General features: G+C 65.2%; 55 protein-coding genes (2 of these 55 running past the window's edge). 30 read left to right on the plus strand and 25 right to left on the minus strand.

Annotated features, from left to right (window positions below; all coding sequences use genetic code 11):
- Positions 1-47 carry the start of a putative bifunctional diguanylate cyclase/phosphodiesterase gene (locus tag XH87_RS27360; RefSeq protein WP_442868317.1) on the minus strand. The gene continues 2,098 nt to the left of window position 1, outside the view, so 47 of the gene's 2,145 nt are visible here — the first part of the coding sequence; the start codon lies at positions 45-47; its stop codon lies beyond the left edge, outside the window.
- A gap of 472 nt (positions 48-519) precedes the next feature.
- Here XH87_RS27360 and mepA point away from each other — a divergent pair, with 472 nt between their 5' ends.
- The 5 genes from mepA (at position 520) to modC (ending at position 4,636) form a co-directional block, all read left to right on the plus strand.
- Positions 520-1,464 carry a penicillin-insensitive murein endopeptidase gene (gene mepA / locus XH87_RS27365; RefSeq protein ID WP_271589605.1) on the plus strand — a complete coding sequence of 315 codons (945 nt, stop codon included), beginning with the start codon at positions 520-522 and terminating at the stop codon, positions 1,462-1,464.
- Between the two features lie 313 nt (positions 1,465-1,777).
- Positions 1,778-2,281: a hypothetical protein gene (locus XH87_RS27370; RefSeq protein ID WP_271589606.1), complete on the plus strand. Its 504-nt coding sequence runs from the start codon at positions 1,778-1,780 to the stop codon at positions 2,279-2,281.
- A gap of 195 nt (positions 2,282-2,476) precedes the next feature.
- Positions 2,477-3,262, plus strand: a complete 786-nt coding sequence (modA, locus tag XH87_RS27375; RefSeq protein WP_271589607.1) for a molybdate ABC transporter substrate-binding protein — start codon at positions 2,477-2,479, stop codon at positions 3,260-3,262.
- A 13-nt stretch (positions 3,263-3,275) separates the two neighbouring features.
- On the plus strand, positions 3,276-3,971 hold the full coding sequence (modB, locus tag XH87_RS27380; RefSeq protein WP_035700574.1) for a molybdate ABC transporter permease subunit: 696 nt from the start codon (positions 3,276-3,278) through the stop codon (positions 3,969-3,971).
- Positions 3,972-3,973: 2 nt separating this feature from the next.
- A complete protein-coding gene (gene modC / locus XH87_RS27385; protein ID WP_271589608.1) occupies positions 3,974-4,636 on the plus strand; it encodes a molybdenum ABC transporter ATP-binding protein in 663 nt (220 codons plus the stop codon).
- 59 nt (positions 4,637-4,695) lie between these two features.
- Here modC and XH87_RS27390 read toward each other — a convergent pair whose 3' ends face one another.
- Both XH87_RS27390 and XH87_RS27395 read right to left on the minus strand, forming a co-directional pair.
- Positions 4,696-4,956, minus strand: a complete 261-nt coding sequence (locus XH87_RS27390) for a PepSY domain-containing protein (RefSeq protein WP_035700568.1) — start codon at positions 4,954-4,956, stop codon at positions 4,696-4,698.
- Positions 4,957-5,231: 275 nt separating this feature from the next.
- A complete protein-coding gene (locus XH87_RS27395) occupies positions 5,232-7,025 on the minus strand; it encodes a potassium/proton antiporter (RefSeq protein ID WP_271589609.1) in 1,794 nt (597 codons plus the stop codon).
- A 213-nt stretch (positions 7,026-7,238) separates the two neighbouring features.
- Between XH87_RS27395 and XH87_RS27400 the strand changes: the two genes are divergently transcribed.
- The 4 genes from XH87_RS27400 to radC all read left to right on the plus strand — a co-directional run bounded on the left by XH87_RS27400 (position 7,239) and on the right by radC (position 11,960).
- On the plus strand, positions 7,239-8,549 hold the full coding sequence (locus XH87_RS27400) for a mechanosensitive ion channel family protein (protein ID WP_271589610.1): 1,311 nt from the start codon (positions 7,239-7,241) through the stop codon (positions 8,547-8,549).
- A gap of 121 nt (positions 8,550-8,670) precedes the next feature.
- The gene (gene map / locus XH87_RS27405) at positions 8,671-9,489 is read left to right on the plus strand and encodes a type I methionyl aminopeptidase (RefSeq protein ID WP_271589611.1); all 819 of its coding nucleotides are present in this window, start codon (positions 8,671-8,673) and stop codon (positions 9,487-9,489) included.
- 362 nt (positions 9,490-9,851) lie between these two features.
- Positions 9,852-11,114, plus strand: a complete 1,263-nt coding sequence (locus tag XH87_RS27410) for an adenylate/guanylate cyclase domain-containing protein (RefSeq protein WP_271589612.1) — start codon at positions 9,852-9,854, stop codon at positions 11,112-11,114.
- A 132-nt stretch (positions 11,115-11,246) separates the two neighbouring features.
- Positions 11,247-11,960: a RadC family protein gene (radC, locus tag XH87_RS27415; RefSeq protein WP_271589613.1), complete on the plus strand. Its 714-nt coding sequence runs from the start codon at positions 11,247-11,249 to the stop codon at positions 11,958-11,960.
- A gap of 6 nt (positions 11,961-11,966) precedes the next feature.
- Here the strand turns inward: radC and XH87_RS27420 are convergent, their stop codons facing one another.
- Together XH87_RS27420 and XH87_RS27425 are read right to left on the minus strand one after the other, a co-directional pair.
- A complete protein-coding gene (locus XH87_RS27420) occupies positions 11,967-12,671 on the minus strand; it encodes a tetratricopeptide repeat protein (RefSeq protein WP_271589614.1) in 705 nt (234 codons plus the stop codon).
- Positions 12,672-12,804: 133 nt separating this feature from the next.
- The gene (locus tag XH87_RS27425) at positions 12,805-13,179 is read right to left on the minus strand and encodes a hypothetical protein (RefSeq protein ID WP_271589615.1); all 375 of its coding nucleotides are present in this window, start codon (positions 13,177-13,179) and stop codon (positions 12,805-12,807) included.
- 229 nt (positions 13,180-13,408) lie between these two features.
- Between XH87_RS27425 and XH87_RS27430 the strand changes: the two genes are divergently transcribed.
- Positions 13,409-14,797, plus strand: coding sequence for a peptidoglycan-binding protein (locus XH87_RS27430; RefSeq protein WP_271589616.1), 1,389 nt, complete (start codon positions 13,409-13,411; stop codon positions 14,795-14,797).
- Between the two features lie 143 nt (positions 14,798-14,940).
- Here XH87_RS27430 and XH87_RS27435 read toward each other — a convergent pair whose 3' ends face one another.
- The 5 genes from XH87_RS27435 to XH87_RS27455 form a co-directional block, all read right to left on the minus strand.
- Positions 14,941-15,633 (minus strand): AprI/Inh family metalloprotease inhibitor, encoded by a 693-nt coding sequence (locus tag XH87_RS27435; RefSeq protein ID WP_035708378.1) that lies wholly within the window; start codon positions 15,631-15,633, stop codon positions 14,941-14,943.
- Positions 15,633-16,622: a 2-hydroxyacid dehydrogenase gene (locus tag XH87_RS27440; RefSeq protein ID WP_271589617.1), complete on the minus strand. Its 990-nt coding sequence runs from the start codon at positions 16,620-16,622 to the stop codon at positions 15,633-15,635. Before XH87_RS27440 ends, XH87_RS27435 begins: the two co-directional genes overlap by 1 nt.
- Positions 16,622-17,440, minus strand: a complete 819-nt coding sequence (locus XH87_RS27445) for an ABC transporter permease (RefSeq protein ID WP_271589618.1) — start codon at positions 17,438-17,440, stop codon at positions 16,622-16,624. The genes XH87_RS27440 and XH87_RS27445 overlap by 1 nt, the downstream gene beginning before the upstream one ends.
- Positions 17,437-18,267 (minus strand): ABC transporter ATP-binding protein, encoded by an 831-nt coding sequence (locus XH87_RS27450; RefSeq protein WP_271589619.1) that lies wholly within the window; start codon positions 18,265-18,267, stop codon positions 17,437-17,439. The genes XH87_RS27445 and XH87_RS27450 overlap by 4 nt, the downstream gene beginning before the upstream one ends.
- A 104-nt stretch (positions 18,268-18,371) precedes the next feature.
- A complete protein-coding gene (locus tag XH87_RS27455) occupies positions 18,372-19,394 on the minus strand; it encodes an ABC transporter substrate-binding protein (RefSeq protein ID WP_035708369.1) in 1,023 nt (340 codons plus the stop codon).
- Between the two features lie 150 nt (positions 19,395-19,544).
- Between XH87_RS27455 and XH87_RS27460 the strand changes: the two genes are divergently transcribed.
- The 3 genes from XH87_RS27460 to XH87_RS27470 all read left to right on the plus strand — a co-directional run bounded on the left by XH87_RS27460 (position 19,545) and on the right by XH87_RS27470 (position 23,108).
- Positions 19,545-20,354, plus strand: coding sequence for a creatininase family protein (locus tag XH87_RS27460; protein ID WP_271589620.1), 810 nt, complete (start codon positions 19,545-19,547; stop codon positions 20,352-20,354).
- 141 nt (positions 20,355-20,495) lie between these two features.
- On the plus strand, positions 20,496-20,759 hold the full coding sequence (locus XH87_RS27465) for a hypothetical protein (RefSeq protein ID WP_271589762.1): 264 nt from the start codon (positions 20,496-20,498) through the stop codon (positions 20,757-20,759).
- A 384-nt stretch (positions 20,760-21,143) separates the two neighbouring features.
- Positions 21,144-23,108, plus strand: a complete 1,965-nt coding sequence (locus XH87_RS27470) for a carbohydrate porin (protein WP_271589621.1) — start codon at positions 21,144-21,146, stop codon at positions 23,106-23,108.
- 107 nt (positions 23,109-23,215) lie between these two features.
- Here XH87_RS27470 and XH87_RS27475 read toward each other — a convergent pair whose 3' ends face one another.
- A complete protein-coding gene (locus XH87_RS27475) occupies positions 23,216-25,291 on the minus strand; it encodes a methyl-accepting chemotaxis protein (protein WP_271589622.1) in 2,076 nt (691 codons plus the stop codon).
- A gap of 242 nt (positions 25,292-25,533) precedes the next feature.
- On the opposite strand from XH87_RS27475, the gene XH87_RS27480 reads away from it, so the two are divergent.
- Entirely contained in the window at positions 25,534-26,829 is a 1,296-nt protein-coding gene (locus XH87_RS27480; protein ID WP_271589623.1) for a hemolysin family protein, read from the plus strand.
- Positions 26,830-26,869: 40 nt separating this feature from the next.
- Here the strand turns inward: XH87_RS27480 and XH87_RS27485 are convergent, their stop codons facing one another.
- The 3 genes from XH87_RS27485 to XH87_RS27495 form a co-directional block, all read right to left on the minus strand.
- A complete protein-coding gene (locus XH87_RS27485) occupies positions 26,870-27,109 on the minus strand; it encodes a PilZ domain-containing protein (protein WP_271589624.1) in 240 nt (79 codons plus the stop codon).
- Between the two features lie 97 nt (positions 27,110-27,206).
- Positions 27,207-28,904, minus strand: coding sequence for an FMN-binding glutamate synthase family protein (locus XH87_RS27490; protein ID WP_193374138.1), 1,698 nt, complete (start codon positions 28,902-28,904; stop codon positions 27,207-27,209).
- 303 nt (positions 28,905-29,207) lie between these two features.
- The gene (locus tag XH87_RS27495; protein ID WP_271589625.1) at positions 29,208-29,981 is read right to left on the minus strand and encodes a ferredoxin--NADP reductase; all 774 of its coding nucleotides are present in this window, start codon (positions 29,979-29,981) and stop codon (positions 29,208-29,210) included.
- A 372-nt stretch (positions 29,982-30,353) separates the two neighbouring features.
- On the opposite strand from XH87_RS27495, the gene XH87_RS27500 reads away from it, so the two are divergent.
- The 6 genes from XH87_RS27500 (at position 30,354) to XH87_RS27525 (ending at position 37,023) form a co-directional block, all read left to right on the plus strand.
- The gene (locus XH87_RS27500) at positions 30,354-31,283 is read left to right on the plus strand and encodes an ATP-grasp domain-containing protein (protein ID WP_271589626.1); all 930 of its coding nucleotides are present in this window, start codon (positions 30,354-30,356) and stop codon (positions 31,281-31,283) included.
- Between the two features lie 440 nt (positions 31,284-31,723).
- On the plus strand, positions 31,724-32,725 hold the full coding sequence (locus tag XH87_RS27505; RefSeq protein ID WP_271589627.1) for an NADP-dependent oxidoreductase: 1,002 nt from the start codon (positions 31,724-31,726) through the stop codon (positions 32,723-32,725).
- A gap of 165 nt (positions 32,726-32,890) precedes the next feature.
- A complete protein-coding gene (locus XH87_RS27510) occupies positions 32,891-33,730 on the plus strand; it encodes a cysteine rich repeat-containing protein (protein WP_271589628.1) in 840 nt (279 codons plus the stop codon).
- A gap of 134 nt (positions 33,731-33,864) precedes the next feature.
- A complete protein-coding gene (locus XH87_RS27515) occupies positions 33,865-34,080 on the plus strand; it encodes a hypothetical protein (RefSeq protein ID WP_035708335.1) in 216 nt (71 codons plus the stop codon).
- A gap of 193 nt (positions 34,081-34,273) precedes the next feature.
- On the plus strand, positions 34,274-35,413 hold the full coding sequence (locus XH87_RS27520; RefSeq protein WP_271589629.1) for an FAD-dependent monooxygenase: 1,140 nt from the start codon (positions 34,274-34,276) through the stop codon (positions 35,411-35,413).
- Entirely contained in the window at positions 35,410-37,023 is a 1,614-nt protein-coding gene (locus XH87_RS27525; protein WP_271589630.1) for a benzoate-CoA ligase family protein, read from the plus strand. Before XH87_RS27520 ends, XH87_RS27525 begins: the two co-directional genes overlap by 4 nt.
- Before the next feature lie 195 nt (positions 37,024-37,218).
- Here XH87_RS27525 and XH87_RS27530 read toward each other — a convergent pair whose 3' ends face one another.
- Together XH87_RS27530 and maiA are read right to left on the minus strand one after the other, a co-directional pair.
- Positions 37,219-37,731: a MarR family winged helix-turn-helix transcriptional regulator gene (locus tag XH87_RS27530; protein ID WP_271589631.1), complete on the minus strand. Its 513-nt coding sequence runs from the start codon at positions 37,729-37,731 to the stop codon at positions 37,219-37,221.
- Positions 37,721-38,353: a maleylacetoacetate isomerase gene (gene maiA, locus XH87_RS27535; RefSeq protein WP_271589632.1), complete on the minus strand. Its 633-nt coding sequence runs from the start codon at positions 38,351-38,353 to the stop codon at positions 37,721-37,723. The genes XH87_RS27530 and maiA overlap by 11 nt, the downstream gene beginning before the upstream one ends.
- Positions 38,354-38,558: 205 nt before the next feature.
- On the opposite strand from maiA, the gene gtdA reads away from it, so the two are divergent.
- The gene (gtdA, locus tag XH87_RS27540; RefSeq protein ID WP_271589633.1) at positions 38,559-39,599 is read left to right on the plus strand and encodes a gentisate 1,2-dioxygenase; all 1,041 of its coding nucleotides are present in this window, start codon (positions 38,559-38,561) and stop codon (positions 39,597-39,599) included.
- Between the two features lie 168 nt (positions 39,600-39,767).
- On the opposite strand, the gene XH87_RS27545 is transcribed toward gtdA, so the two are convergent.
- The 4 genes from XH87_RS27545 to XH87_RS27560 all read right to left on the minus strand — a co-directional run bounded on the left by XH87_RS27545 (position 39,768) and on the right by XH87_RS27560 (position 43,912).
- Entirely contained in the window at positions 39,768-40,589 is an 822-nt protein-coding gene (locus XH87_RS27545) for an ABC transporter permease (protein ID WP_271589634.1), read from the minus strand.
- Positions 40,582-41,355, minus strand: a complete 774-nt coding sequence (locus tag XH87_RS27550) for an ABC transporter ATP-binding protein (RefSeq protein WP_271589635.1) — start codon at positions 41,353-41,355, stop codon at positions 40,582-40,584. Before XH87_RS27550 ends, XH87_RS27545 begins: the two co-directional genes overlap by 8 nt.
- A 150-nt stretch (positions 41,356-41,505) precedes the next feature.
- A complete protein-coding gene (locus tag XH87_RS27555; RefSeq protein ID WP_271589636.1) occupies positions 41,506-42,510 on the minus strand; it encodes an ABC transporter substrate-binding protein in 1,005 nt (334 codons plus the stop codon).
- Between the two features lie 34 nt (positions 42,511-42,544).
- On the minus strand, positions 42,545-43,912 hold the full coding sequence (locus XH87_RS27560) for an FAD-dependent oxidoreductase (protein WP_271589637.1): 1,368 nt from the start codon (positions 43,910-43,912) through the stop codon (positions 42,545-42,547).
- Positions 43,913-44,022: 110 nt separating this feature from the next.
- Between XH87_RS27560 and XH87_RS27565 the strand changes: the two genes are divergently transcribed.
- Together XH87_RS27565 and XH87_RS27570 are read left to right on the plus strand one after the other, a co-directional pair.
- Positions 44,023-44,907, plus strand: a complete 885-nt coding sequence (locus XH87_RS27565; RefSeq protein ID WP_271589638.1) for a LysR family transcriptional regulator — start codon at positions 44,023-44,025, stop codon at positions 44,905-44,907.
- Between the two features lie 190 nt (positions 44,908-45,097).
- Positions 45,098-45,361 carry a hypothetical protein gene (locus tag XH87_RS27570; protein WP_271589639.1) on the plus strand — a complete coding sequence of 88 codons (264 nt, stop codon included), beginning with the start codon at positions 45,098-45,100 and terminating at the stop codon, positions 45,359-45,361.
- 3 nt (positions 45,362-45,364) lie between these two features.
- On the opposite strand, the gene XH87_RS27575 is transcribed toward XH87_RS27570, so the two are convergent.
- Positions 45,365-46,168, minus strand: coding sequence for an enoyl-CoA hydratase-related protein (locus XH87_RS27575; protein WP_271589640.1), 804 nt, complete (start codon positions 46,166-46,168; stop codon positions 45,365-45,367).
- A 154-nt stretch (positions 46,169-46,322) separates the two neighbouring features.
- Here XH87_RS27575 and XH87_RS27580 point away from each other — a divergent pair, with 154 nt between their 5' ends.
- A complete protein-coding gene (locus XH87_RS27580; protein WP_271589641.1) occupies positions 46,323-47,297 on the plus strand; it encodes a ketopantoate reductase family protein in 975 nt (324 codons plus the stop codon).
- Positions 47,298-47,300: 3 nt separating this feature from the next.
- Here XH87_RS27580 and XH87_RS27585 read toward each other — a convergent pair whose 3' ends face one another.
- From XH87_RS27585 to XH87_RS27595, 3 genes are all read right to left on the minus strand, one after another.
- Positions 47,301-47,975 carry an alpha/beta hydrolase family protein gene (locus XH87_RS27585; protein WP_271589642.1) on the minus strand — a complete coding sequence of 225 codons (675 nt, stop codon included), beginning with the start codon at positions 47,973-47,975 and terminating at the stop codon, positions 47,301-47,303.
- 114 nt (positions 47,976-48,089) lie between these two features.
- Entirely contained in the window at positions 48,090-49,646 is a 1,557-nt protein-coding gene (locus tag XH87_RS27590; protein ID WP_271589643.1) for a long-chain-fatty-acid--CoA ligase, read from the minus strand.
- Positions 49,643-50,386 (minus strand): TetR/AcrR family transcriptional regulator, encoded by a 744-nt coding sequence (locus XH87_RS27595; protein ID WP_271589644.1) that lies wholly within the window; start codon positions 50,384-50,386, stop codon positions 49,643-49,645. The genes XH87_RS27590 and XH87_RS27595 overlap by 4 nt, the downstream gene beginning before the upstream one ends.
- 88 nt (positions 50,387-50,474) lie before the next feature.
- Between XH87_RS27595 and XH87_RS27600 the strand changes: the two genes are divergently transcribed.
- From XH87_RS27600 to XH87_RS27620, 5 genes are read left to right on the plus strand one after another with little or no spacing between them, the layout of a single operon-like run.
- Positions 50,475-51,656: a lipid-transfer protein gene (locus tag XH87_RS27600; protein WP_271589645.1), complete on the plus strand. Its 1,182-nt coding sequence runs from the start codon at positions 50,475-50,477 to the stop codon at positions 51,654-51,656.
- A 5-nt stretch (positions 51,657-51,661) separates the two neighbouring features.
- A complete protein-coding gene (locus tag XH87_RS27605; protein ID WP_271589646.1) occupies positions 51,662-52,117 on the plus strand; it encodes a MaoC family dehydratase N-terminal domain-containing protein in 456 nt (151 codons plus the stop codon).
- Positions 52,114-52,524 carry a MaoC family dehydratase gene (locus XH87_RS27610; RefSeq protein ID WP_271589647.1) on the plus strand — a complete coding sequence of 137 codons (411 nt, stop codon included), beginning with the start codon at positions 52,114-52,116 and terminating at the stop codon, positions 52,522-52,524. Before XH87_RS27605 ends, XH87_RS27610 begins: the two co-directional genes overlap by 4 nt.
- 20 nt (positions 52,525-52,544) lie before the next feature.
- Positions 52,545-53,372: an SDR family NAD(P)-dependent oxidoreductase gene (locus tag XH87_RS27615; protein ID WP_271589648.1), complete on the plus strand. Its 828-nt coding sequence runs from the start codon at positions 52,545-52,547 to the stop codon at positions 53,370-53,372.
- 13 nt (positions 53,373-53,385) lie between these two features.
- Positions 53,386-54,531 (plus strand): acyl-CoA dehydrogenase family protein, encoded by a 1,146-nt coding sequence (locus XH87_RS27620; protein WP_271589649.1) that lies wholly within the window; start codon positions 53,386-53,388, stop codon positions 54,529-54,531.
- An 8-nt stretch (positions 54,532-54,539) separates the two neighbouring features.
- On the opposite strand, the gene XH87_RS27625 is transcribed toward XH87_RS27620, so the two are convergent.
- Entirely contained in the window at positions 54,540-55,532 is a 993-nt protein-coding gene (locus XH87_RS27625) for a helix-turn-helix domain-containing protein (protein WP_271589650.1), read from the minus strand.
- A gap of 140 nt (positions 55,533-55,672) precedes the next feature.
- Between XH87_RS27625 and XH87_RS27630 the strand changes: the two genes are divergently transcribed.
- On the plus strand, positions 55,673-55,895 hold the 5' portion of the coding sequence (locus tag XH87_RS27630; protein WP_271589651.1) for an alpha/beta fold hydrolase. Its footprint extends 503 nt past the window's final position; only the first 223 of its 726 coding nucleotides appear in the window; its start codon is at positions 55,673-55,675; the stop codon falls past the right edge of the window.

Raw genomic sequence — 55,895 nt, forward strand, 5'->3', positions numbered from 1 at the left:
TCGACAGGGTCTCGCGGCGCGCACGCGAAACGCGGCTTGCGCGCCATCCTGCCGGCGCGGGCAAGCACGCTCTGCTTTCGCTTTTTCGTTTTTCGAGACCCCAAACTCAACTTCACTCGTCCCAGTCGCGCGCCCGGCGGCCGCAAGTCTTGAGGCAAGTGTCTGAAAAAAAAGTAATCTTGCCCGGGCGCGGTCCGCGCGAGGCGGGGCTTGCTGCCTCTTTGCGCGGCGCGGCCAACGGCGACAATCGCGGTCAGGCTGAGCGCGGCGCCGCAATCAATGAGCGATCTGGCGCAAAATTGCGCGCGCGCTTGAATCGGTTCCGAAATCGCACGCGATTGCATGCGAGGCGCAGGCTTTTCTCCCTCCGCGCACGAATTTTGGTCAATGCAGGATAGGGTTATTGCACCGTTAAGAAACGGCCGTTTCATTGGGGGGAACTCGTGCGCGGCGAGCTTGCGGCTGGCACACGGCCTCCTTGTTAACCCCGATGCAGCATTGGGCTATAAGGACGTCAGCATGAGTCGCCGCCGCATCACCCTCCTCCTGCTCTCGCTCGCTCTCCTGGCTGCCGGCGGCGCGCTGGCCCAGGACAAAGGCAGCATCAACCCGAAGCCGCTGCCGCCGCTCGCCAATCCGAACGACCCCAATCTCGCCGCCAAGGAACTGTTCGCGCGAAAGCTGCTGCCGTCGAAGGGGCCGGCCCATGTCATCGGTTCCTACACCAAGGGCTGCATCGGCGGCGCTGAGCAGATTCCGGTCAACGGCGACCATTGGCAGGTGATGCGGCTGTCGCGCAATCGCAGCTACGGCCATCCCGACATGATCGCACTGATCAAGCGGCTCGCGGCGAGGGCGCACAGGGACGCGGGATGGCCCGGCATCCTGGTCGGCGACATCGCCCAGCCGCGCGGCGGGCCGGCGCTGTCAGGCCATGCCAGCCACCAGATCGGTCTCGACGCCGACATCTGGCTGACGCCGATGCCGGACCGCCGGCTCTCGCGCGAGGAGCGCGAGGAGATGTCGGCGGTGATGATGGTGCGCCAGGACCGGCTCGACGTCGACCCCCGGGTGTTCACACCCGGCCATGTGCTGGTGCTGCGCGATGCGGCGCGCGAGCCGGCGGTGCAGCGCATCTTCGTCAACGCCGCGATCAAGAAGGCGCTGTGCCGCGAGGCCAGGGGCGATCGCGCATGGCTGTCGAAGATCCGCCCCTGGTGGGGCCACGACTACCACTTCCACATCCGCATGCGTTGCCCGGCGGGCGCCCGCGAGTGCCAGGGCCAGCCGTCACAGGCCGAGGACGAAGGCTGCAAACCCGCCGATCTCGCCTACTGGTTCTCCGACGCGGTGCTGCATCCCAAGCCGCCGCCGGAGCCGCCAAAGCCGAAGCCGCCGATGACGCTGGCGCAGATGCCGGCGGCCTGCAAGGCGGTGCTGCATGCGGGTGATGCGAAGCCGTAGGGCGCGCTGTCACCGCCCGCTCGGTGTCGTCCCCGCGAACGCGGGCACCCATAACCACAGGCCGGAGCGAGGGACAAAGCTCCCGCTCCGGGTCTTCGCCAAACATCGCCCTGTGGATCCCGGATATGCGCGCAGCTTCGCTGCGGCTTGTCCGGGATGACGACGAGTTGGTTGGTTCGCGTCGTAATGATACGCTAGGATCGCCTTCGCCGCCGCGCCGTAAGCCTGCGGCATCCCGGGATGCGCATCCCGTTCACCAACGAACCTGACGGCAAGCCTCGCGCCGTTCGCGTGGCCAATAATGGAAGTTCGCATGCGCGCCCTCACCTTCCTTGCTGCGCTCGCGTTCAGCGCAAACTCCGCCCTCGCGGCCGAAGAGCTCAGCGGCTGCGACAAGTTCAGATGGCCGATCGATCGCGAGCGCGCCGCGCTCACCGCGCCCGACCTTGCCAAGCTCGCATCGGGCAGCGACCAGGCGGCCTTGCCGGCCTCGGCCATCACCCTCGGGCTGGTCGTCCCAAGCGAGGCAAAGCTGCCCTCGCCGCCGGAGCGCGCGCCGAAGGACGGCACCTTTGCCGGCTTCATCAGCATCAAGTCCGCCAAGGCCGGGCTCTACACGATCAGCCTGTCCATCGGCGCCTGGGTCGACCTGGTCCAGGATGGGCATGTCCTCAAGCCCGTGGCCTTCAGTGGTGCGACCGATTGCAGCGGCATCCGCAAGACCGTGAAATACGAGCTGTCGGCGCAACCCTTCGTGCTCCAAATCAGCGGCGCCAGGGAGAATACGGTCGCGATCGCAATCCTCCCCGTCCAATGATGCGGTTTGCCAAACAAGCGGCCACCCTTTGACCTGAGGCCGCGGCCCCTGCTATCTTCGCAATTGCGATATCCCTGCCGGCCGTAAGCCGCAGCCGGGGCTCCGTGGAGCAGCGCTTCCACCCGTCGCGACCTACCCACCAACGCCAGTCCAGCGCGTGCATCTTGCGCGCGCGAACTCGCACGGAGCGCTCCCATGTTACGCATTGCAGGACTTTTCACCGCCTTCGTGATCCTCGCCGGCGCAAGCCTTTCGCCGGCAGCCGCCGAGGACAAGACCATCACCGTGTTCGCCGCCGCGTCGATGAAGAACGCGCTCGACGAGGTCGACGCCGCCTACACCGCCAGGACCGGCGTCAAGTTCAGCGTCAGCTATGCGGCAAGCTCGGTGCTCGCCAGGCAGATCGAGCAGGGCGCGCCGGCCGATGTTTTCGTCTCGGCCGACACCGACTGGATGGACTACGCGATCTCCAGGAAGACCATCGATGAGCCCTCCAGAGTCAACCTGCTCGGCAACAGCATCGTGCTGATCGCGCCGAAGGATTCCAAGATCGACAACGTCGCCATCACGCAGGGCTTCGACCTCGCCAAGCTCGCCGGCGACGGCAGGATCGCGACGGGCGACGTCAAGTCGGTGCCCGTTGGCAAATATGCCAAGGCGGCGCTTACGAGCCTCGGGGCCTGGCAAGCGGCCGAGCCGAAATTCGCCATGGCCGAGAGCGTGCGCGCGGCGCTGACGCTGGTGGCGCGCGGCGAGGCCGCGCTCGGCATCGTCTATTCCACCGACGCCAAGGTCGAGCCCGGCGTCAAGATCGTCGGCACTTTCCCGGCGGGGTCGCATCCCGCGATCATCTATCCGGTCGCCGCGACCACGCATGCGAAGGCCGGGACCAACGACTATCTCGCCTTCCTGCGCTCCTCGGCCGCCAAGACCATCTTGGAAAAATACGGCTTCAAGTTCCTGGTCAGCCCGACAATCTGACATTCGGCAATTGATGTTCGAGATCTCGCCCGCCGAATGGACGGCGATCCTGCTCTCGCTCAGGGTCGCCATCATCGCAACGCTGGTGGCGACGCCATTCGGCATCGCTCTGGCGTGGCTGCTCGCGCGGCGCGATTTCTGGGGCAAGTCGCTGCTCGACGCCGTCGTGCACCTGCCTCTGGTGCTGCCGCCTGTCGTCACCGGCTATCTGCTCCTGCTGACGTTCGGCCGCCGCGGCCTCGTCGGCGGCTTCCTTGCCGACCATCTCGGCATCGTCTTTTCATTCCGCTGGACCGGCGCGGCGCTGGCCTGCGGCGTGATGTCGTTTCCGCTGCTGGTACGCCCGATGCGGCTGTCGATCGAGGCGATCGATCGCAGGCTCGAGCAAGCCGCCGAGACGCTTGGCGCGGCCCCCTGGAAAGTGTTCTTCACGGTGACGCTGCCGCTCGCGCTGCCCGGCGTGCTCGCGGGCATGGTGCTCGGCTTCGCCAAGGCGATCGGCGAGTTCGGCGCGACGATCACCTTCGTCTCCAACATTCCCGGCGAGACCCAGACGATTTCCTCGGCGATCTATTCGCTGATCCAGACACCGGACGGTGATGCCGCTGCGGGACGCCTGGTGATCGTCTCGATCGTGCTGGCGCTGGGCGCCTTGATCGCCGCCGAGTGGTTCGCCCGCCGCGCCACCGCGCGCCTGCACGGAAACTGACCATGCTGCGCGTCGACATCGAAAAGCAGCTCGGCGAATTCTCGCTGCATGCATCGTTCAGCAGCGAAGGCCGTGCCATCGGCCTGTTCGGCGCCTCGGGCGCCGGGAAGACGTCACTGGTCAACATGATCGCGGGGCTGTTGCGGCCAGACCGCGGCACCATCTCGATCGACGGCGAAACCGTCGACGACACCGCGGCCGGCATCCATGTCCCGGCCTGGCGCCGTCGCATCGGCTATGTGTTCCAGGACGCACGGCTGTTTCCGCATCTCAACGTCGCGCAGAATCTCGACTATGGACGGCGGATGAACCGCCTGCCGCCCGACCCTTCGCAACACAAGCGCATCATCGACCTGCTCGACATCGGCGCGCTGCTCGATCGCCGTCCCGGAAAGCTCTCGGGCGGCGAGCGACAGCGCGTCGCGCTCGGACGCGCGCTGTTGTCGAAGCCGCGCCTGCTGCTGCTCGACGAGCCGCTCGGCGCGCTCGACGAGGGCCGCAAGCTCGAGATCCTGCCCTATCTGGTGCGGCTGCGGGACGAAGCCAACGTCCCGATGGTCTATGTCAGCCACGACGCCGCCGAACTGCGCCAGCTCGCGACGCAGATCGTGATGCTGAAGCAGGGCCGCGTGACGTCGTTCGGCGGGGTCAAGGTGCTGACGTGAGGCGGCGGCAGCCCGGATTGCGCCGCTGCGCTCCATCCGGGCCACCGTGTTCCTTTCAGCTACCAGCCGCGGTCGACATTGCGGACCTCGCCCGTTCGGGCATCGACGTCCACCTCCATCCACCGGCCCACGCGGTCGCGACCCTCGATCTCCCATTCATCGCCAAGGAAGTTCGTGTGCGAGACCGTCACAACGCCGAGATCGCTCGCCACATCGAGCGCGACCTGCATCGAGATCTGATCGCCGGTGTCATAGGCCATCGCGGGCGCCGCTGCGCCGAGCGTAAGGGCCATCGCGATCGGAAGGATGAACTTTCGCATTGGCATACTCCTGTCATTCCAAGCTGTTACGCGGCTTAAAACGAGCGGCGCCGCCGAGCGTTCCGGGTTTCGCGCTCACGAAGCGGCGCAAATCTTCGGCGGTTGCGGCGATTTGGTGGCGGTTCCCCATCCTCGTCATTCCGGGTTCGAGCTATCCCGCCCCGGTATGGCGAAGAGAACCTGAAGCATGATCCGGAAAAGTGCGTAGCGATTTTCCGAAAAGATCATGTTCAAACAGCAACCTACAGCGCGATGACGATTCATCGCATCGCGCTTTAGACCCCCGCCACCGAGGTCCACAGCTCCGCGAGCTTCTTGCGCAGAGCCTGCGCGCGCGTCAGCGGCGCTGGCGTCTCGTCTTCTTCCGGCAGACGCAGGCCGACGACGTTGACGCGGCCGCCGGAGATCGAGCGCGCGACCAGGACGATCTCGTCGAGCGCGAGCTCGGCGCCGTCTTTCGGCGCGCGGTCGAGATGGACGTCGAAATAGTCGGCGAGCGTGAGCTTGCCCTCGTCGTCGCTCACCTTCACGCCGTAGATCTCGGCGAGCTCGGCGAGCGTGTGCTCGCCGGAGACCATGAAATCGCCGAGCAGATGCGGATCGGGCGCCGTGCTCGGCTGCATGTCGACGAAGAAGCGGTCGAGCGACTCGGCTTTTTCCGGCGGAGCCAGCAGGTAGATGTAGTCGCCGGGCGCGATCGGGTCGGCTTCCGTCGGCGTCAGGATGTTCTCGTTGCGGATCACCAGCGTCGGCTTGGACCAGGACGGGATCAGGCCGCGGCGGAAATACAGGCTCTTGGGCCGCACCGGGTAGCCGACGAGCTGCTGCTCGAGCTGACCGGGCAGATCGAGCTCGACGCGCCGCGGGCCGCGCTCGGCGCGCGGCAATGCCACATGCAGCTTGCGCGCGGCCGGCGCCAGGGTCCAGCCCTGCAGCAGCAGCGAGATGATGACGACGACGAAGGCAACGTCGAAATAGAGGTAGGCCTTCGACAGCCCGACCAGCATCGGGATCGAGGCCAGGAAGATCGCGACCGCACCGCGCAGGCCGGTCCAGGCGATGAAGATCTTCTCGCGCCAGTTGAAACGGAACGGCGAAAGGCACAGGAACACCGCGAGTGGCCGCGCCACCAGCATCAGCACGAGCGCGACGGCGACCGCCGGCAGCACGCTGGCGCCGAGCCGGCTCGGCGAGACCAAAAGGCCGAGCAGCACGAACATCACGATCTGCGCCAGCCAGGTCGCGGCATCGAGGAACGTCACCACCGAATTATGCGCGCGGGTCGGCCGGTTGCCGATGATGATGCCGGCGAGATAGACCGCGAGGAAGCCGGAGGCGTGCATGATCTGCGAGCCGCCGAAGATCACGAGCGCACCTGTGGTCACGAACGGGGCATGCAGGCCCTGCGGCAGCGCCACCTGATTGAGGGCGATCACGACGAGGCGCCCGCCGATGACACCGACGATGGCGCCCAGCGCCGCCTCCATGACGAACTCCATCAGCACATGGCCGGGCGAGCTCGAGCCGACCGAGATGTACTCGACGAGCATGAGCGTGAGGAAGATCGCGAACGGGTCGTTGGTGCCGGATTCCGCCTCCAGCGTCGCGCCGACGCGCGGGCGCAGGCGCAGGCCCTGGGTGTGCACCAGCAGAAACACGGCGGCCGCATCGGTCGAGGCCACCACGGCACCGACCAGCAGCGACTCCGCCCAGTTGAGGTCGAGCGCGTATTTGGCGAACGGCGCCGTGATCAGCGCGGTCAGCAGCACGCCGACGGTCGCGAGCACCACGGAGGGCGCGAGCACGGTGCGGATGCTGGCAAAGCGCGTCCGCAGGCCGCCGTCGAACAGGATCAGGGCGAGCGCCACCGAGCCGACCAGATAGGTGGTGCGGACGTCGTCGAACTGGAGCTGCCCCGGGCCGGAATCGCCGGCGAGCATGCCGATCACAAGGAAGACGAGCAGCAACGGCGCGCCGAAGCGCAGCGCGAGCAGGCTCGACAGGATACCGGCCATGACAAGGACGGCGCCGAGCAATATGGCGAGGCTGACGGAGTCGAGGGAAGCCATCCACCTTCCGGGTCAAAACAGCTGGAATGGCATCCTTATCGTCGGCAGACTCGCGCGCCAACCGATTTTCGCATCTCGCGGCAATCTGCCCGTATTTTACGGCCTTAACGTACTTCACTTCGCGGTGTATCGATGGTCCGGTCGCGCCCTTTGTGGGAATCTGCGGCTCCCTCGAATCAATTTCCTCCCCGCTTGCCGACGAGACCGACGGACATGGACCTCAAGGACTTCATGGAGTTCGTGCAGACCACCGCGCGCAGCGTCGGGGCGGAGGTCTCCTCACCCTGGTTCTACCTGCAATTCGGTCTCATCCTGGCTGCGGCCGGCATCGCCTATGCCGCGGAGGCCGCGCTTCGCAGCCGCGTCGACATGACCTCGCTGGCGATGCGCTGGCCGCTGCCGCTCCGGCATTTCGTCCGGGTGATGCTCTCCAGCGCCTCGACGGCGGTGTTCACGCTGCTCGTGATCATCTCGCGCGTGGTGATGTACCACGCGACCTGGCCGAGCCGCAGCTATCTGCTGATGGTCGCAGCCAAGCTGGGCTTCGCCTGGCTCGTGATCCGGCTCGTGACCTCGGTGCTGCGTAACGCCTTCATCGTCAGGCTGGTGTCGATCACGGCCTGGTTTCTTGCCGCCCTCTCGATCCTCGGCCAGCTCGACACGACGATCGAGCTGCTCGATTCCTACGCGATCGTGCTCGGCGGTCTGCGCCTGACCCCGCTTCTGGCGCTCAAGACCGGCGCACTGCTGCTGCTCGCGCTCTGGCTCACCAACATCGCGAGCAATTTCGCCGAGAGCCGGATCAATGCAACCACGGACCTGACGCCGTCGGTGCAGGTGCTGCTGGCCAAGATCATCCGGATCGGGCTGCTCACCGTCGCGATCGTGATCGCGCTCGGCACCGTCGGGATCGACCTGTCGGCGCTCGCAGTGTTCTCCGGCGCGGTCGGCGTCGGCATCGGTATCGGCCTGCAGAAGATCGTCGCCAATTTCATCTCGGGCATCATCCTGCTCGCCGACAAGTCGGTGAAGCCCGGCGACCTCGTCACCATCGGCGACAACACCGGGCGGATCAGCGCGATGAAGACGCGGTATATTTCCGTCGCCGCCGGAGACGGCCGCGAATTCCTGGTGCCGAACGAGGACCTGGTGACGCAGAAGGTCGTCAACTGGACCTATACCGACAAGAACACGCTGGTGAAGATCGCCTTCGGCACCAACTACGACGCAGACCCGCGCCTGGTCTGCACGCTCGCCGCCGAGACCGCCGCCGCCCATCCGCGCGCGCAGAAGGGCAAGCCGCCGTCCTGCATCCTGACCGAGTTCGCGGAAGCCGGGATGAAGTTCTCGCTGACCTTCTGGATCGCCGACCCCGACGGCATGGACAAGGTCAAAAGCGACGTGATGCTGGCGCTGTGGGACGCCTTCAAGCGCGAGGGCATCCGGGTTCCCTATCCCGTCCGCGAAATCCGCATCCGCGGGGGCGCCCTGCCGGTGGAAACCACCGTAGAAGTCCCGAATTAGGCCCGCTTTCCCACCCAAGGTCGCACGCTCGGCTTGCATGAAGGCCGGCAATCATTAAATTAGGGCCTGAAATCAAGCCCTTCCGCCGGTATTGAGATCGGCCCCGAAAGACCTGACACGCATGAGCTACGTCGAAGCCTCCGATACCTCCCTGCGCAAGACCGGACAGATCAAGCTGCATGGGCCGAGCGCCTTTGCCGGCATGCGCAAGGCGGGCGCTCTGGTGGCGAAATGCCTCGACGAGCTCACCGATATCGTCGGGCCGGGCGTGCCGACCTCGAAGATCGACGAATTCGTCCGCGACTTCGCTTTCAGCCATGGCGCCTATCCGGCGACGCTGATGTATCGCGGCTACCGCTATTCGACCTGCACCTCGCTCAATCACGTCGTCTGCCACGGCATGCCCGGCGACCGTCCGCTGAAGGAAGGGGACATCGTCAATATCGACGTCACCTTCATCGTCGACGGCTGGTACGGCGATTCCAGCCGGATGTATGCGATCGGCCCGATCGCCCGCAAGGCCGAGCGGCTGATCGAGGTCACCTATGAAGCGATGATGCGCGGCATCGCCGCCGTGAAACCCGGCGCCACCACCGGCGACATCGGCCACGCCATCCAGAGCTTCGTCGAGCCGCAGGGCATGAGCGTGGTGCGCGATTTCTGCGGCCATGGCCTCGGGCGCATGTTCCACGACGAGCCGAACATCATCCATATCGGCCGTCCCGGCGAGGGCGTGCAACTCAAGCCCGGCATGTTCTTCACCATCGAGCCGATGATCAATCTCGGCAAGCCGCATGTGAAGATCCTCTCCGACGGCTGGACCGCCGTGACCCGCGACCGCTCGCTGTCGGCGCAATTCGAGCATTCCGTCGGCGTTACCGCGACGGGTGTGGAGATCTTCACGCTGTCGGAGCGGCACGGCGAGAAGCAGATCGGGTGATTTGCCGCCCGCAACGGCAATTGCCAGCGGCGGCCCCTTATAGCGAGTGGCGAGTCTGCTTTTGCCAATCAGCGCGCCAAGGACGCACCGGCCGACCTAGAGCCGCGTTTCAGTTGATCACGGATCTTGCTTTCGCCAGGGGCCCCGCACGACAGTGCTGAGACGCACGCAACCGGCAGCAAGCACGTTCGGGTGAAAGCACGCATATGATGGGAAAAGCATCGCCGCAATCACGTCAGTCTCGCTGACTGCGCAGCCGTGTCGCACCTTTCCATGATGCGCCGCCGATGTTCTAATGCAGGCGTCTTGACTGGGCATGGAGATATGGTCATGGCGGGTTCTGTCGAGCGGTGGCGGACGACATGAAGACCTACCTGCCGGACAACGAGCTGGGGCGGCAGCACGCTCTCGAAACCTATCGCATTCTCGATACGCCGCCGGAGATCGCCTATGACGAACTGGCGGACCTCGCGGCGCAGATCTGCGGCTGCAGCGCCGGGCTGCTGACCTTCCTCGACGACAAGCGACAGTGGCTCAAGGCCAAGTGCGGCCTGCCGCCTGACCTTACGCACGTGCCCAAGGAGATCTCGATCTGCCAGGCGACGATCTGCCATGACGATCTCATCTATGTGCCTGATCTCACGAAGGATCCGAGGTTCAGCGATTCGCCGCTGGTCGCCGGCGAGTTCGGGCTGCGCTTCTATTGCGGCATGCCGCTGATCAGCGAGGAGGGATACGCGCTAGGAACGCTCTGCGTCATCGATTTCGAGCCGCGCGAGCTCAGCTTCGAGCAGCAAGAAGCAGTGCGGCGGATCTCGCGTCAGGCCGTGGCTCAGCTCGAGCTCAGACGTAGACTCCGCGAGCGCGACGAGATGCTGGCCGAGCTCGACAAGGCGCGCGCAATGGCGGAGGCTGAGCGGAGCAAATCAGACGCGCTCCTGCTCAACATCCTCCCCCCGGCGGTCGCCGAGGAGCTCAGGGCCAACGAGAAGGTGCGGCCGCGCTTCTATCAATCAGTCAGCATCCTCTTCGTCGATTTCGTCGATTTCACCCGGCATGTCGAAGCGATCGAGCCGGCGCAGGTCGTGCACCAGCTCGACCAGTACTACAGCAGTTTCGACGAGATCATCGCGCGCCATCGGCTCGAGAAGATAAAGACCATCGGCGATGCCTATCTCTGCGCTGGCGGCCTGCCCGAGATCAACCGCACGCACGCTGTCGATGCCGCGCTGGCGGCGCTCGAGATTCAGGACCTGCTTGTCAAGGCAAACCGTCAACGCGAGCGGCTGAGGCTGCCGCTCTGGATGGCGCGGATCGGCATCAACACCGGCCCAGTCATCGCTGGCGTTGTCGGAGCACGCAAGTTCAGCTACGACATCTGGGGCAACGCCGTCAATGTCGCCGCGCGCCTGCAGGCGGCCGCCGATCCCGGACGGATCAACATTGCCGAGGCGACCTGGAACCTGGTCAAAGCGCGCTTCGCCTGTGAGCCGCGCGGCAGCATCGAGGTCAAGGGCAAGGGGCCTACCCCGATGTACTTCCTCGATCGTATCAAGCCGGACCTTGCTGCCGATCCCGCAGGCGTCGTACCCAACGATAGTTTCTGGCGCCCCCAGGGTCCATGATCGCCCGCTGACGCGAAGGGCCGGGAAACCGGTCGGCTGATCATCATCCCGCTCGTGCCGGAAGCGCGGCTGCGCGGGACGCTCGCAATTGACGGTTGCAAAAGCGGAGGTCCCCGGCAATGCTGGCGGCCGATGCCCGCCAAGTCCGACCACGACAAGAGCAAGCCCGAGGACGCGCCGCACTATCACGGCCATCGCGAGCGGCTGCGCGAGCGTTTCTACAGTGCCGGCGCGGATGCGCTCAGCGACTACGAACTGCTCGAGATGGCGCTGTTTCCGGCGCTGCCTCGGCGCGACACCAAGCCGCTGGCGAAGACGCTGATCAAGACGTTCGGCTCATTCGCCGAGGTCGTCCATGCGCCGGTGGTGCGGCTGCGCGAGGTCGAAGGCGTTGGGGAAGCCGCGATCAACCAGCTCAAGCTGATCGCCGCGGCGGCGCATCGCGTCGCCAAGGGCGGGGTCAACAGCCGCAACGCGCTGTCGTCCTGGAACGAGGTGATCGACTATTGCCGCGCCAGCATGGCGTTTTCAGACAAGGAGCAGTTCCGCCTGCTCTTTCTCGACAAGCGCAACCAGCTGATCGCCGACGAGGTGCAGCAGACCGGCACCGTCGACCACACCCCGGTCTACCCGCGCGAGGTGATCAAGCGCGCGCTGGAGCTGTCCGCGACCGCGCTGATCCTCGTGCACAATCACCCTTCCGGCGATCCCTCGCCCTCGCAAGCCGACATCCAGATGACGAAGGCCATCATCGACATCGCCAAGCCGCTCGGCATCGCCGTGCATGACCACATCATCGTCGGCAAGGGCGGGCATGCGAGCCTGCGCGGGATGCGGCTGATCTAGACGAGATCAGAATACCTGGTTCTTGGCGACTTTCAGGTGCTCTTCTGCGGCTCTGAATCCGCTCAATGCCTTCAACGTCAGGGCGGTCGGTTGCGGCTTCCATTCGGCAACCAGTTTCTCGGCCTTATCGAGCTCCGGCTTGGATAACATGGAAGCCATCTCGTTCACATTCTTGGCCGGCGCCAGTTGGGAGAGCTTGAAGTACGCATACGACAGGGACAGATCCCTCGGCGTGCCCTTTCCTGCAGAATACGCACGCGACAGGCTAAAGAGGGCGGCAGGAAGGCCCTGGTCGGCTGCCATCCTCCACCATTTCAGCGCTTCTTCTGAATTGCCTTGCCGGTCATACATGAGAGCGACATCGTGCTGGGCACGCGCGTAACCGGCCTTGGCGGAAACAAGCTTGTATTTCAAGGCCTGATCCGGATCCGTTGCGACGATGCCCGCGCCTTGCCCGTCATAGTAACAGCCGAGCTTGTAGGCCCCGAGCGGGTCGTTGGCCGCCGCCGATTTCTGAAACCACTCGAAGGCCTGGCCGCGATCCTGCTGCGTGCCGATGCCGTTATTGTACATCATGCCGACATGATATTGCGCCTCGGCATCTCCTTTATGGGCCAAGGTCACCATCGCATTGAAGGTGCGGGTATCATTCGCGCTGGCTGGCACCGAGAAAAGCAGAAGGCACGAAAAGGCCAGGGCAACGAATTTCATGTCAGAGCCCGATCGAGTTTGAACAATTCCCTTTTGGTCGCTCAAGGCGGCAGAAAAGTTCGAATTCGAGAAAATCCCGAAATCAGCGATTCTTGGCCGGTCCGAGCCCGTCCCGTCGGGGCTCCCCGTCCCGTCAGGGCTCGACCCAGCGTTGCACCGCCTCGGCGGTGTCGGCGGGCGTGGTGTTGAAGCAGATCGCGGCATCTGGCGCGAGGCGATGGACGAGGTTGAGCACCTTCTCGAACAGCAGCAGGCGCTCCCCGGGCTCGCGCAGGCCGGCACCGATCACGATGCAGTCGAAGCTCTCGTCGCGCAACGCCGCCGTGACGCCGGCTTCGGCAGTCGCGTCGAAATCGATCAGGCAGCTCGTGACATCGAAGCCAAGATCGCGCAGGCGCAGCAGCTGCGCCTCGATATAGCCGCGCACGAGTTCCGGCGTCAGCTGCGGGAATGCGCCGTAATCCGCGTTGCCGGGTTCGATGCCGATCGCGAGGACGCGCTTGGCCATGCAGGACTCCTTGCCGGACCGTCCTGCCGTTAACGGACGGGCGACCGCGCGGGTTCCCTGAACGTTACCGATGATTTCCCGCCAAGGCTGTAAGCCATTTCACATGCGCCGGTCCGGCGACCTGCCAGATTTCGCGAGATCACGCTGCAGTCACGCGCTGATCACGGCACCCGGTTCTTTCTGGCTTGCACGGAGAGTCGAATATTCAGTCAATTTGCGGGAGCGGAAAATGATCTCATTCGAGAGCTTGAAAAGCGAATATGAGCGGAATTGGGCCGGTCTCGAGATCCGGCCCGGGCGCCTCGCGGAGGCGAATGCGGTTGCCCGCAAGGCCCTCAACGGCAAGGCGACCTATCAGCAGATCGAGCGGTTGACGGGCGTCCCCTGGTACTTCGCCGCGCTCTGCCACTACCGCGAGTCCAACTTCGATTTCGACACGTATCTTGGCAACGGCGAGTCGCTTCATCGCGTGACGACGATCGTTCCGAAGGGGCGCGGACCGTTTGCCACGTTCGTGGACGGCGCCGTGGACGCGTTCAGAATCGAGAACTTCAATGGCGCGCACGATTGGGGTATCGCGCGGATGCTGTTCCGGCTCGAAGCGTTCAACGGCTTCGGCTATCACGCCAAGGGCGTCAATTCGCCCTATCTCTATGGCGGCTCGTCGCTGTACGGCCCGCCGGAGGCAAGGGCGGGAAAATTCGTCCGCGACCATGTGTTCGACTCCAATCACGTCGATTCCCAGCTCGGCACGGCCGTGATCCTGCAAGCGATGATGTCACAGGATTCCTCGATCACGCTCGACGGCGGCCCGCAATTCGCCGGCCGCACCGAGCCCGAGGACGATGCGGCCTCGACGGTCATTCTCATGCAGCAGGCGCTCAACAAGCTCGGCGCCAGTCCACCGCTCGTCGAGGACGGCATCAGCGGACCCAAGACCAGGGCCGCCGTCTCGCAGTTTCAGCAACAGAACGGCCTGAGGGATACCGGGCTTCTCGACGCGGCCACGGTCGCCGCCATCACGCGCGCGACGCAGTCTGGAGGCCTGGTGCAGACCGGGGACCTGTCCCAGATCCTGAAGCGGATGGAGGACCTTGCTCAATTGCTGCGACCGTCTACCGGCGGCGTGACGCTACCCGCGACCGTGCCGAACAACACATTGCCCGCCACGAACGACCCGATCAGCCTGTTCGAACGGTTATTCTCCCTCGTCAACAGGACGGCGCCCATGCCCGGCCCGGTAACCCCGACGAGCCCCGCCCCCGTCGATCAGTTGAAGCAGGTCGTCGACCTGCTCAGCACCCTGCTCAACAAGGACGGCCCGCCCATGCTGGGCCAGGTCAACGGCGCGCTCGGCGAGACCATCGGCAAACTGCTCAACGGCAAGAAGACCGCGCTCGGTATCGGCGGCTCAGTGCTCACCGCGCTGCTCTCGTCGGTGACGGCAAGCCCCAATGCGGGCGGCCTTGCCGGACTGCTCGGAACGATCGTGTCTGCCGTACCCGGCCTCGGCCAGTTCGCGATGCCGATCTCGCTCGCGCTTACCGTCTGGGGCGTGCTCGGCAAGATGGAGAAATGGGCGCAAGGCACCGCGCCGCCGCCGAAGCCGACGACGTAACCTGCGGCCGTCCTTCGAGACGCCCGCCTCCGGCGGGCCCTCAGGATGAGGTCGCGTTACGCGGCGAGATATCAGCCCCTCATGGTGAGGAGCCCGCCAAAGCGGGCGTCTCAAACCATGCAGGCCGAGTACGCGCGCGGCGCCTACTGCCGCAGCATGATCAGGGGATCGGCTGTGTCGGGAACGCGCCGCCACTGCGCGTTGTCGTCGGCCTCGAACTGCCAAGCCTCGCCTGATTTCGACATCAGGATGATCTGGCCGCGCTCGAGCCGCCATTGCGTCGGGTTGAACTGCGCGATCGTCGCGTCGCATTTCGGCTTGAGGAAGACCTGGAAATTGTCCGAGTCCGCCTCGGTGTTGGTCAGCGTCAGCCCGCACACCGGCTGGCCGTTGCCGCGCACCATCGACCAGTCGCCGATCATCTGGTCCATCGACTTGGCCATCGAACGCGCGGCGGCGAGATCCTGCAGAATGTAGACGCCCTCGCCCTGGCGCAGCCCCTCGAAGATGCCGGCCTCGACCTCGGTGAAGTCGATCACGGCTTCGCCGCTCGCATCCTGCAAGCGCACGATGTCGAGGCCCTTCACGCTCCAGGCAACGATATCCCTGGTGAAGGGCAGAGCGGTCTTGCAGGCCGGCTCCAGCTCCAGCCTGAAGCCTTGCGCCGCCGCATCGCTCTTGAGCGTGACGACGCAGGTCTTGCTGCGCTCGGTGGTCGAGAGCTCCCACTGGCCGGGCATCGATTTCTTCAGGGTCGCCGCATCCTGCGCTTGCGCAGCGCCGATCGCGGCCAGGCAGGCCGCGACGGCGAATGCAACGACCCGAAGACCACTCATCAGCGCCCCTTGAACGGCGTTTCCGCAACCGGCGTCAGCGGCGCCTTGCCGGCGAACCAGGCCTTCAGATTGTCGACCACGAGCTGGTCCATCGCGTTGCGCGTCACCACCGAGGCCGAACCGATATGCGGCAGCAGCACGACGTTCTGCATGGTCTTGAGCTCGTCCGGCACGTTGGGCTCGGCCGCAAACACGTCGAGGCCGGCGGCGAGGATGGTGCCTGACTTCAGCGCCTGGACCAGCGCGGGCTCGTCCACCACCGAGCCGCGCGCCACGTTGACCAGCACGCCGCGCGGACCGAGTGCCTTCAACACCTCGGCATTGATCATCTTGTTCGTAGCCGCGCCGCCCGGAACGATCACCATCAGCGTGTCCACCGCCTTCGCCATCTCGATCAGATCGGGATAGTGCTTGTAGGAGACGTCCTTGGACGGATTGCGCGAGTGGTAGACCACCGGCACCAGCGAAGCATCGAGCCGGCGCGCGATGGCCTGGCCGATCCGGCCCATGCCGACGATGCCGACCTTGCGGTCGCGCAGCGAGCCGACGCTGAGCGGATAGTTCTGGGTCTGCCAGAGCCCGGAGCGCACATAGCGATCAGCCTTGATGAACTCGCGCAAGGTGGCGATCAGAAGGCCCATCGCGACGTCGGCGACCTCCTCGGTCAGCACGTCGGGCGTATTGGTGACGACGATATTGTTCTCGGCCGCGTATTTGGCGTCGACATGGTCATAGCCGACGCCGAAGCTCGCCACCATCTCCAGCTTCGGCAGCTGCGACAGCGAATCCCTGTCCGCGCGCACGGTGTGATAGGTCACCGCGACGCCGCGGATCTTGTCGCGGACCGCCGGCGTCAGCCGCTCGAGATCGCCGCGCGTCTCCGCCTTGTGTACGACGAAATGATCGGAAAAGCCGGTCTCGAGGATCGGCCGCACCGGCCCATAGATCAGAAGGTCGATCTTTTCGGACGAAATCGAACCGGCAGCCATCAGTTTTCCTTTCCAAGCGCGCTCTCATGCCAGCGCCGTAAAACGAGGTGGGAAACTAGCGCCAGCACCCCATAGATGACAATCCCGGCCAGCGACAACAGAAGCAGCGCCGCGAACATGCGGGGTATGTTCAAGCGATAGCCGGACTCGGCGATCCTGTAGGCGAGCCCGGAGCCCGCGCCGGCTGTTCCCGCCGCGATCTCGGCCACGACCGCGCCGATCAGCGACAGGCCGCCGGCGATGCGCAGGCCTCCGAGAATGTAGGGCAGCGCCGCAGGCAGCTTCAGCAAGCGCAGGGTCTGCGGCTTTGATGCGCCATAGAGCTGGAACAGGCCGGCGAGATTGCGGTCGACCGAATTCAGCCCGAGCGTGGTGTTGGACAGCACCGGGAAGAAGGCGACGATGAAGGCGCAGACCACGACCGCGGTCTGCTGTTCCAGATAGATCAGCAGCAGCGGTGCGATCGCGATGACAGGCGTCACCTGCAGGACCACGGCGTAGGGGAACAGCGAATATTCCACCCATTTCGACTGGTTGAACACGAGCGCAAGCGCGATGCCGCCGATGCTGGCGGCGACAAAACCTTCCAGCGTGGTCAGCAGCGTGGCGGCGAGCGATTGTGACAGCACCGCCCAGTCCTTGATCAGCGTCAGGACGATGACGGACGGCGCCGGCAGCACGTAAGGCGGGATCGCCCTGATGCGGACCACCAGTTCCCAGGCGACGAGGCCGGCCGCGAAAACAATGACGGGAAGCACGAAGCGCATCGCGCGTTGCGCGCGGGACATTTTTGCGGGCACGGGAGCTTGCGCGCTCATAGCGTCGATCGTCCCGAATAGGACGGCGCCAGCGCGGCCGACACGCTTCGGCAATAATCGGAATAGGCGGCCGAGGTGCGAAACTCCTCCCCGCGCGGCTCGACCGTCTCGATGCGGATGTCGGCCTGGATGCGGCCGGGCCGCGCCGTCATGACGACGACGCGCTGCGACAGATAGACGGATTCGAACACCGAATGGGTGACGAAGATGACGGTCTTGCGCAAGGACCGCCAGAGTGCAAGCAGATCGTTGTTGAGGCGGAAGCGGGTGATCTCGTCGAGCGCAGCGAACGGCTCGTCCATCAGGAGAATATCGGGGTCGGTGACGAGCGCACGCGCCAGCGACACACGCATCTTCATGCCGCCGGAGAGCTCGCGCGGAAAGCTATCTGCGAAATCGGCAAGCCCGACACTCGCCAGCGCCTCGTCGGCGCGGGCGCGCGCATCCGCTTTCGGCATGCCCGCGAGCCTCAAGGGCAGCCGCACGTTCTCGCGCGCGTTGGCCCAGGGCATCAGCGTCGGCTCCTGAAACACGAAGCCGATGCTGTGACCTGGCCGAGCCTGGCGCGGCTGCACCTCGCCCTCGTGCCGCGCCACCCGCACGGTACCCGATGACGGCGCGCCGAGCCCTGCGATGATGCGCAGCGCCGTCGACTTGCCGCAGCCGGACGGGCCGAGCAGCGAGATGAACTCGCCCTTGCGAACAGCGAGGTCGAACGGGCCGAGTGCCATGACACCGTTGTCATAGACCTTCGTCACGCCACGCAGGCTGACGGCGAGGGCCGTCAGGCTGGCCTCGACGGCGGATGACGATGAGCTCGCTACCATCGATCGCCGGCAGTTGTGAGGCTTGGTCGCGCCGCGTCTTTCACCTCTCCCCGCCGAGGAGAGGTGAATGATGCCGACACATCGTGGTCGAACATCCGCATGCGTTACGGCTTGTTCGGGCGCAGCTCGATGCCGACGCCCTTGTTGACGAAGCGCAGCGTGTAGGACTTGCGGAAGTCGAGATCCGCCTTCACGACGCCGGCCTTCACCATCTTGTTGAAGAAGGATGTGTAGCGCTCGTCGCTCATCGCGCCGATGCCGTTCTTGAGACTGTCGCCGGAATCGACGATGCCGTGTTCCTTCATCTTGGCGACGGAATAGGCGAGCAGATCGTCGGTCATCTCCGGATTGAGCTTCTTGATCATGGCGTTGCCGGCGGAATTGTCGCGATAGATGTAATTGTACCAGCCGATCATGGAGGCATCGACGAAGCGCTGAACCAGATCGGGCTTCTTCTCGACGATGTCGCGGCGGGTCTCGATCAGGGTCGAATAGGTGTTGAAGCCGTAGTCAGCGAGCAGCAGCACGTTGGGCTTGAAGCCGGCGGCCTTCTCCACCGCGAACGGCTCGGAGGTGACGTAGCCCTGCATGGCGCTCTTGGGGTTGGCGATGAAGGGCTGCGGATTGAAATTATAGGGGCGGACGTTCTTCTCGCTGAAGCCGTATTCGGATTTCAGCCACTGGAAGTAGCTGCCCATGCCCTCCTTGGAGACGAACAGCGTCAGCGGCTTGAGGTCCTCGATCTTGGCGACCTTGGCGTCCGGCTGGGTCAGCATCACCTGCGGATCCTTCTGGAAGATCGCGGCGATGGTCACGACGGGAACGTTGTTGGCGACCGCGTCGAACGACATCAGCGTGTTCGCGGCCATGAAGAAATCGATCTTGCCGGCGATCAGCAGCATCCGGTTGTTCTCGTTGGGCCCGCCGGGGACGATGGTGACGTCGAGCCCGTATTTCTTGTAGGTGCCGTCGGCGACCGCCTGGAAGAAGCCGCCATGCTCGGCCTCGGCGACCCAATTGGTGCCGAAGGTGACCTTGTCGAGCGTTTCGGCCCGCGCTGGCGCAAGAGTGACGAAAGCGGCCATGAAGCCCGCCGTTAACGCTCGCCGCAAATGAGAGGGGGTCATGATGGCACTCCGTCGATCGCTTCTGGCCCAATCACGTCTGGCTCATGCCAGCCCAACGCGATAGAACCGCAAGATATCAGGGGACGCGAGCCGGCCGAGCCCGCGTCCCCTCATACCCCAAACTACGTGACAAATTCGGGCAAAGAAACCTTGAAGACGCCGCCCCGCGACTGGATCGATATCAACTGGGCCGATGCGGGCACTGCCGACGTATCGCGCTGGATCGCGGTGCTGCCGCTGGCGGCGACCGAGCAGCACGGACCGCATCTGCCGCTCACGACCGACGTGCTGATCGCGGAGGCGTATCTGGCGCGCGTGCGCGAGCTGTTGCCCCAGAGCATTCCAGCCGGATTTCTCCCGATTGAACCGGTCGGGATTTCCACCGAGCATATCGACTATCCGGGCACGCAGACGCTGCCGACCGAAGTTGCGCTGAAGAAATGGACCGGGATCGGCGAGGACGTTGCGCGCCGCGGGGTGAGGAAGCTCGTCATCATCACCAGCCATGGCGGCAACAGCGCGGCGATGATGCTGGTCGCGCAGGACCTACGCGCGCACCAGAAACTGTTCGTGGTGACGACGTCATGGTCGCGGCTGTCGGGCGCGGACAAACTGTTCCCGGCCGATGAGGTGCGCCACGGCATTCACGGCGGCGCGGTCGAGACCTCGATCATGCTGGCGCGCTATCCGGACCAGGTCCGCATGAATGCGATCGCGGATTTTCCCGCGAGCAGCATCGGGATGGAGCAGCAATATCACTGGCTGTCGACGCAGCGCCCCGCGCCGTTCGCCTGGCAGGCGCAGGACCTCAATGTCAGCGGCGCAGTCGGCAATGCGACGCTGGCGCTCCCTGAGAAGGGCGAGCAACTGCTCGATCATGGCGCGCGCGCCTTCTGCGAGTTGCTGACTGAAGTCGATAACTTCGACGTGAACAGGCTCGCCAAGGGCCCCCTCGGCTAGCCGGCATCCTCCTGGATTCATTCAGGAAAGATCGAGTCTCCGGAGCCACATTTCCGGTCTTCGAACCGGACGCGAAGAGCCTCCGTCCAACTGGGCACGCGGACCACAACGGACCGCCTCAACCCCGGGATGGAGTTTCACATGTCGATCAAGACCAAGCTCGCCGCCGTCGCTCTCGCTACCCTCGCCGTGACCGGCAGCATCGTGTCCACCACCTCCTCGGCCGAAGCCAAGCAGCCCGGCTGGGTCTGGGGCGTGGGTGCCGGCATCGCCACCGCCGCCGTCGTCGGCTCCGCGATCGCCGCCAGCAACGACCCCTATTACCACGGCTATCACCGCTGTGGCTGGGTCGCCCAGTACAACGCCTTCGGGCAGTACGTCGGCCGCGTTCGCACCTGCTACTGATTCGAGTATCTGAGGCCGATCTCGTGGATCCTGCGTCCGACACGGGCGCCTCATCCACCCCGTGTCGTGCCCCGGCCCCGCCCGGCTGTCCCCCCGGGCGGGTCATTCATTTCCCCTTGGGCAGTTGTTGCACTCCCGTCACATAGTGGTGCGAACCATCCATCGCGCCAATCCCCTCAATTGCAAATGCGAATTAATCGCAATAATGTAGCAACGGGAACTTGGGACTGGGATACGCGGATCGAGATCATCTCGCCCGATCGCGTGGACAACTGAGACCTGATGACAGGGCGCCGCGAATCGGCAGGGATATCTCGGCGGGTGGAATAGATTCGCGGTTTGGGGGCGTGCGTTTTGGCGTTGAAAGGTCACAGACACCGGTGCTTGCGAACGGCCGCGGCGATTGCCACGGGCGTGCTGGCTTTTCCCACCGCCGGCCGCGCGGCCGATCTGCCATTGAAGGCGCCGGCCTTGAAAGCGGTCTATGACTGGACCGGCCTCTATATCGGTGCGCATGCCGGCGTCACCCGCGGCACCTCCGCGGCGACGCTGACCGATCCCACGTTCGCAACCGACAACAACGTCTTCACGGGCGCGACGGGCGGCGTCCAGGCCGGCTACAATTGGCGTTTCAATTCGGGCCTGCTGCTCGGCGTCGAAGGCGACATCTCGTTTCCGAACTACCTCCCCTCCAACCACGTCGTGTCATCGGCGGGGACCGCACTGTCGTTCGCGGAGGAACGCTGGGACTATGTCGCGAGCCTGCGCGCGCGGCTCGGCTACGCCAGCGGCAATTGGCTGTTCTACGCCACCGGCGGCGCGGCCTTCGCCGGCGAGCGTTTTCTCTCGACGCCGAACGGCGGCGTTGAAGAAAAGGTGCTGCATACGCGGTTCGGCTGGACCGCCGGTGGGGGCGCCGAATATGCCTTCGCGCCGCACTGGAGCGCGCGGCTCGAATATCTCTACAGCAAGTTCGAGAACGCCAGCGTCACCTTCCCCTCCGGTGGGCAATATTCCTCGTCGATGGACTTCCATAGCCTGCGCATCGGCCTCAATCGCAAGATCGACTGGCCGGGCGTGCCGACCTACAATCCGAAGTCGGATATCATCGACACCGAGTCCAGCCGCTGGGAGATTCACGGCCAGTCAACCGCGCTGGGGCAGGGCTACCCGGCGTTCCGCGCGCCCTATACCGGACCGAACAGCCTGCTCCCGTCGCCGGATTTTCAGCAGACCTGGAGCACTTCGCTCTATCTGAATGCGCGGCTGTGGGACGGCGGCGAGGTCTATTTCAATCCCGAGCTGCTCCAGGGCTTCGGCTTCAACAACACGACGGGCGCGGCGGGCTTTCCCAACGGCGAAGCGCAAAAGTCCGGCTTCCCCTATCCGCACTTCAACGCCTCGCGCCTGTTCGTGCGCCAGACCTTCGGCTTCGGCGGCGAGCAGGAGGAGTTGGCCAGCGGCCAGCTTCAGCTTGCCGGCAAGGTCGACGTCTCGCGCCTGACCTTGCAGGTCGGCAAGTTCTCCGTGGTCGACGTGTTCGACGGCAATGCCTATGCGCACGATCCGCGCAAGGATTTCATGAACTGGTCGATCTGGGCGTCCGGCGCCTTCGACTATGCCGCCGATAAGCTCGGCCTCGGTTATGGCGCCACCGCCGAGTTCAACCAGAAGCAATGGGCGCTGCGCGCCGGCTACTTCCTGATCGGCGCGGAATCGAACTCCAGCAATTTCGACATGAACGTCGGCCGCCGCGGCGAATATGTGATGGAGCTCGAAACGCGCTATTCGCTGTTCGGCCAGCCCGGCAAGCTGCGCACGCTCGGCTTCGTCAACAGCGCCTTTGCGGGCAGCTATCGCGAAACGCTGGACAATCCGGCATTCGGCGTCGACATCAGCCAGACCCGCCGCGGCCGTATCAAATACGGCTACGCGCTCAACCTCGAACAGGCCATCACCGACGACGTCGGCCTGTTCGGCCGCTGGAGCTGGAACGACGGCCGCAACGAGATCATGGCTTTCACGGACATCGATCGCAGCCTGTCGGGTGGCGTCTCGGTCAAAGGCACGACATGGGGCCGGCCCGACGACGTGGTCGCGATCGCCGGCGCCGTCAACGCCCTGTCGCAGGATCACCGCGACTTCATCGCCGCCGGTGGTCTCGGCCCGCTGATCGGCGATGGCCGGCTCAACTACCGCCGCGAACGCGTGCTGGAAACCTATTACGCCTATGCGCTCAACAAGGCGCTGACCTTCACCGCCGACTACCAGCTCATCACCAACCCCGCCTACAACGCCGACCGCGGTCCGGTGTCGGTGTTTTCGGGGCGGCTGCACGGCGAGTTCTGAGCGCGACGCGAGCGCGATGAAATCAGGTCGTAGCCGCCGGTTCGCCTCACCCTCCGGGAGAGGTGTTCCTGTCCTTGGCGCGCATCGATCCAGTCTAATACGGCTCCTTACGCGGCGCGGATCGCGTCCAGGAACTTGCCGACCTCGGCCTTGAGGCGAGTGCTCTCACCGGACAGCGATTTGGCCGACGTGAGCACATTGGAGGAGGCCGATCCGGTCTGGCTCGCGCCGCGCTGCACGTCGACGATGCTGGCGGAGACCTGCTGGGTGCCGCGCGCGGCCTGCTGCACGTTGCGTGAGATCTCGCGCGTCGCGGCGCCCTGCTCCTCGACCGCCGAGGCGATTGCGGACGCAATCTCGGACATGCGCGTGATGGTGTCGCCGATCGCCTTGATGGCGCCGACGGAGTCCTCGGTCGCGGTCTGGATTCCCGATATCTGCTGACTGATCTCGCCGGTGGCCTTGGCGGTCTGCTCGGCCAGCGCCTTGACCTCGGATGCGACGACGGCAAAGCCGCGTCCGGCCTCGCCGGCGCGCGCCGCCTCGATGGTGGCATTGAGGGCCAGAAGATTGGTCTGGCCCGCGATCTGGCTGATGAGCTCGACGACGTCGCCGATCCGGCCCGCGGCCCTGGCGAGCTCGCCGACATGGTCGTTGGTCCGCCCCGCCTGCTGCACCGCCTCGCCGGCGATACGCGCGGAATCCTGGACCTGACGGCTGATCTCGTCGACCGACGAGGCCATCTCCTCGGCTGCCGCAGCGACGGTCTGCACGTTGGTGGAGGCCTGTTCGGAGGCGGCCGCCACGGTCGCGGTGACCTTCTCCGATTGCTCGGCCGTGCTCGTCAGCGTTCCCGCAGACGCTTCCAGCTCCGAAGAGGCCGACGAGACGGTGTTGACGACGTCGCCGATCATGGCTTCGAACTCGCGCGCGATCTGGTCCACGCGCTGGCTGCGCCGGAGCTTTGCTTCGGCTTCGACCGCGGCGGCCTCGTCGGCGGCTTTCTTGGCGCCGAGCGAATCCTTGAAGTGCTGGAGCGAGCCCGCGACCTGGCCGATCTCGTCGTTGCGGCCCGTCGCCGGAATCTCCACCTCGTGCTGTCCGGCGGCGAGCATCCCGATTACGTCGGCGAGCTTCGCAAGCGGCATCACCACACGCCGGCGCAGCATCGTGGTCACGCCACCGAGCGTCCCGAGCAGCGCCAACACGGCGACACCGGCGAGCGCCAGCATCGCCAGCGCGCCGTCGCGCGCGGCCGAGGCGCGCTCGGCTGCTTCCGCCAGCGCGGCGTCGCGCACGCCGTAGAACATCTGGATCGCCGGCACGATGACCTTCGCCAGCTCCTCGGCAGTGCCGCCGTACTTGCCGTCACTCCGGGCTGCAGGAATCTCCTTGTCCACGGCAACCGCTGCCTGTCCGAAATAGGATTCCGTTGCCGCCTTGTGCGCGGCAGCGATGCGGGCGGGATTTCCGAGCTGTTCGATCCCGGCCTCGATGCGCTCGCGATCGGCCTCCACGCGTCCCTGCATGCGCTCCATCAGCGACAGCTCGGCCGCGGTGAGCGGACGGCGCGCGGAGAGCGCCGGGGACAGCGTGGCCGCGCGGTTGCCGGCCGATACGCGCAGATCCTGCGCCGTTCGCGCCAGATTCAACAGCGCCGCAAGCGAGGAATCGGCATTGATGACCTTCGCCTCGAGCCGGTTCATGACCGGTTCGATGTTGCCGATGACCTCGGCGATACCGGGCAGGAAGCCCTTTGTCGCGACGCTGTCGCGCGCCGCCAGGGGAACGCCCATCGCGCGACCGGCCGCGGTGGTGATCTCCTTCAGCCGCCGTGCGGCACGGTCGAGATTCTCGGCAATTGCGCCGCCGTCGTCCAGCACCATGACGGCGCGCCTTGCGGCCTCGAAGCCGGCTTCGGCAGCTTTCGCAGCCTTCGTGGCAGCTTCGAGCTGCGCCTGCGTCGCAGCGCCTTCCTGGAAAATCGGTCCGATATAGGGAGCGCGAAGGCTGGCGACGTGCTGGCTGGCCATCAGGGTCGCGCCAAAGGCGTCGACGGTCTTGATCGCGTCGGAGCGGTTGGTGAAGATGCGGGTCTGGGGTATCAGCACCTCGGCGCCAAGGATGACTGCAAATACCGTCACCGTCAGCATCGACAGCGCGAAAAGCTTCCCGATCCGCATCTTGGGTCCCCGAACCTATTTCTGCAATGTCGAAAACCTAGCCGGCGGCCACTAAGGGCTCGTTAAGCAACGATCCGTAGTTCCGCGGAGTGTCAGGTCGTCGCGGAGGGCGCCGAGAACGCTGTCCCGCACGAGTTCCCGGAGGTGACGAACGCGCAGAATTGCCGGCACTTCCTCACCGAATACCTATATCAATGGCTTGCGCCGCCATCCGGCCACACTTGCTTACCTCTGGAACGTCAATGCTCTCGCTCGAACTCGTCATCGTCGTCGTCCTGATCGTCATCAACGGCCTGCTCTCCATGTCCGAGCTGGCCGTGGTCTCGTCGCGTCCGGCGCGGCTGTCGCTGCTCGCGGCCAAGGGTGTGCGCGGCGCCGAGCCGGCGCTGACGCTGGCGGCCGATCCCGGCAAGTTCCTTTCGACGGTGCAGATCGGCATCACGCTGGTCGGCGTGCTCTCCGGCGCGTTCTCGGGCGCGACGCTCGGGCAGCGGCTGACGCAATGGCTGCTCGAACTCGGCCTATCCTCAGGGCTTGCCGACGTCGTCGGTGTCGGCATCGTGGTCACGCTCATCACCTATGCCACCTTGATCGTCGGCGAGCTGGTGCCGAAGCAGGTCGCGCTACGCGATCCCGAAAGCATCGCCGTTCTGGTCGCGCCCGCGATGCACGCGCTTGCGAAGATATCGCTGCCGCTCGTCTTCCTGCTCGATGTCTCCGGAAAGCTGATCCTCACGCTGCTCGGCCGCGGCGGCAGGGCCGAGGAGAAGGTCTCCGAGGACGAGATCCATCACCTCGTCAGCGAGGCCGAGAGCGCGGGCGTGCTCGAGCCCGGCGAGAAGGAGATGATCGCCGGCGTGATGCGGCTCGGCGATCGGCCGGTCGGCGCGGTCATGACGCCGCGCACGGAGGTCGACGAAATCGACCTGAACGACGATCCGGCCGCCATCCAGGCGATCATAGCCAAGAGCCCGCATTCGCGCTTCCCCGTCTCCGACGGCGATCGCGACACGCCGATCGGCGTGCTCCAGGCCAAGGACCTGCTGATTGCCTATATGAACGAGCGCAACCCCGACCTGCGCGCGCTCGTGCGCGAGACGCCCGGCATCCCGGTATCGGCCGATGCGCGCGACGTGCTGACCATCCTGAAAGCTGCTCCGGTTCACGTCGGCCTCGTCTATGACGAATACGGCGCCTTCGAAGGCATGGTGACGGCCTCCGACATCCTCGAGTCGATCGTCGGCGCCTTCCATTCCGAGGAGGGACCGCCGGAGCCGGCCTATGTCAGGCGCGCCGACTCGTCGCTCCTGATCTCCGGCTGGATGCCGGTCGACGAATTCGGCGAGCTGCTCGGCGTCGAATTGCCGCCGCATCGCTACAACACGGTGGCGGGCCTGGTGCTGCAGCAGTTCAACGCGCTGCCCAACGCCGGCGACGCGTTCGACTTCGGCGGCTGGCACATCGAGGTGGTCGATCTCGACGGGCGCAGGATCGACAAGATCCTGGCAACACGGCGGGGCGAGCAGGCTGCGGCGTGAGCTGAATTCTCCGCCGGCGTACCGGACAGGCGCGAAGCCCTCACCCGAACTTCACGCCGATCCGCTTTTCCTTGCGCCAGACCACGATGCAGGACAGATGCCTTCCATCGACCTGGACGAACAGGGTGAAATGCTCAGGGATGCCCACCGGGCTGGTGACGTCGAGCGCAGCGCCGGTATCCGAGAGATTGCGAACAGTGCAGTCGATCGCGCCGCCACCGAACTCGATGGTTCCGGCCTTCAGCACGCGATGCCTCGCCTTGCTACGTCGCTCGTCCATAGGCGCAATTTACGACCAAAGTTGAATCAAGCGTTAAGCCTACGCTCCGCTCGCGACTAATTTACGGCCTCCGCACCTGCCTGCCGCGGCCGGCATCTCACGGCGCCGGCTGGAACGTCTCCGCCCGCGCCATCTTCCAGGCGTCGCGGAAGCGCGAATCTTCCGTCCCCTCGAGCAACTCGCCGGGCCGCAGCGCCGGGTAAAGCTGCGCGAAGGACTTCACCTGGGTCGTCGACGTCCGTTGGCTGAAATGGATCGGGCGCAGTTGCTGCGGATGGGTCAGGCCGGCGGCGGCGATCAGCTCGGTCAGCGAATGCAGCGTCGCATGGTGGTAATTGTGCACACGGTCGATCTTTAGCGGCACGTAGAGCGCGCGCGCCCGGGTCGGGTCCTGCGTCGCCACACCGGTCGGGCAGCGGTCGGTGTGGCAGCTCAGCGACTGGATGCAGCCGAGCGAGAACATGAAGCCGCGCGCCGAATTGCACCAGTCGGCGCCAATCGCCATCGCGCGCGCCATGTCGAAGGCGGTGGCGATCTTGCCGGAAGCGCCGATCTTGATGCGGTCGCGCGCATTGATCCCGACCAGCGCGTTGTGAACGAAATTGACGCCTTCGCGCATCGGCATGCCGAGATGATCCATGAATTCCAGCGGCGCGGCGCCGGTGCCGCCCTCATTGCCGTCGACGACGACGAAATCCGGATAGATGCCGGTCTGAAGCATCGCCTTGCAGATCGCCAGGAATTCCCAGGGATGGCCGATGCAAAGCTTGAAGCCGGCCGGCTTGCCGCCGGACAGGCGGCGCATCTCGGCGATGAACTGCATCATGCCCACAGGCGTGGAGAAGGCACGGTGCGAGGCCGGCGAGATGCAGTCCTCGCCCATGGCCACGCCGCGGATCTTGGAGATCTCCTCCGAGACCTTGGCCGCCGGCAGCACGCCGCCATGGCCCGGCTTGGCGCCCTGGCTGATCTTGAGCTCGACCATCTTGATCTGGTCTTCGCAGGCGACGCGCGCGAACGCCTCGGGATCGAAGGTGCCGTCGATATGACGGCAACCGAAATAGCCCGAGCCGATCTCCCAGATGATGTCGCCGCCCATCTCGCGGTGATAGGGGCTGACGCCGCCCTCGCCGGTGTCGTGCGCGAAGCCGCCCTTCCTGGCACCGGCATTCAGCGCCCGCACCGCATTCGGGCTGAGCGCGCCAAAGCTCATCGCCGAGATGTTGAACACCGAGGCCGAATAGGGCTTTGCGCAATCCGGCCCACCAATCACGACACGGAATTTTTCCTTGGCATGCGCCGTCGGCGAGACCGAGTGATGCATCCACTCGTAACCCTCGCGGTAGACGTCCTCCTGGGTGCCGAACGGGCGCTTGTCGAGCTCCATCTTGGCGCGCTGATAGACCACCGCGCGAGTGTCGCGCGAGAACGGCATGCCGTCCTTCTCGCTCTCGAAGAAATACTGCCGCATCTCCGGCCTGATTTCCTCGAGCAGGAAGCGGATATGCGCGGAGATCGGGTAGTTGCGCAGCACCGCATGGCTCTTCTGCAGGAGATCGCGGACGCCGAGCAGGGTCAGCGCGCCGAAGATCAGGATCGGGACCAGCAGGATGTCGAAGATCTTGCGGTCGGCGATGCCGATGCCGATCAGGAGCGCGGTGACCACCGCGCAGATCGTCAGCACGATGAAGCGCGGCGAGAAGGGCAGCAGCAGGGTTTCCATGATCCCCTCTTCCGCCAGCGGCAGGCGTTTGGGGGATTGCTGCGTCTTGTTGTCGTCGGCCACGATTCCCATCCTCTCGCCAGCATGAGGCGGTACGATACGCCCTCGCCTGTCATACGGATATGACGCGGCCCTTGTTTCAGGCTAGCGAATTTGGTCGAGACAAATCAATCAGCCGAGAGGATAGATTTTGCAGCGCAACAAAGCCTGCCGACAGCGGCCGCAAACTAGCTGTGTCCCGGGCAAGCGCCAGCGCAGACCCGGGACGCGCAGAAGGCAACAGCACACGCTATGGCGAAATGGGCCCCGGCTCTGCAGCGCATCGCCGAAAAGGCGCATGCACTGCGTCCGGGGGCACGAGAGCGTGGCTCGAGCTCAGCGCTCGACGAACGCCTTCTCGATTACGAAATGGCCGGGCTTATTGCCGGAGCCCTCGACGAAGTCGCGGCTCTCGAGCATCGCCTTCAGCTCTTCGAGCATCGCCGGGCTGCCGCACATCATGATGCGGTCGGTTTCGATGTCGAGCGGGCCTTGGCCGATGTCGTTGAAGATCTGCTCGGAGCTGATGAGATCGGTAATGCGGCCGCGGTTCCTGAACGGCTCGCGGGTCACGGTCGGATAATAGACGAGCTTGTCCGCGAGCAGCCCGCCGAACAGCTCATCCTCGCGCAGGGTCGCGACGAGCTTCTCGCCATAGGCGAGCTCGGAGACCTGGCGGCAGCCATGCACCAGCACGATGCTCTCGAACTGGTCGTAGACCTCGGGGTCCTTGATCAGGCTCGCAAAGGGCGCAAGGCCGGTGCCGGTCGAGAGCAGCATCAGCCGCTTGCCCGGAAGCAGATTGTCGGTGATCAGCGTGCCGGTCGCCTTGCGGCCGACCAGGATGGTGTCGCCTTCCTTGATCTTCTGGAGACGCGAGGTGAGCGGGCCGTCCTGAACCTTGATCGAGAAGAATTCGAGCTCTTCCTCGTGGTTGGCGCTCGCCATGCTGTAGGCGCGCAGCAGCGGACGACCGTCGACCTCGAGGCCTATCATGGCGAACTGGCCGTTCTGGAAGCGGAAGCCGGTGTCGCGGGTGGCACGGAAGCTGAACAGCGTGTCGGTCCAGTGCTGGACGGAAAGAACCTTCTCTCGGTAAAACGCGCTCATGATTTTCGATATTCCGAATAATTGCGGTTTTAGGGCAAAAGCGCTGCCCGGCCCTGAAAACGGGGCGGACACCATCTGCCATGGCGGAGGATTTCGCGTGTGTGATCTACGCCATTGAGACCAATAATCAACCTCGTTCCGGATGCAATTGATGCCGGTCAAACCGGCATTTGCGGCAGAACCGGTCACATCATCGATGAATCTGCTGCCGGGGAGGTGTGGAAGGCAATTTCCTTCCCCTCCGATGCCTGGTTTGAGCACTTAATTTCCGTCGCACTCGCGAGAATTTCATTAAGAATAGTTCTGATTTTCATCCCGATTGGCGCCGATTCCGCATTTTTGCGGCTGTTGCGACAGGAACGACGAAGGACCATGGCAAGCGGCGAGCGAATCTTCGTTCAGGCAATCCGGCGCTATTGCGCCGACCGCGGCATCGCAGTCGACGTCCGCGCCAGTGGCTGGCTGATCGCAATGAACAGGGGCGAGATACGCCGCTTCGCCTTCGGCTACGACATCGGCCTCAACAGCGCCATCGCCCACCGCCTTGCCAACGACAAATCGGCCACCGCCGAGGCGCTGGCGCTGGCGGGCGTGCCATGCGTTCCCCATCACCTCTTCCTCAACCCGAGCATGGGCGTGCACGTCGCCGGTGCCGATTGGCGCCAGGGCATGCTGGCACTGCTTGCCCAGAATCCGCAAGGCGTGGTGATGAAGCCGAACGAGGGCACGTCCGGACGCGCGGTGTTCAAGGCGACGAACAGCGACGAGCTCGACCGCGCCGTCACCGAGATCTTCTCGTCCAGCCTTGGGCTGGTGATCTCACCCTATGTCGAGATCGAGGAGGAGGTCCGCGTGATCGCGCTCGATGGCAAGCCGATGATCGTCTACCGCAAGGAACGGCCGTCGGTCGTCGGCGATGGCGTCCGGACGTTGCGTGAGCTGGCGAGCGCGGCGGGACATGACAGGCATCTGCGCGAACTCGCGGCGCGCGAACTGAACGCCATCGTCCCCAGAGGCGAACGGCGCCTCCTGACCTGGCGACACAATCTCGACGCCGGCGCAAAGCCCATCCTCCTTGATGAGGGCGAGGTTCGCGCGGTCTGCGCAAGGCTCGCAATCGACGCCGCAAGCTTCATCGGCATCACCTTCGCCTCGATCGACGTGATCCGGGTCGATGGCATCTGGCGCGTGCTCGAGATCAATTCCGGCGTGATGATGGAGGCTCTCGGACGGCTCCATCCCGAACTGGTCCGGGCGACCTATGACGCGGCGCTGGATCGGATCTTCGAGACAGCGCACTGAGCTGCCGGTGCCGGGCCGCCATATCGTGCGTGAACCGCCTCCGCCGAAAAAAGGAGGCCCGGAATACCGAGCCTCGTCACCATAGCAACTGCGTGGGGGTTTCAGGGAGAAGCCGCTAGGCTCGAAGACGCTGTCGCAAATCCTGGTCCTGTCGGTCGCCCCGGCGCAAACAGCGATGACCTGCCTCGACATCGCAGGACCGTGCCGACCTCGGAAGGAGCCGAGCTTGCGGAAGGCGCGCTTACACCGACGTTTCATGATGTCGCAGATATCACAGCGACGCAACACGCTTTGCGTGTGGTCGCGTTTTCAGGATGTTCCCGTTGTGAAATGGAACGCAGCGATCTAGCCTTCATGCAGCGCACAAGGCATGCGGCCTGCACGTTTTATTTACGGGGGCTGCATCGACAATCGTCAAGACCGTCAAAGAGGGAAACGCCATGAGCGGACATGTCAATCGCCAGATTCTTCTGGTCGAAAAGCCCAGCGGCAAGCTCGGTCCCGAACATTTCAGGATGGTCGAGAGCGCAATGCCGGAACCAAGAGACGGCGAGGCCCTGCTGCGCGTGCGATACATCTCGCTCGATGCCGCCAACCGTGCCTGGATGCACGGCGCGACCTATCGTTCCGCCGTCGAAGCCAACAGCGTGATGGCCGGTGGCGCCATCGCGGAGGTCGTCAGCTCGAAGGCAATGGGGCTTGCGGAGGGCGACATCGTATTCGGTGACACCGGCTGGCAGGAATTTGCCGCGGTGCCGGCGAAGCATCTCACCAAGATGCCGAAGCTCGAACCGATGACGCATCTGCTCAGCGTGTTCGGCATCGCCGGCCTCACCGCCTATTTCGGCCTGCTCGAGATCGGCAAGCCCCGCGAGGGCGAGACGGTCGTGGTCTCCGCGGCGGCCGGCTCGGTCGGCTCGATCGTCGGGCAGATCGCCAAGATCAAGGGATGCCATGTGGTCGGCATTGCCGGCGGCGCCGACAAATGCAACTGGCTGACCTCCGAGCTCGGCTTCGATGAGGCCGTCGACTACAAGGATGGCGCGTTGTTCAAGGCGCTGCGCGCGGCCGCGCCGAAGGGGATCGACGTTTATTTCGACAATGTCGGCGGCGACATTCTGGAAGCCTGCCTGCCGCAGATGAACAACTACGGCCGCATCGCCTGCTGCGGCGCGATCTCGCAATATGACGGCGCGCCTGCCGCGCACGGCCCGCGCGGCGTGCCAGGGCTGATCGTGGTGAAGCGGCTGACCATGCAGGGCTTCATCGTGATGGACTACATGAAGGAGAGCCAGCGCGCGCTCGCCGACCTGCAGGCCTGGGTCAAGTCCGGCAAGCTGAAGGTGCAGGAGGACATCATCGACGGCCTCGAGAATACGCCGAAAGCACTGATCGGATTGCTCGCGGGCGAGAACCGCGGCAAGCGCATGGTGAAACTCTAGCGCCGGCACTCCGTCGTCTTTGGCCACAATCCGCTTGCGATGGCGGACAAAGCGGCCAATGATGCCGTGCATCGCCCGGCTCGCAACGATTGCAATCGCATCACCTTTTTAAGAGCGTCGAACGGCGGTTCGAGCGCTCGATCCATAGGGCAGGAAGTCATCCAGATGTTCGCGATATTGAAGCATGGCTCCACACGCAGCACGTTGCTGGCGGCAGTGCTGTTCGCAACCGCAACACCGATCTTTGCGCAGGCGCCGACCGACGCGCAGAAGAGCGCGATCCGGTCCGCGTGCCGCTCGGATTTCATGGCGCACTGCTCGAGCGTGACGCCGGGCGGCGTGGAGGCGTATCAATGTCTGAAGAAGAACGTTTCGAGCCTGTCATCGGGATGCCAGACCGCGGTTCGCGCCGTCGAGCCCGCCGCAGATTCGAAGACCGAGGTCGCTCCGGCCGCGCCGAAAACCGAGGCTGCACCCAAGGTCGAACCAACGCCCGCTGCGCCGAAGGTCCAGGCGGCGCCTGTCCCTTCCCCCGCCGAGCCTGCCAAGCCCGCCGCGCCGGCGGCGGCGCCAAAGGCTGCTCCCGCCAAACAACCGAGCAGCGCGCAGGTCTCCGCCATCAAGAGCGCCTGCCGGTCCGACTATCCGAAAGTCTGCGCCAGCGTGCCGCCGGGCGGCGCCCCCGCGCTCGAATGCCTGGAGAAGAACAAGGCAAGGGTCTCGCCGACCTGCCAAAGCGCGCTGAGCGCGGCATCCGGCGGTGCGGCGGCTACCGCGGCGCCTGCAGGTGCCGCGCCCGCCGCGGCGCCGACCACGATCGTGCTGCGGCCATTGCTGCCGCGCGAGGAACTGTTCATCGTCCGGTCGGCCTGCGGCGCCGATATCCGCACGCTCTGCGCCGGTGTGGCGCCGGGAGGCGGCCGGATCATCCAATGCATTTCCAACCGGGCGGCATCGCTCTCGCCGGCCTGCAGGGACGTGCTCGCGCCTTTCGCCGCGAGATAAGACGGAGCGGGCGATTTTCGTCCGCAAGAAAATGAATTGCGGCATGCGCGACCGAATGTTCGCACGCCGAGGCGTGACTTCGCAGGTACTTTCTCGAGGCGCAATTTCGATGACGACAAGACTGGGAGGACGACATGCGTTCATTGCTGCTCATCGCTTCTGCTCTCTTCGCCTTCGCCGCGACCATGACGTTCGAGACCAATGATGCCAATGCGGTGGTGTGCGCCCGCGGCGTTTATCGCGCCGGCTGCGCCGGTCCGAACGCGGCCGTCGTGGTCCGCAAGCCCGTGCCCGCGGTCCGTTGCACCAGGGTGCTGGTGAACGGGGTCTATGTGAAGCGCTGCGTCTGACGCCGCCCGGGTGGCCAATCCGGTTCGGCTTGGCTATGCTTGCACGAGACTGCTTCGGACACGCGCCAAATGCGCGCCCCGAGGGAGAGCTTCGGCGCGCCCGCCTTTGCCGATAATTCCGCTGGCGCCGGGCGCCGGAGCACATTAGTCTACCCCTAGATAGTAAGTATACTGTCAATTAGGGAGGCAGACGTTGCGGATCGCCGTGATCGGCGGGGGGCCCGGTGGGCTCTACTTCGCCTATCTCTGGAAGAAGCGTCATCCCGAGGATCAAGTCGACCTGTTCGAGCAGAACCCGGCCGACGCGACCTGGGGCTTTGGCGTCGTTTTCTCCGACCAGGCCCTGGAGTTCCTCGGCGCCGACGACCCCGAGACGGTCGATGCGATCGCCCCCCATATGGAGAGTTGGGAGAACATCACGCTGAACCTGCACGGTGACAGCGTCGCCATCGACGGAGTCGGCTTCTCCTCGATCGGGCGCCTCGAGCTCCTCAAGTTGCTGCAGCAGCGCGCGCTCGATGTCGGCGTCACGCCGCGCTTCGACACGCAGATCCAGACAACCGACCAGCTCGACGGCCACGATTTGATCGTCGCCGCCGACGGGCTGAATTCGCTGGTGCGCCGCGCCTTTGAGGGCGATTTCGGCACCTCGCTGTCCTACTCCTCTAACAAGTTCGTCTGGTACGGCACCTCGAAACGCTTCGACACGCTGTCGCAGACCTTCGTGAAGACCGACCGCGGCGCCTTCAACGCCCATCACTACCGCTATTCGCCGGGCATGAGCACCTTCCTGGTCGAATGCGATCACGCCACATGGCAGGCCTATGGCTTCGCCTACAAGGACGTCGAGCAGTCCAAGGGTGTCTGCGAGGAGGTGTTCGCCGACACGCTTGGCGGCCACTGCCTGGTGTCGAACAAGTCGGTCTGGCGCAACTTCCCCTGGGTCTGGAACGAGCACTGGTCGTTCAAGAACATGGTGCTGATCGGCGACGCGCTGCATTCCGCACATTTCTCGATCGGCTCGGGCACGCGGCTCGCGATCGAGGACGCGATCGCGCTGGTCAAGGCGCTGGAATCGGATGTGCACCTTGCGACCGCGCTGCATCGCTATCAGGCCGCGCGCAAGCCCATCGTACAGAAGCTCGTCGACGCCGCGCGCACGAGTGCGTTCTGGTACGAGCACTTCGCCGAGCACATGAAGCTTCCCCTGCTGGATTTCGCCTACAGCTACATCACCCGCTCCGGCCGCATCGACGATTCCCGGCTGCGCGCGATGTCGCCGGCCTTCATGGCCCGCTACGAGGCGGACAAGAACGGCGGAGATGCCGCATGAGCAACGAGATTTTCGACCGGGTGCCCGCGGATGGCGCGGGCGCGCGCGAGATCGGCTTTGCCGTTCCCGACATCTACAATGCCAGCCGCGTGCTGTTCGACAATCTGGGCAAGGGCCGCGGCGACAAGCCTGCGCTCATGGGCCCGGCAGGCATGCGGACCTATGCCGAGCTCTGCGGCGAAGCCTGCCGCTGGGGCAACGGCTTCGCCTCGCTTGGCCTCGAGCGCGGCGACCGCGTGCTCTTGTTCCTCGACGACACGCCGGCCTACCCGGCCGCGTTCTTCGGCGCCGTTCGTGCCGGCTTCGTGCCGCTTCTGATCAACACGTTGACGCCGCCGGATCTGCTGCAATTCTATCTCGCCGATTCCGGCGCGCCGGTTGCGGTCGTGGATGCCGAGTTCGCGGCGCGCTTCAATGCGGAAGCTTGCAGGGACACCGGGCTGCGGATGCTGATCGTCGCCAATGGCGAGGCGGGCGATCACGCGGCGCCACGGGCGGTCGCGGCGGCAAGCTGGCTCGCGCAGTTCCCGACCGAGCTGGCGGAAGCCCCGACGCACCGCAACGAGATGGCGTTCTGGATGTACTCCTCCGGTTCGACCGGACGGCCCAAGGGCATCGTGCATCTGCAGCACGACATGGCCTACACCGATGCCGCCTTTGCGCAGAACGTGCTGAAGCTGACGCCGGAGGACATCTGCTTCTCGGTGCCGAAGATCTTCTTCGCCTACGGCTTCGGCAACTCCGTCACCTTCCCGTTCTCGGGCGGCGCCGCGACGCTGCTGTTGCCGGGCCAGCCGAAGCCGGCGTCGATCTTCGCGGCGATCGAGCAGTACAAGCCGACGGTCTTCTTCGGCCTGCCGACGCTCTACACCTCGCTGACCAGGGCCGAAGGCGCGGACAGGACGAATTTCTCGTCACTGCGTCTGGCGCTCTCCGCAGCCGAAGTGCTCTCGGCGGAGGTCTTCAACGGCTGGAAGACACTCACGGGGCTCGAGATCGTCGAAGGCCTCGGCTCGACCGAGGTGCTGCACATCTACCTGTCCAATCGCGAGGGGCAGAAAAAGCTTGGCGCCGCCGGCCTGTGCGTGCCCGGCTACGAGGTCGCGCTGCGCGACAAGGACGGAAACGAGGTCGGCGACAACGAGGAGGGCATCTTGTGGGTCCGCGGCGATTCGAACACGCCGCTGTACTGGAACCGGCCGGACAAGTCCGCGGAAACCATTCGCGAGGGCGGCTGGATCTACACCGGCGACCGCTTCGTCCGCGATGCCGACGGCTTCCATTTCTTCCGCGGCCGCGCCGACGATCTCATCAAGATCTCCGGCCAATGGGTCTATCCGCTCGAGGTCGAGCTGTGTCTCGCCGACCACCCCGATATTCGCGAATGCGCGGTGTTCGCGGCCGAATTGCCGGACCGGCGGATGACGCTGAAGGCGGTGGTGGTGATGAACAACCGCGCTGTCGACCGGGGCGAGGCGACGCGCAGGCTGCAGGACTATGTGAAAGGCAAGCTGTTGCCGTACAAATATCCGCGCGAGGTGATCTTCATCGACGAGCTGCCGAAGACGGGCACGGGGAAAATCGACCGGCAGGCGTTGCTGCGGATGTAGCCAATGGCGCCGCCTCACTCTCGGTGTCGTGCCTGCGAACGCAGCGACCCATACGCCGCAGCAGCAATTGTTTCGCGAGATGGTCATCGCCTGTCTTCGCCAAACTCCTGCTGCGGCGTATGGGTCCCGGCTCGGCACTTCGCTTGTCCGGGACGACGGCGGAGAATGAGGCGACAGTATCGCCCCACACTCTCCTCACCCGGTCTTGCCCAAATGCTCCAGCGCGTCCTCGGCCCGCAGCGGCACGCGCGAGGCCTCGTTGTTGAGGTCGACGAGTTGCATCACCAGCCCCATCAGCGCCTTGCGCTCAGCGGGCTGCAGCGGTTCCAGCATGCGCGCCTGGGCGCGTTCGACGGCGGGGATGATCTCGCGCAGGATCGCCGCGCCTGACTTGGTGAGATAGAGCAGCTTGATCCGCTTGTCCTCGGGTGCCGGCTTGCGCTCGATATAGTCCTTGGCCTGCAACCGTTCGATCACGCTGCCGAGCGTGGAGCGGTCGAAGGCGATCACCGCCGAAAGCCGCGTCGCGTCGATCCCGGGGTGGGTATGAATCGCGATCAGCGCGGCATATTGCACCGGGGTCAGATCGAACGCCTTGCACTCCTCCATGAAGATCGAGACGGCGATCTGCTGCATGCGCCGGAACAGATAGCCTGGCGCGGCATAGACCGCGTCCATCGTGATCGGAGCGGCAGGCTTACTCGGCATCGGGCTGCTTCTCCGGTGCGGCATCGGCAAACGCCGGCAGCGCCTTCGCGGCGGCCTCGGCCTTGAGCAGACGCGGATAAGCGGAGACTTCGACGCCGAAGCGGCGCGCATTGGCGAGCTGCGGCACGAGGCAGAGGTCGGCAAGCGTCGGCGCATCGCCGAAGCAGAACGGGCCCGGCTCGTCCCTGATCAGCGTCTCGCAGGCCGACAGGCCCTCGCGATTGACCCAGGCCGCCCAGTCCTGGACCTTCTCCTCGGGCAGGCCGAGCTCGCGCAGCCGCGCCAGCACTTTCAGGTTCTGCACCGGATGGGTGTCGCAGGCGATCGCGAGCGCGAACGCCCTCACCTTGGCGCGGCGAAGCGGATCCTTCGGCAACAACGGCGGATTGGGGTGTGTCTCGTCGAGCCATTCGATGATGGCCACCGATTGGGTCAGCACCGTGCCGCCCTCGCTCTCCAGCGCGGGCACGAGACCCTGCGGGTTGATGGCGAGATAAGCGGGCGCGCATTGCTCCCCCTTGCGAAGATGATGCGGCAGATGCTCGGCTCCGAGCCCCTTCAGGTTCAGCGCGATCCGCACCCGATAGGCGGCGCTGGAGCGGAAATAGCCGTGCAGCTTCATCGAGACCTCCCCGTTTATCTGTCGTTCCGGGGCTCGCGAAGCGAGAACCCGGAACCTCGAGATTCTCAGGTGCGCAAGTGCGCACCATAGTTCGGCTCTTCGAGCCGCCCCGGAATGACGGTGACCTTGTATGCCCTTCCTCACGTTGACGCTAGCCAGATCGTCAGTATACTGTCAATCAACAAGACGATCGGGAGCAGCAGCCATGGAAGCCGTGACCAAGACGCCGGAACGCGAGGCGTTCTACAAGAAGATCGACGGCGAAAATCTCACCGCACTCTGGACGGTGATGAGCGACCTGATCACGCCGGAGCCGAGAAGCGCCTGTCGTCCTCACCTCTGGAAGTTCGATGTCATCCGCGACTACATGACGGAGGCCGGCAAGCTGATCACGGCCAAGGAAGCTGAGCGGCGCGTGCTGGTGCTGGAGAACCCCGGCCTGCGCGGCCAGTCCAAGATCACGACCTCGCTCTATGCCGGCGTGCAGATGGTGGTGCCCGGCGACGTCGCGCCGGCCCACCGGCACAGCCAGTCGGCGCTGCGCTTCGTGCTCGAAGGCAAGGGCGCCCATACCGCCGTTGACGGCGAGCGTACCGCGATGGAGCGAGGGGACTTCATCATCACGCCGTCGATGACCTGGCACGATCACTCCAACGAGACCGATCAGCCCATGTTCTGGCTCGACGGCCTCGACATTCCGCTGGTGCAGTTCTTCGACTGCTCCTTTGCGGAAGGCTCGAAAGAGGACCAGCAGAAGATCACGAAGCCCGCGGGCGACAGCTTCGCGCGCTACGGTCACAATCTGCTGCCCGTCGACGTCAAGCGGAGCTCGAAGACCTCGCCGATCTTCAGCTATCCCTACACCTACACGCGCGAAGCGCTGGAGAGGGCCCGCGCGAGCCAGGAGTGGGACGCATGTCACGGGCTCAAACTGAAGTTCAGCAACCCCGAGACCGGCGATTTCGCGATGCCGACCATCGGCACGTTCATCCAACTGCTGCCCAAGGGTTTCAAGACCGCGCGCTATCGGGCGACGGACGCGACCGTGTTCTGCCCGATCGAAGGCAAGGGGCGCAGCCGGATCGGCGATACTGTCTTCGAATGGGGCCCGCGCGATCTGTTCGTGGTGCCGAGCTGGCACTGGGTGACGCACGAAGCGGACGATGACGCCGTGCTGTTCAGCTTCTCGGATCGCCCGGTGCAGCAGAAGCTCGATTTGTTTCGCGAGGATCGCGGCAACGCGTGAGGGTCGCGGTATTGGCCTCACCCTCGATGTCGTCCCGGACAAGTGAAGCGCAGATCCGGGACCTATAGCCCCAGGGAGAAGTTTGACGAAGATCTTCGCCGTTGTGACGTTCGTCCCAGACAGATCACGCGGTATGGGTCCCGGCGTTCGCCGGGACGACAGCGGAATTCACCGCCAGTGCAGCAGCCGCGTTTCCAGCCAGCCGATCACCTTCCCCACCGCAAGTCCAAACACCGACAGGATCACCACGCCCGCGAGCAGTTGATCGGTCTGCATCAGATTGCCGGCCTGGAGCACGAAGGCGCCGATGCCGTATTGCGCGCCGATCATCTCGGCGCTGACGACGAGCAGCAGCGCGACGGAGGCGGTGATGCGGAAGCCGGCGAGGATGGCGGGCAGCGCGCCCGGCCAGATCACCCTGCGCACGATGGTTGCGAACGGCACGTTGAAGCTCTGTGCCATTCGAATGAGGTTGCGCGGCACGGCGTCGACGCCGCTGTAGACCGAGATCGCGGTCGAGAAGAACACCCCTAACGCAATGGTCGCGATCTTCGGCTCTTCGCCGATGCCGAGCCAGAGGATCAACAGCGGCAACAGCGCGATCTTCGGGATCGGGAACAGAGCCGAGATGAAGGTGATGCCGACGCTGCGTGCGAGACGCGACAAGCCGATGGCGAAGCCGACGGCGACGCCGGCCACTGTCCCCAGCAGCCAGCCGACGCCGATGCGCAAGAGCGAGGCGGACAGATGCTGCCAGAGCGCGCCTGACATCGCGAGCCGGTAGATCGCGCGCGCGATCGCCGAAGGCGCCGGCAGGAACAGCGGATTGACCAGGCCGGTGCTGCCGGCGGCCTGCCATATGGCGATTACTAGTGCGAGCGCGATCCAGCCGCCAAAGCGGCTGCTCGCCGGAACGAAGCCGGCGCCGCGAAAGCGGACGCGCCGGGTCGCAGTGTCCTTCGCAATTTCGGCCGGCGCGCGGTCAAGCATGCTGGACCTCGCGTTCAGCGTCGATCGCCTCGTTGCGGATCAGCGACCAGATCTGGTTCTGGAGCGCAAGCAGCCTTTCGCGCGCCGCCGCTTCGCCGCGCGCCGCGCGCGTCATCGGCACGGCCACGACCTCGCGGATACGTCCCGGCCGCCGCGACAGCACCACGATGCGGTCGGCAAGTCGTGCGGCTTCCTCGAGATTGTGGGTGACGTAAACCGCACCCATGCCGCCGTCGGCGAGCAGGCGAACGAAGTCTTCCATTAGGAGCTCGCGGGTCTGCGAATCCAGGGCCGACAACGGCTCGTCCATCAGCAGGATCGCGGGCCTCACCGCAAGCGCGCGGGAGATTCCGACGCGCTGGCGCATGCCGCCCGAGAGCTGCTTCGGATAGGTCTTGCGGAAATCGGTCAGGCCGGTGCGGCGCAGGGCGTCCTCGACCAGCGCGCGGCGCTGTGCGGCCGAGAGCTGGGTGTGCAGCAGCGGGAATTCGACGTTCTCCTCCACCGTGGCCCAGGGAAGCAGCGCGAAATCCTGGAACACGAAGGTGAGCGGATTGAGACTGTCCGCCGGCGGCGCGCCACGCAGCTCGGGCGCGCCGGAGGTCGGCAGCAAGAGGCCGCCCAGGATCGACAGCAGCGTGCTCTTGCCGCAACCGGAGGGACCGACGATCGCCACCACCTCGCCGGCACCGACGGTGAAGGAGACGTCGTCGAGCACGGCGAGATCGCCGAAGCAATGGGAGATGCGGTTGGCGATCAGGTCCATTCGATTTCCTCTGTGCCCCACTCCGTCATTCCGGGATGGTCCGAAGGACCAGACTGCAGGTGCGCAATTGCGCACCGGGGAATCTCGAGATTCTCAGGTGCGCAAGCGCGCACCATGGTTCTCGCTTCGCGAGCCCCGGAATGAGAGAGATCAATCCGCCTTGACATAGTCCTTGGCGATGATCGCATTGGCATCGAAGCCCTTGTCGGCAAAGCCCTGCTCCTGCAGCCATTTGATCTGGTTGTCGACGTTCTTCACGTCGAGCTTGCCGTCGGGATCGATATAGGCGCAATTGCCGACCACCTGCTCGACCGGCAGATTGGTGTACTTCGCGATGATCTCCAGCAGCGGTTTCGTCTGCTCGTTGATCGGCGCGACGCCGTCCTTCATCGCGGCGAGGATGACATCGTGATATTCGCGGTCGGCCTTGGCGAGCGCACCGAGCAGCTTCGTCACCAGCGCCTTGTTGGTCAACGTCTTCGGCGAGGCGAACACCGCTCCCAGCTGCCACGGCGTCTCGTCGCCGACCCAGCCGAGGAATTTCGCGCCGCCTTCGTCCATCAGTTTTCGCGCGGTGGAGACCGGCAGCAGCGCCGCATCGACAGTCTCGCCCTTGAGCGCAGCCGCCGCATTCGACAGCGATTGCAGCGGCACGATCTTCACATCCGCGAGCTTGAAGCCGTATTTATCGGCGAGCAGGCCCAGCGAATAGTGAAAGGACGAGCCGACCTGCGTCATCGCCACGCGCTTGCCCGCGAGGTCCTTCGGCGTCTTCAGGCCGGCGGCATAGGCGTTGTTGCTGGCGAAATAGCCGATCAGGGGATAGCCGGGCTTCTCGCGGCTCATGCCGCCGATCACCTTCAGCACACCCTTGCCGGCGAGATTGTAGAGGCCGGCGGTGAAGGCGGTGACGCCGAAATCGACATCGCCCGAGGTGGTGGCGACCGCGATCGGCTGCGCCGCGTCGAAGAATTTCAGCTCGACCTCCAGGCCGGCCTCGCGGAAATAACCCTTGTCCTGCGCGATGAAGACCGGCGCGGAAGAGGACAGGCGGAGCACGCCGATCCTGGCCTTCAGCGCATCCTCGGCTCTAGCACCGCCCATCGCCGTGATCGCCAGAAGGCCCGCAAGCGCGAGCCGAATTATCCCGATCATCTCGTCTCCTCCGCCGTCGTTCTCTTGCAGTCCGTTACAGGCCTTGGGGCACCGCCTGGTCCCGTCCGATGAAGGCGCCCAGTTGTTTCAACGTTTCCTGCAATTTTTCAATGGGGATGTCACGCGGGATCCGGTTTCCGGAGAGCGCCAGCGCGGCGGCGGAACCGGCGGCCTCGCCCATCACGAAACAGGCACCGGAGACTCGCGCGGCCGACTGGCCCTCATGGGTCATGGAGGCACAGCGGCCGGCGACCAGGAGATTGTCGACGCCTTCGGGCACCAGCATCCGGTAAGACAGCTCGTTATAGCCGCGCGATTCCGGAATTGGCGGAAACGTGAAGACAACGTCGCCGGGAACATGGGCCTCGATCGGCCAGCCATTGACGCCGATGGAATCCTCGAACGACGCACAGCCGAGCACATCCTCGCCGCTGAGCTGATAGCCGCCCTTGATGCGGCGGGTCTCGCGGATACCGAGTTGCGGCGGCAGATCGACGATGTAGGATTTTTCAAAGCCCGGCACAGTGCTGCGCAAAAACTCGTACGCCGCGAGCGCCTGCTTGCGGCCCTCGATCTCGCCACGGGTGAGATCGTCGGGCTCGATGCCGTTGATGGCGTGGCCGTCCTCGCGCGCAACCTGGGTAAAGTTCACCCGCCATTCGATGCCCGATTTCTGCGGCCGTACGATGGCGCTCTTGCGCGGGAATATGTGCGTGCCGGCAGCGAGCGCCTTCTCCATCAGTTGCGGAATGGTCCGCCAGGCCTCGCCCGCTTTCTCGGGATCGATGCCGTTGAGGCGGAGCATCATCGAGGGATAGAGCGGATGGCCGTGCTCGTCGCCGATTTCGAACGGAGCACCGGCCCACGCGGCGAGATCGCCGTCGCCCGAGCAGTCGATGAAGATTTCCGATCGGACCGCCTGCCGGCCGGCCTTGGTCTCGACCAGCAGCGCATCGATGCGGCGGTCATCGCTCATGACGACGCCAGCGCCGAGGGCGTGGAATAGGATGTGCACCTGGTGGCTGGCGAGCAGCTCGTCGGCCGCGATCTTGTAGGCAGCGGTGTCGTAGGCCTGGGCAAACACCTTGCCGAGGATCAGATGCGGCGCGTTGAGGCCACCCAGCCGATCGATCCGCGCCAGCAGATCCGACGCCATGCCCTGCACCAGCCGCCGGTGCTCGCCATGGACATTGCCGTGCAGGCCGCAGAAATTCGTGACGCCCGCGGCCGTACCCATGCCGCCGAGGAAGCCGTAGCGCTCGATCAGCAGCGTCTTCCGCCCCGCGCGCGCCGCCGAGGCCGCCGCGACAATGCCGGCCGGGCCGCCGCCGAGCACGACGACTTCATACTCGCCATAGAGCGGCACCTTTCGTGCCGGCTCTTCGATCATCGTGGCCCGCATGGCGCATCCGCTCCCGAAATCTCTTGCTTGCGGCGACTATGAATTAACGCGAGGGAGCATACAATCCACCAAAATACGCGATCAGCTTTCGCGAATCGAGAAAGGTCGACATGGACATCCTGGTGAACCTGCAGGCTTTCCTCGCCACCGCGGATGCGGCCGGATTCTCCGCCGCCGCGCGAAAGCTCAATGTCTCGACGTCGGTGGTCGCCAAGCGGGTCACGCAACTGGAGGCACGGATCGGCACGCCGCTGTTTCATCGGTCGACACGGCAGTTGCGGCTCACCGAAGCCGGGCGGCGCTACGTGCATCGCGCACGCGGCGTCGTCACTGATGCCAACGACCTGCTCTCGCGCATGGGCGAGAAGGACCACGATCTCGTCGACCACCTCCGCATCAAGGCCCCGACCTCGCTGACAGTGGCGCGGCTTGCGGACGCCTTCAGCGTGTTCCAGACCCAGAACCCGCGGCTGAAGCTCGAGATCGTGCTGATCGATCGCCCGGTCGATCCGGTCACCGAGGGATTTGACATCGCGATCGGCGCCTTCCCGCATTCGTTCGGCGGCGTCGTCGACGAGCCGCTGTGTCCGCTGAAGCGGCTGCTCTGCGCCTCGCCGGCTTACTTGAAGAAGCACGGCACGCCAAAACATCCGCGCGATCTCGTCGAGCATCGCTGCCTCAGCTTCCTGCCGACCGGTCCCGAGTGGATCTTTGACGGCCCGCGCGGCCGCATCAGCATCCAGGTCAGTCCGTTGCTCTCCTCCAACGAGGGCCATGTGCTGGCGCGCAGCGCGATCGCCGGCAACGGCATCGCACTGATCTCGCATTACCTCGTCGCGGAGTCCTTACGCGACGGCACGCTCAAGCCGGTGCTGCGCGACTTTCCGATTCCCGAATTGTGGGTGAAGGCCGCGATCCCCGAGCGGCGGCGCAACGCCGCTGCGGTGCAGGCGCTGCTCGCCCTGCTGAAAACGTCACTGGCGCGGTCGCTGTAGGCTGCGTCGCGAAGGTGTCACAAGATGCCGGTTGCTCCCGCAGAATGGACCTGAGAGAAGGTGCGCCAAGTACGCGGAGGCCGTAGCCCGCATGAGCGAAGCGATATGCGGGACCGCTCGCTGCATTCCCGGACGCCGCTTCGCTCATCCGGGCTTACATGTGCCGCACTCATCTCAACGAACGGATTCGATGCTCTTGAAACATGCCCTGCCCGCCGTCCTCGCCCTCGCGCTCTCGGCCACGCCCGCCACAGCCCTCGAGCAGAACTGCCGCTTCATCCGGGAAAAGCCCGATCGCGAGGCCTGCTACAAGCGTCAGGAGGAAGAGCTGGCTGCAATGCGCAAGCCTGCACCTGCGACCGACGAGGGCAAGACACTCGAAACGCTGCGCCGGATGCGGCAGGACGACGACGCGGTCTATCGCAGCATCAGCAACATCTGCCGCGGCTGCTGACGTTCAGCCTTTTGCGCCGCCCCAATTCGCCGCCCGCTTCTCCGCGAACGAGGCCAGACCCTCCGCCGCCTCCGCGCTCTGGCGCTTGAGCGAGTGCAGCTGCACGAGCCGATTGTAGGCGGCATCGTCCACTGCCATCCCGCCGAACGAGCTTTCCAGCGCGAGCTTCTTGGTTTCAGCCATCGCCTCCAGCCCGTTGGCTAGCAGCTGCTCGACCACCTTCGCACCTGCGGCCTCGAGTCCAGCGAGCGGCACCACCTCGTGGACGAGGCCGATGCGGCGGGCGTCCTCGGCGCCGAAGCGCTCGCCGGTGAGCGCATAGCGGCGGACTTGCCGGATACCGATGGCGTCGCAGAGCTGCGGGATGATGATCGCGGCGGTCAGGCCCCAGCGCACCTCGGTGATCGAGAACAGCGCGTTGTCAGCGGCGATCACGACATCGCAGGCCGCGATCACGCCCGTGCCGCCGCCGAAACAGCCGCCCTGCACCAGCGCGACCGTCGGGATCGGCAAGGTGTTAAGCCGCTGCACGGCCTCGAACGTCGCCCGCGAGGCCGCCTCGTTGGCATCGGTCGATTGCGGCCGCACGCTGTTAATCCATTTGAGGTCGGCGCCGGCCTGGAAATGCTTGCCGTTCCCCCTGAGCACGACGACGCGCAGGTTCGGCTTTCTGCCGAGATCGTCCATGGCCGCGAGCACGCCTGATATCAGCGCGCCGTCATAGGCGTTGTTCACTTCCGGCCGGTTCAACGTGACGGTCGCAACCCCGCGTTCATCTGATGTCCACAGGACAGGGCTGGCAGTCATCGGCGATCCTCCGGTCATCTTGTTTGCCGCGCACTATGCCGAGGCGGCGCGTCCTGATCCATATCTTTCCGGCGTGGGGCGGCCGCGTCCATCGCATGGCGGCTTGTGTCATGCTGGTGCCGGAGCGGCACCATGGGATAGGTACGGGATCATCATGCGCATCTGCATTTTCGGCGCGGGCGCCGTCGGCAGCCACATTGCGGTACGGCTGGCGCGCGCCGGCCACGAGGTCAGTTGCGTGATGCGGGGGGCGCATCTGGAGGCGGCTCGCGCCAATGGTCTCAAGCTGCGCGTCGGCGATTCCGAGGTCGGCGCCAAGGTGAACGCATCAGGCGATCCGGCCCAGCTCGGCCCCCAGGACGTCGTGATCTCGACGCTGAAGGCCACGGCGCTTCAGGGGCTGGTCGGCAGCATCAAGCCGCTGCTCCTGGACGACACCGCGATCGTGTTCGCGCAGAACGGCATTCCATGGTGGTACGGCATCGGCCTGCCGCCGCGGCATCCGACGCCGCCGGACATTTCCTTCCTCGATCCCGGCGGACGCCTGCGCGCCTGCATCCCGAAGGAGCGGATCATCGGCGGCGTCGTCTTCTCCTCCAACGAGGTCACTGCGCCCGGCGTGGTGCAGAACCTGACGCCGGACCGCAATCGCCTCCTGATCGGGGAATGCGACGACCGCAATTGCGAGCGCATCACGAGGCTGCGGGGCATCTTCAACGACGCGCGGCTGGAATCCCCGCCGGTGGCCGAGATCCGCGAGGCGATCTGGTCAAAGCTGCTGACCAACATGTCGCTGTCGGTGCTGTGCCTGCTGACCGGCCAGACCGCGCGGGGCGTGCGCGACGATCCCGCCTTCACCGAAGTCATTCCGCGCATGCTGAACGAGGCCAACGAGATCGCCCAGCACTTCATTCCCGAGGTCAAGCGCGTGACCCGCAGCGGGCCCGCCCCCAACCACAAGCCGTCACTGCTCCAGGATTATGAGCTCGGTCGCGCCATGGAGATCGACGTTCTGGTGAAGGCGCCCCAGGCCTTCGCGCGCACCGCCGGCCTGTCGACGCCGACGCTCGACCTGATCGCCGCGCTCGCGATCCAGAAGGCGCGCGACAAGGGGCTCTATTCCGCGTGAGCTTCAGGAGAGTTGGTCGATCCAGGCCGCGAGCGTATCGAGTACCTCAGTGAGCGCCTCGTCATTCGTCCGGCCCGACTTCTTCAACACCGCAAACGAGTGATCCCCGCCTTCGACCTGGTGCAACGTCGCCTGCGACCCGAGCTTCTCGACGACAGGCTCGAGGTAGCTCAGATCGGCAAGTCCATCGCGCGTGCCTTGCAGGAACAGCATGGGGACGGTGATACCAGCGAGGTGCTCGGCGCGCTCGGATGAAGGCTTCTTGTCGGCATGCAGGGGAAAGCCGAGGAAGGCGAGCCCTTTGACCTCGGGCAATGCAGCCTTGGACTGCGCCTGCGAGGTCATGCGCCCGCCGAACGACTTTCCGCCCGCCACCAGCTTGAGACCGGGGCAGAGCCGCGCCGCCTCCGCGACCGCCGCTCGGATGGCGGCGTGCGCGACTGCGGGCTGGTCGGGACGCCCCTTCTTCTCTTCCATGTAGGGAAAATTGAAGCGAAACGTCGCAATGCCGCGGTCCGCGAGGCCCGCCGCGACCTTTTCCATGAAGGAATGCCGCATATCCGCACCGGCGCCGTGCGCGAGGACGTAGCAGACGCGCGCATGGGCCGGCAGCGTCAGAATCGCGGAGACCGCGCCGTTGCCTTCGATGTCGAGCTTGAGCTCTCGCGTCCCGACCAAGACTGAATATTCCCGAATGGATCGCGCCGATGCTACCTGCGCGACCGCGATCTGGGAACATGAAACTTCGCGCGCTCGTCGCGGACGTGCGTACCTCGACGCGAGCGGCAGCCGTCAGCTGACCCGCCGTTCCCGACCTTCCCAGAACGGCCTGCGCAGCTCGCGCTTCAGCACCTTGCCGGCGCCCGACAGCGGCAGCGGTGTCTCTGTGATCTCGATGCTGCGGGGACATTTGTAGCCCGCAATCAACGTCTTCGTGAACTCGATCAGCTCGCCGGCCGAAACCTCCGCGCCGCTGCGCTTGACCACGACGGCGTGGACCTGCTCTCCCCATTGCTCGTTGGGAACTCCGATGACGGCGCATTGCAGCACCGACGGATGCTGCGCCAGCGCGTTCTCGACCTCGACCGAATACACGTTCTCGCCGCCCGAGATGATCATGTCCTTCACGCGGTCGACTACGTAGATGAATCCGTCCTCGTCCATGTAGCCGCCATCGCCCGTGTGCATCCAGCCGTCGACGACGGCGCGCGCGGTCTCCTCCGGCCGTTCCCAATAGCCCAACATCACGGTGTCGCCGCGTACCACGATCTCACCGACGGCTCCTGCCGGCACCGGCTGGTCATTCTCGTCGACGATCCGCACCTCGCAGCCGAGCGTGGCGCGGCCCGCACCGCGATGACGTCCCTTCCTGCGCCCCTCCCCGACATGCTCGTTCGCATGCAGCAGCGTCGCGATCGGCGACAATTCGGTCATGCCATAGGCCTGCGTGAAGCGCACATGCGGCAATGCGCGCGCGGCACGGTCGAGCACCGCCTCGCTGATCGGCGAGGCCCCGTAGATGATGTGCTTGAGCGACGACAGGTCGTAGTTTCCGATCGCGGGGTGATCGACGAACATCTGGATCATCGTGGGCACCAGCAGCACGTCGGTCACGCGCTCGTTCTGCATCGCAGCCATCACGCCTTCGGGCGTGAAGCCCTGAACGATCACGTTTGAGCCGCCGGAGAGCAGCAGCGAATACATCGCCGCGCCGTTGGCGAGGTGAAACATCGGCGCCGCATGCAGATAGGTCGTGCTCGCCGGAAACAGTCCTTCGCCGAGAGCATTGAGCGCGTTGGCCATCAGGTTCTGGTGGCTGAGCATCACGCCCTTGGCACGCCCGGTCGTGCCACCGGTGTAGAAGATGCCGGCGAGGTCGTCGCCCTTGCGCATGGCATCGGCAACCGGAGCGCTGCCCGCGACCAGATCCTCATAGCTCTCCATGCCGGCCGCCACCTCGCCGTCGTCGGCATAGATCAGCTTCAGCCCCGGAATGGCGCCGGCGAGCTGCGCGCCAACCTGCGCAAAGGCCTTGTCGACCAGCAGAACGGAGGCACGGCAGTCGCGCAGCGCGTCCTCGTTCTCCAGGGCACTCCAGCGGATGTTGAGCGGCACGATCACGCCGCCCGCCCAGCCGGTCGCCAGATAAAGCTCGAGATAGCGGTCCGAGTTGAAGGACAGCACGGCGACGCGATCGCCGTCCCGCACGCCGCGCGTGCGCAGGCCGCCGGCGAGCCTCGCGACGCGTTCACCGAGCTCGCCCCAGCTGCGGCGCCGCTGACCATAGACGGTGGCCAGCCCCTTCGGGTTGATCTGCAGCGCGCGCCGCAGCCCATGCGTGACGTTCATCGCGTTCCTCCTCCTGTACGCTTCTTCCCTGGTGCTTTGCGTCCTGAGTTGCGCCGTTGCGGCGTCCTCGGCGTCTTCTTTGTCATCTGCTGCCGGCTCTCGGTCGCCAGGCCTTCCGTCAGCCGAACCGTGAACTCGTCGGCGATTTCGCTCGGCGACAGCGCGCCGTCACGGCGATACCAATGGCCGATCCAGTTGAGCGCGCCCGCGATCGCGAACGCTGCAAGCTTGGGATCGCAAGGCCTGATCGAGCCGTCGTCGATCCCGCCGGAAATATACTTCCGGAACGTGGCGTCGATCCGCTTCTTGGCGGCGCGCGCGACACCGGCGTTCCGCTCGGTCAGGTCGCGCAGATCGAAACGCACCAGGCTCGCGCCGAAATCGGTCGCCATCAGCGCGGCATAGGCGCGCACCAGCTTGCGCAGCTTGGCGAGGCCCGAACCGCCGCCAGCGTCGATCTCCGTGATGACGCTGTCGACAAGCTCGGCGCCCATCGACCAGCACTCGAACAGAATCTCGTCCTTGCCCCGGAAATAATTATACAGCGCCGGCTTGGTGATGTTCAGCCGCTCGGCGACCTCGTTCAGCGTCACGCGATGATAGCCCTGCTCCAGGAACAGCTGCACGGCGGCGCGCAGCACCGCCTCGCGCTTCTCGTCGCGGGCACGGCGGCGGCTCTCGAACGGCAGCCAGGGCGAGGACGGCGACGATGAGGGCGAAACGGGCGGCGCTGAATCCATGCTGGATCGGTTGACTCTCGGGGGCATCGACCGATATGTTACCCATGGGTAAGAAAAAGTCCAATGGGTAATTTATTTGGAGGAAGCGATGTCTGACGTCATCGTTGCAGGGGTCGGCATGATCCCCTTCGCCAAGCCGGGTGCCAGCGCGCCCTACCACGAGATGGGGACGGAAGCGGCCAAGCTCGCGCTCGCCGACGCAGGCCTCGGCTACGAGAAGGTCGAGCAGGCCTATGTCGGCTACGTCTACGGCGATTCCACCTGCGGGCAGCGCGCGCTCTACCCTGTCGGGATGACCGGCATCCCCATCGTCAACGTCAACAACAATTGCTCGACCGGCTCGACCGCGCTGTTCATGGCGCGGCAGATGATCGCGAGCGGCGCACTCGACTGCGTGCTGGCGGTCGGCTTCGAGCAGATGAAGCCCGGCGCGCTCGGCAGCGTCTACACCGATCGCCCGAGCGCGTTCGAGGAATTCGACGCGACTGCGGACCAGCTGATCGACGCCCCCGGCATTCCGCTGGCGCTGCGCTATTTCGGCGGCGCCGGGCTCAGCCACATGAAGAAATACGGCACCCCGCTCGACGCCTTCGCCAAGGTGCGCGCCAAGGCGAGCCGCCATGCCAGGAACAACCCGCTCGCACTCTTCCGCAAGGAGGTCACGGCCGACGATGTTATGAACGACCAGGTGATCTGGCCGGGCGTGATGACGCGCCTGATGGCGTGCCCGCCGACCTGCGGTGGCGCCGCCGCCGTGCTGGTGTCCGAGCGGTTTGCCGACAAGCACGGCATCGGCAAGCAGGTGCGCATCGTGGCGCAGGCCATGACCACCGACACGCCGTCGACCTTCAAGGCCGGCGACATGATGCAGCTGGTCGGCTACGACATGGCAAAGGAGGCGGCAAGCCGCGTTTATGAAAGCGCCGGCATCGGGCCCGACAATCTCGACGTGGTCGAGCTGCACGATTGCTTCGCCCACAACGAGCTCATCACCTACGAGGCGCTCGGCCTCTGCGGCGAGGGCGAAGCCGGCAAGTTCATCAATGACGGCGACAACACCTATGGCGGCCGGATCGTGACCAATCCGTCCGGCGGATTGCTGTCGAAGGGACATCCGCTCGGCGCCACCGGGCTTGCGCAGTGCTACGAGTTGACGCGCCAGCTGCGCGGCACCGCCGGCGCCACGCAGGTCGAGGGTGCCAAGGTCGCGCTGCAGCACAATCTTGGCCTCGGCGGCGCCTGCGTCGTTACGCTCTACAAGCGGCACTGACAAACATGGTCGATCAGTCCGCCGTAGGGCGCAGCTTCACGCCCGTCACCGCGCGGGTGGAGCCGGGCCGCCTCCGCTATTTCCACAATACGCTGGGTGAAGAGAACCCGGTCTACCGCAACGCGGATGCGGCGCGGGCGGCCGGATTCAACGGCATGCCGGTGCCGCCGACCTATTTGTTCTGCCTGGAGATGATGGACGTCGACGACCCCTTCGAAATGTTCAGCGCGCTCGGCATCGATCTCGCCCGCGTGCTGCATGGGGAGCAGAGCTTCGCCTATCACGCGCCGGTTCTGGTCGGAGACACCCTGACGTTTCGGCCGCGTGTGACCAGCGTGACGGACAAGAAGGGAGGTGCGATGACGCTGATCGGCATCCGGTGCGAGGTGACCAACCAGGACGGCGTGCATGTCGCCGATACCGCGCGCACCATCGTCATCCGCAACGAGGTGGCGTCATGACGGCACGCGATGACATCAAGGCCGGCGACCGCATCGTCCACAAGGTCTTTCCGCCGATCACCCGCCATACGCTCGCGCTCTATTGCGGCGCATCGGGCGATCACAATCCGATCCACGTCGATATCGACTTTGCCAAGGCGGCCGGATTTCCAGACGTGTTCGCCCACGGCATGCTGGTCATGGCCTATCTCGGGCAGGCGCTCACGGATGTCGTGCCGCCCTCGAAGCTCCGCGGCTTTTCGACCCGGTTCGTCGCGATCACCCAGCTCGGCGCCAAGCTGACATGCGAAGGCACAGTGACGGAGCTCTTCGCCGAGGGTGGTGAGCGCCGCGCACGGCTCGCACTCACCACCCGGGACGATCGCGGCGAGGTCAAGCTCGAAGGCAGCGCAACCGTCGCGCTGTAACAGCAAAGGGACCCATTCGAATGGTAAAACTGCAGGGAAAGGTCGCGCTCGTCACCGGCTCGGGCCGCGGTATCGGGCGCGCGATCGCATTGAAGCTCGCGCACGAGGGCGCCAGGGTGGTCGTCAATGACCTCGATGCCGAGCCCGGCAACGCCGTGGTGGCGGAGATCAAGGCGCTCGGCGGCGACGCCGCCGCCGTGAATGGCAGCGTCTCGGAAGCGGGCTTCGCCGACCGCTTCGTCGGCGCCGCGCTGGACAAGTTCGGCGGCCTCGACATCATCGTCAACAATGCCGGCTACACCTGGGACTCCACCATCCAGAAGATGACGGACGAGCAGTTTCAGGCCATGCTCGACGTCCATCTCGTCGCGCCGTTCCGGATCTTGCGCGCGGCCGCCGAGCCGATCCGTGTCTTTGCCAGGAAGGAAGCCGAGGAAGGGCGCGAGGTGTTCCGCAAGGTCGTGAACATCTCCTCGATCGCAGGCCTTTACGGCAATGCCGGACAGGCAAGCTATTCCTCGGCCAAGGCCTCGCTGATCGGGTTGACCCGAACCATGTGCAAGGAATGGGGCCGCTACAAGGTCAACGTCAATTGCGTCGCCTTCGGCCTCATCAATACCCGCCTGACCCAGCCGATCGAGGCGCAGCAGAAGACCATCGACGTCGCCGGCCGCGACATCAAGGTGGGCGTGCAGCCGCACATGCTGGAGGCCATGTCGCGGATGATTCCGCTCGGCCGCGGTGGCACGCCGGAAGAGGCAGCCGACGCCGTCTATCTGTTCTGCAGTCCGGAATCCAATTATATCAGCGGCCAGGTGGTCGTCGCCGGTGGCGGCCTGATTGTCTGAGAGCGAGGCGCTGATGCATTATCGATCGTCATGGATGACCGAAGAGCTGGACACGTTCCGCGACCAGTTCCGGAAATATCTCGCCAAGGACCTGGCGCCGCACGCCGAAAAATGGCGCGAGCAGAAGATGGTCGACCGTTTCGCCTGGCGCGGCCTCGGCGAGATGGGCGCGCTGCTGGCAAGCGTGCCGGAGGAATATGGCGGCCTGGGCGCCACCTTCGCCTATGACGCCGCGGTGCTCGATGATCTCGAAAGCACGGTGCCGGAGCTGACCACCGGCGTCTCCGTGCACAGCGCCATCGTCGCGCATTACATCCTCAATTACGGCTCTGAGGAGCAGAAGAAGCGCTGGCTGCCCAAGATGGCCTCCGGCGAGATGGTCGGCGCCATCGCCATGACCGAGCCCGGCACCGGCTCGGACCTGCAAGCCGTGAAGACCACGGCCAGGAAACAGGGCAATTCCTACGTCATCAACGGCCAGAAGACCTTCATCACCAACGGCCAGGCTGCCGATCTCGTCATCGTGGTCGCACGCACCGGCGATGCCGGCGCGAAAGGCATCTCGCTGATCGTGGTCGAGACCGCGGGTGCCGACGGCTACAAGCGCGGGCGCAACCTCGACAAGATCGGCCTGCATGCGTCCGACACGTCCGAGCTGTTCTTCGACAACGTCACGGTGCCGCCAGAAAACCTGCTCGGCAAGGAAGAGGGTCAGGGTTTCGTCCAGCTCATGCAGCAATTGCCGCAGGAGCGGCTTGCGCTTGCGGTCGGGGCCGTCGCCGCGATGGAGCGCGCGGTCAAGCTCACCACCGATTACACCAAGGAGCGGAAGGCGTTCGGCAAGCCGCTGATGGATTTCCAGAACACCGCCTTCACGCTGGCCGAGCGCAAGACCGAGGCGATGATCGCGCGCGTCTTCGTCGACTGGTGCATCGAGCGCCTGATCGCCAAGGACCTCGACACCGTCACCGCGTCGATGGCGAAATACTGGTGCTCGGAGAAGCAGGTCGAGACCGCCGACGAATGCCTGCAGCTGTTCGGCGGCTACGGCTACATGCAGGAATATCCGATCTCCCGCATCTTCATCGATTCCCGCATCCAGAAGATCTATGGCGGCACCAACGAGATCATGAAGCTCTTGATCGCGAGATCGCTGTAACCCAAGCGTCAGCTGCTCGGCTTCGCCGCGCGCCAGTCGCGCGGTCGGCAGCCAAAGCGCTGTTTGAAGCGCCGCGTGAAGTGGGAGAGGTCCGAGAAGCCCCAGTCGAACGCGATGGCGCCGATCGCGCGATCAGCCATTGCGGGATCCCCGAGATCCCTGGCCGCGCCGTCGAGCCGGTGGTCGATGACGTAATCGGTGAAGCTGGAGCCTGATCGCGCCAGCAGCTTGTGGACGTATCGCTCGCTGATGCCGACGGCCTCGGCGACATCGGCAACCGCAAGGCCGGGCTCACGGAGCCGCCGGTGAATGGCACGCTTCAGCGCCAGCGTGGTCGCGTCGGCAAGACTCTCGGACTCCGCAGCGCCTGCCCGGCTGCGACGCGACAGGCTCACGGCGACCAGCTCGATCAGAACCCGGAACAGCCGCACGCCCTCGTCTTCGGTCATGCGCAGCGCGCCGTCGCTGAGCATGCGCGTGGTCTCCACGATGAGATGGCCGACGAAGGGATCGTCGGAGACGCGCGCTGCTCCGACGTCGAAGGAGGTCGGCAGGCGCTCGCGCAAGGCTTCTGCCGGCACCCAGAACGAGGCAACGCGCAATTGTGGTCCGCGGTCGTGCAGAAGCGCGAACTGCCGATCACTGTCGAAGATGCCGACCTGTCCCGACGAAAGGCTGATCTCGCGATCATCTTGCTGGATGCGACAGCGGCCCTCCACCTTCAGGTTGAGGTAGAAGCAACTGCGGTCCGATGCCGCGATGTCGTGCGCAGAGCGCCGCACCACGTGTTCGGGAAAGCTGACGCGGTTGATCGCGCCATCGCCGAGGCGGATGTGCTCGACGCTGGCCGGAAAGCCGGCTGCGGCCGCCGGCTCCGGCGTCAGATTCATGAAGGCCTGGCAGATCGCCTCGCGATAATAGGCGAATTGCTCGTCCAGCCGCACGCCCACGGTGTTCCAGGCCGATTGGCGAGACGGAATGGCGCGCTCGATCTGCTGCATCGGTTCACTCCGAGACCAATCCGGTTCACTTCCAGCCAAGCGGCAAATCAGTCGCCAGTCCACAATTGGGGCGCGGCAGCACCGCACCGCCCAAAGCGGCGCGGCCTCAATCTAACCACGTCCTCGGGAGGAGCCACAACATGTCGACCTACGTTCTCGTCCACGGCGCCTGGCACACCGGAGCCGAGTTCGAGCCTGTCGCCGCGCCGATCCGCGCCGCCGGCCATCAGGTTCATACCCCCACCATCAAGGGCAACCGTCCGGGCGACGCCAAGACCACAGGGCTGAAGGAAGCGATCCAATCGATCGCCGACTACCTCGCCGAGAACAATCTGAAGGACGTCATCCTGCTCGGCCATTCCT

Source organism: Bradyrhizobium sp. CCBAU 53415 (genome assembly GCF_028128735.1).
Lineage (GTDB): Bacteria > Pseudomonadota > Alphaproteobacteria > Rhizobiales > Xanthobacteraceae > Bradyrhizobium.

Excerpts from the sequence above, each read along its gene's own strand:
- mepA (WP_271589605.1), top strand. The coding sequence starts at position 520 with ATGAGTCGCCGCCGCATCACCCTCCTCCTGCTCTCGCTCGCTCTCCTG.
- XH87_RS27370 (WP_271589606.1), top strand. The coding sequence starts at position 1,778 with ATGCGCGCCCTCACCTTCCTTGCTGCGCTCGCGTTCAGCGCAAACTCC.
- modA (WP_271589607.1), top strand. The coding sequence starts at position 2,477 with ATGTTACGCATTGCAGGACTTTTCACCGCCTTCGTGATCCTCGCCGGC.
- modB (WP_035700574.1), top strand. The coding sequence starts at position 3,276 with ATGTTCGAGATCTCGCCCGCCGAATGGACGGCGATCCTGCTCTCGCTC.
- modC (WP_271589608.1), top strand. The coding sequence starts at position 3,974 with ATGCTGCGCGTCGACATCGAAAAGCAGCTCGGCGAATTCTCGCTGCAT.
- XH87_RS27390 (WP_035700568.1), bottom strand. The coding sequence starts at position 4,956 with ATGCGAAAGTTCATCCTTCCGATCGCGATGGCCCTTACGCTCGGCGCA.
- XH87_RS27395 (WP_271589609.1), bottom strand. The coding sequence starts at position 7,025 with ATGGCTTCCCTCGACTCCGTCAGCCTCGCCATATTGCTCGGCGCCGTC.
- XH87_RS27400 (WP_271589610.1), top strand. The coding sequence starts at position 7,239 with ATGGACCTCAAGGACTTCATGGAGTTCGTGCAGACCACCGCGCGCAGC.
- map (WP_271589611.1), top strand. The coding sequence starts at position 8,671 with ATGAGCTACGTCGAAGCCTCCGATACCTCCCTGCGCAAGACCGGACAG.
- XH87_RS27410 (WP_271589612.1), top strand. The coding sequence starts at position 9,852 with ATGAAGACCTACCTGCCGGACAACGAGCTGGGGCGGCAGCACGCTCTC.
- radC (WP_271589613.1), top strand. The coding sequence starts at position 11,247 with ATGCCCGCCAAGTCCGACCACGACAAGAGCAAGCCCGAGGACGCGCCG.
- XH87_RS27420 (WP_271589614.1), bottom strand. The coding sequence starts at position 12,671 with ATGAAATTCGTTGCCCTGGCCTTTTCGTGCCTTCTGCTTTTCTCGGTG.
- XH87_RS27425 (WP_271589615.1), bottom strand. The coding sequence starts at position 13,179 with ATGGCCAAGCGCGTCCTCGCGATCGGCATCGAACCCGGCAACGCGGAT.
- XH87_RS27430 (WP_271589616.1), top strand. The coding sequence starts at position 13,409 with ATGATCTCATTCGAGAGCTTGAAAAGCGAATATGAGCGGAATTGGGCC.
- XH87_RS27435 (WP_035708378.1), bottom strand. The coding sequence starts at position 15,633 with ATGAGTGGTCTTCGGGTCGTTGCATTCGCCGTCGCGGCCTGCCTGGCC.
- XH87_RS27440 (WP_271589617.1), bottom strand. The coding sequence starts at position 16,622 with ATGGCTGCCGGTTCGATTTCGTCCGAAAAGATCGACCTTCTGATCTAT.
- XH87_RS27445 (WP_271589618.1), bottom strand. The coding sequence starts at position 17,440 with ATGAGCGCGCAAGCTCCCGTGCCCGCAAAAATGTCCCGCGCGCAACGC.
- XH87_RS27450 (WP_271589619.1), bottom strand. The coding sequence starts at position 18,267 with ATGGTAGCGAGCTCATCGTCATCCGCCGTCGAGGCCAGCCTGACGGCC.
- XH87_RS27455 (WP_035708369.1), bottom strand. The coding sequence starts at position 19,394 with ATGACCCCCTCTCATTTGCGGCGAGCGTTAACGGCGGGCTTCATGGCC.
- XH87_RS27465 (WP_271589762.1), top strand. The coding sequence starts at position 20,496 with ATGTCGATCAAGACCAAGCTCGCCGCCGTCGCTCTCGCTACCCTCGCC.
- XH87_RS27475 (WP_271589622.1), bottom strand. The coding sequence starts at position 25,291 with ATGCGGATCGGGAAGCTTTTCGCGCTGTCGATGCTGACGGTGACGGTA.
- XH87_RS27480 (WP_271589623.1), top strand. The coding sequence starts at position 25,534 with ATGCTCTCGCTCGAACTCGTCATCGTCGTCGTCCTGATCGTCATCAAC.
- XH87_RS27485 (WP_271589624.1), bottom strand. The coding sequence starts at position 27,109 with ATGGACGAGCGACGTAGCAAGGCGAGGCATCGCGTGCTGAAGGCCGGA.
- XH87_RS27490 (WP_193374138.1), bottom strand. The coding sequence starts at position 28,904 with ATGGGAATCGTGGCCGACGACAACAAGACGCAGCAATCCCCCAAACGC.
- XH87_RS27495 (WP_271589625.1), bottom strand. The coding sequence starts at position 29,981 with ATGAGCGCGTTTTACCGAGAGAAGGTTCTTTCCGTCCAGCACTGGACC.
- XH87_RS27500 (WP_271589626.1), top strand. The coding sequence starts at position 30,354 with ATGGCAAGCGGCGAGCGAATCTTCGTTCAGGCAATCCGGCGCTATTGC.
- XH87_RS27505 (WP_271589627.1), top strand. The coding sequence starts at position 31,724 with ATGAGCGGACATGTCAATCGCCAGATTCTTCTGGTCGAAAAGCCCAGC.
- XH87_RS27510 (WP_271589628.1), top strand. The coding sequence starts at position 32,891 with ATGTTCGCGATATTGAAGCATGGCTCCACACGCAGCACGTTGCTGGCG.
- XH87_RS27515 (WP_035708335.1), top strand. The coding sequence starts at position 33,865 with ATGCGTTCATTGCTGCTCATCGCTTCTGCTCTCTTCGCCTTCGCCGCG.
- XH87_RS27525 (WP_271589630.1), top strand. The coding sequence starts at position 35,410 with ATGAGCAACGAGATTTTCGACCGGGTGCCCGCGGATGGCGCGGGCGCG.
- XH87_RS27530 (WP_271589631.1), bottom strand. The coding sequence starts at position 37,731 with ATGCCGAGTAAGCCTGCCGCTCCGATCACGATGGACGCGGTCTATGCC.
- maiA (WP_271589632.1), bottom strand. The coding sequence starts at position 38,353 with ATGAAGCTGCACGGCTATTTCCGCTCCAGCGCCGCCTATCGGGTGCGG.
- gtdA (WP_271589633.1), top strand. The coding sequence starts at position 38,559 with ATGGAAGCCGTGACCAAGACGCCGGAACGCGAGGCGTTCTACAAGAAG.
- XH87_RS27545 (WP_271589634.1), bottom strand. The coding sequence starts at position 40,589 with ATGCTTGACCGCGCGCCGGCCGAAATTGCGAAGGACACTGCGACCCGG.
- XH87_RS27550 (WP_271589635.1), bottom strand. The coding sequence starts at position 41,355 with ATGGACCTGATCGCCAACCGCATCTCCCATTGCTTCGGCGATCTCGCC.
- XH87_RS27555 (WP_271589636.1), bottom strand. The coding sequence starts at position 42,510 with ATGATCGGGATAATTCGGCTCGCGCTTGCGGGCCTTCTGGCGATCACG.
- XH87_RS27560 (WP_271589637.1), bottom strand. The coding sequence starts at position 43,912 with ATGCGGGCCACGATGATCGAAGAGCCGGCACGAAAGGTGCCGCTCTAT.
- XH87_RS27565 (WP_271589638.1), top strand. The coding sequence starts at position 44,023 with ATGGACATCCTGGTGAACCTGCAGGCTTTCCTCGCCACCGCGGATGCG.
- XH87_RS27570 (WP_271589639.1), top strand. The coding sequence starts at position 45,098 with ATGCTCTTGAAACATGCCCTGCCCGCCGTCCTCGCCCTCGCGCTCTCG.
- XH87_RS27575 (WP_271589640.1), bottom strand. The coding sequence starts at position 46,168 with ATGACTGCCAGCCCTGTCCTGTGGACATCAGATGAACGCGGGGTTGCG.
- XH87_RS27580 (WP_271589641.1), top strand. The coding sequence starts at position 46,323 with ATGCGCATCTGCATTTTCGGCGCGGGCGCCGTCGGCAGCCACATTGCG.
- XH87_RS27590 (WP_271589643.1), bottom strand. The coding sequence starts at position 49,646 with ATGAACGTCACGCATGGGCTGCGGCGCGCGCTGCAGATCAACCCGAAG.
- XH87_RS27595 (WP_271589644.1), bottom strand. The coding sequence starts at position 50,386 with ATGGATTCAGCGCCGCCCGTTTCGCCCTCATCGTCGCCGTCCTCGCCC.
- XH87_RS27600 (WP_271589645.1), top strand. The coding sequence starts at position 50,475 with ATGTCTGACGTCATCGTTGCAGGGGTCGGCATGATCCCCTTCGCCAAG.
- XH87_RS27605 (WP_271589646.1), top strand. The coding sequence starts at position 51,662 with ATGGTCGATCAGTCCGCCGTAGGGCGCAGCTTCACGCCCGTCACCGCG.
- XH87_RS27610 (WP_271589647.1), top strand. The coding sequence starts at position 52,114 with ATGACGGCACGCGATGACATCAAGGCCGGCGACCGCATCGTCCACAAG.
- XH87_RS27615 (WP_271589648.1), top strand. The coding sequence starts at position 52,545 with ATGGTAAAACTGCAGGGAAAGGTCGCGCTCGTCACCGGCTCGGGCCGC.
- XH87_RS27620 (WP_271589649.1), top strand. The coding sequence starts at position 53,386 with ATGCATTATCGATCGTCATGGATGACCGAAGAGCTGGACACGTTCCGC.
- XH87_RS27625 (WP_271589650.1), bottom strand. The coding sequence starts at position 55,532 with ATGCAGCAGATCGAGCGCGCCATTCCGTCTCGCCAATCGGCCTGGAAC.